The organism is uncultured Photobacterium sp. (assembly GCF_947039875.1).
Classification (GTDB): Bacteria; Pseudomonadota; Gammaproteobacteria; order Enterobacterales; family Vibrionaceae; genus Photobacterium.
In genome coordinates, this window is the sequence record NZ_CAMRAN010000009.1 from 57,672 (window position 1) to 98,622 (window position 40,951).

The window sequence follows — 40,951 nt, forward strand, 5'->3', positions numbered from 1 at the left end:
CTACGTGTAAATCGAAAGGAAATCAAAGTAAAAATCATAGATTTTTTATCTGAGATCATAAAGGGTGAGATCATTGACGCTAGCGTTGGAATTGGATTGGTGACAGGTGATATCGTTGAGTTTAAATCTCAAAACATTGTCACGTTATACCGTAATTAACTAATGGCGCAAAGATGATTTAATTGGCGAGGATATGTAAATCTAGTACTGAGTATTATAGTGCTATGTTTGCTTAATTAACGTGTGAGGCGTTGGTGTGATTATCACCGTGATTTTTTAGTTATAAGGCACTGCTTAAGTTATCAAATTATTTATTATAGTCCTCGCTATTTTTTATTGATAAAAATACGTTTAATTTGTTAAATAAGTGAGATTATTGTTTTTTATATGTTCAATTAATGATGAAAATATATAGTGGTTATTTTTTATTGTTGATATTGACGCATTATTGAGTGTTGATAATAACAATCTGTGATCGTTATTTTATTTTATTTATAATTGTTGACTCGTTTTTTTGTGAATTTACGCTACGATAGCGGCTATTTCTCGTTCCTTTATTTAATTAGATCATGAATATAAAAAAAGCGGCTCCTTATCTATTCGTTGCGTTAAGTTTTTTTGGCAGCATATCAACTGCGCAGGCTTATGACCAGATTACACTTGGTCGTACTATTTTACTTAAACATGGTGAGCATGGCGCAAAAATTCCATTAGTCGTGTGTCGTAATACCGATGCGATAAAAGTAAAAGCAGAACGAAACTTACACCTTGAGCGCATTAAAGTAACATTTCGAAATGGTGAAACGCGTAATGTTTCTTTCTATCGTGATCTGAAGAAAAATCAAGAAACGAGCTGGCGTAAATTTTCATACAAGCGTTGTGTGAAGAAGCTAGAAGTGTACGGTAATTCTGACGGTACGCGTGCTGGTGTTAAAGTTTACGGTCGTCAAAAAGATTAACTAGAAAACACCATATGTCTTATCTTTATCATAAAGGATGAGACAATATGGAGTTGTTTTATTTGGGTGTTTTAAGCCTGATATAATCGATTAAATTATAATAGCCCACTGTGTATTGATGCGTATTTTATCAGTGCAATCACTATATGTGAGTAATAATTATTAACATTTACTTTATTTTGATAAGTTGAAATAGCGTATATTCTGACTAAATATACTATTGTTATTGTTAGTCGATATATACCCATGAAAATTAAGGGCGCAATAAAAAGAGGCATTTTCTGCTATTCGATGCAGTAATATTCGCCTTATATTGATATTCTAATTCCATATGCAATTAGATGTTAATTGGTTCATGACTTATAAGGATAAATGTTTATGACTGATACACCTAAGCGTGCTTTAGTTGTTGAAGGTGGTGCCATGCGTGGTATTTTTGCTACGGGTGTTTTAGACGCATTTCTTGAAAAAAATTATAACCCATTTGATTTTACGATTGGTGTGTCTGCTGGATCAATGGTGCTAATGGGTTACTTATGTAAAAACCATAAGCGTAATTATCAAGTCATCACTGAGTATGCGCGTAGTAAGTCATTTATTAATTATTTTCGTTTTGCTAAAGGCGGCAATCTTATCGATATTGATTGGTTATGGTCTGAAAGTATTAATAATCTACCATTAGAAATTGATAAATATGAAAGCCAAGGTATCCCTTTATTTGCGACAACGACCAATATTGTTACTGGCGATGCTGACTATATTGAAGTGAAGCGGGATAACTTACAAAGTTTGATGACAGCAACATGTGCATTACCGATTGTTTATCGTAACTTCCCCAAAGTGGATGGTATTGCCATGAGTGATGGTGGTATTGCTGATCCTATTCCTGTTATTGAAGCTTATCGTCGTGGCGCGCGTGATATTACGGTTATTTTATCTCATGCACAGGCTAATTTTGTTCATAGCCATCAAGTTCCTTGGTTAACACGTAAAATATTCAAAACAACACCTGTATTTGGGCAAGAATTTCTTACAAAAGAATCACGGTATAACAAAGCATTGTATTTTATCCGTAATCCACCTGCTGATTGCCGTATTACTGCGATTGTACCAAATAAAGATTTTTTGATTAAACGTTTAACACGTGATGTAAATAAATTAAACGCTGGATATGAGTTGGGTCGCCAAGCTGGGTTTAAGATGATCAATGATGAGCAAGCATTAAGTTAATTGATGTGTGACGGAGTGTTATTTGATATTCAATATGAGTTTGGAAAATCGGGTAGTTAGATAGGTTTTCCTTTTTACCATGAGAGAGTATGGTATGAACTCAAAGAATATACTGTATTAGGAAAATAATATGAGCATTGTTGATGCTGCGGAAAAGCGTTATTCAACCAAAGTTTTTGATCCTTCTCGTAAGTTGAATGATGATCAATTACAACAAATTAAAGCGTTGATTCGATTAAGTGCTTCTAGTGTAAATTCACAGCCTTGGCATGTTATTGTCGCAGCAACCGATGATGCCAAGCAACGTATAGCAAAATCGGCTGAAGGCCCTTATGTTTTCAATAAGCCTAAAATGTTGGACGCTTCACATGTGCTCGTTTTTTGCTCAAAAACAGCTATTGATGATGATTATCTAAATGACTTATTAGCGTCTGAACAGCAAGATGGCCGTTTCTCTAATGAACAATCAAAACAGCGCATGGTTGATGGACGTAATTTCTTTGTTGATTTACATCGAAAAACCTTAGGTGATGCTGATCAATGGATGCAAAAACAAGTGTACTTGAATATTGGTTCACTGCTATTAGGTGTTGCAGCCATGGGTATTGATGCGGTGCCGATTGAAGGTTTTGATTGTGATATTTTAGATAAAGAGTTTAATCTTAGCGCGCAAGGTTTTACTAGTTTAGTGGTAGTGCCTGTTGGCTACCATAGTGCGGATGATTTTAATGCCAATGTGCCTAAGTCACGCTGGCATGATGAACAAATTTTTACGGAGTGTTAACCCATGATTTATTTATTAGCTGAAATTAAAGCAAACCCAAACTGTATTGAAAAAGCACAAGCACTATTAGAGTCGCTAATTGCACCGACGCATTTAGAAAAAGGTTGTGAGAGCTACCAGTTGTTCGCTGATCAAAACGTCGATGGTTTATTTGTAATGCAAGAAGTGTGGTTTTCTCAAGCACATCTTGATGAGCATTTAGCAAGTGCCCATTTTATGAATTTTTTAACAACAGCTGAAGAATACAAATTATTTGAATACGTGAAATTACATCCAATGAATTTGGTTGGTTAATTTAGCTTAAATAAAAGCCACTATCTGTGTTTGGTTAATTTAGCTTAAATAAAAGCCACTATCTGTGTTTGCAGTTACAACAAACACTAGCAGTGGCTTTTTTATCACTAAAAATTTGTTATGACTAACTATTATTAAGCTATTATTGGACGTAATCCACTGATGAACAATTGCTTATCGACATGATAATCGGTCGCGTAATGACGCAATTTACAGTCATTACCATCATGACAACCACAACTTAAACAACGTTTTGCTTCATTTATTGCCGCTTGGTGGCTATAGCCTTTTTCAACTTCATTAAAACTTAAATGACGTGCGTTTACGTGCAGCTCTGACATCTGATTACGCATAACGTATGTTAAGGCATGTTCAAGCTGAGCTTCAATATCTGTTGAGTTATTATCTACAAGTAATGAGCGCATAATATTTTTAAGTTTATTGACATGATCAGGGCGAATTAAATGCCCACGTGCCACATTGCGCTCACGGAATGACTCAGTGTAGAGTTTTTCCATGTTGCCACCAAATTGCACATCGATTGCTTGAGCTGCTTTACGGCCATCTGCGATGGCTTCGATTGCAGTGGCTGGGCCGCGACGAAAATCACCAATACCAAAGATGTTATCAACGCCTGAATACATAGTTTGCTCGTCGGTATTGAGCGTATTCCAACGACTCATTGGTAGCTCAGTGGTTTCGTTAGCTAAAAAGTCAGTATTGGTTTTTTGTGATACAGCCGCTATTACTGTATCAAATTCAGCATAGATATATTCACCCGTCGCTTTAGGAGAACAACGTCCAGAAGCATCCGGTTCACCTAACGCCATAGTTTCTAATTTCACTTGGCAAATATGACCATTGTCATCAGCAATATTTTCCACTGGATTAGTCAAAAATAGGAATTTAACCCCTTCGTGTTCTGCTTCTTCAATTTCATAAACTTCAGCCGGCATTTCATCACGGGTACGACGATAAATAAGGGTAGTGTCTGCTCCTAAACGTAAGGCTGTTCGTGCGCAGTCAATCGCTGTATTTCCGCCGCCGATAACAGCTACTTTTTTACCAATGGTATAGTGTTTATCAAGCATTTGATCTTTTAAAAAGTCGACGCCAAGATAATGACCATTAAGATCGGTACCTTGATAATGCATTTCACTTGCAAGTGATGCCCCCACCGCTAAACAGACGGCATCATAGTTGTGTTGTAATGATGATAACGTAAAATCCGTCCCCAGCTTTTTATTGGTTTCAATCGTCATACCATTACGGCACATGATGTCAATTTCTTGATCTAAAATAGCTTTAGGTAAGCGGTATTCTGGAATGCCATAGCGTAACCAACCGCCAGCTTGAGGCATAGACTCAAAAACAGTGACGTTGTAACCTTCGTTACTTAAGAAGTAACCACAACTTAGTCCGCCAGGGCCTGCACCTACAATAGCAATATGTTGTGCTTTAGCTGTTTTTTGGACTGGGGTGTAAGCATGTAATGACGCCAAATCAATGTCAGCGGCATAGCGTTTTATTTGTCGAATCGCAATCGAACCATCTACCAATTTACGCTGACATTTCGCTTCACAAAAAGCAGGGCATACACGACCAATAGACAATGGCATTGGTAGTGTTTTTTTGATGACTTCAATGGCTTTTTGAGGTTGATTGGTTGCAATAAAATAGAGATAAGATTGAATATCAACATCTGCTGGGCAAGCAATTTGGCAAGGAGGAACACTGCAACTGATATTGGGTGCGGATAAAATCTGTTCCAGCGCGTGTTTACGACGTTGAATTAATGCGGTCGATGTTGTGGTAACTACCATGCCTTCAGTCGGATGAATACGACACGCTTTAACTGTGCCGTGGTGTTCTATTTCAACATCGCATAGGTCACAGTTGTGATGAAAACCGTCAATATGACATAGTGATGGGATAGTAATACCACATTCTTCAGCAGCTTTGAGCAAGGTTAGACCTTGACTTACCTTGAATGTGTTACCGTCAATAATGATATTTACCATTAATAGTCTCTATTCTTGTTATCGACTGAGAACAAAGTTGTATTGATATCGTTAGTGTTTCTCAGTGATTTTTAATTATTTTATGAATTACTTAAAGGCTATATCCGTATAAGCCAAAGATGCGCATTGCTTATAACAAAGCAGAGGTTAGACGTATTAAATTGTCTGTTATATGTTCGTTGGCTAAATAGGGACGGCATCATAGCATGATGCCTTGGAGGTATAAAGAGAGCTATTGTCGGTTATGTTTTTATTTTTTACATTTAAAATCAATCAATTAAAATAGGTAATCGTTTGCTATGTGATGTTTTTATGGGAATTTTATTTGTAATAAACTTAAGGGCTAATCATAAGAAATCTGAATTATTACTGTTTGTTTTTAGGTTTGTTATTGTTGGGAATGCTTTGATGGTATAACCTAAAGCTCACGCAAGGGGGCACAATGTCAAAAAGCATATTTTTATTACGTCATGGTCAAACAGTTTTTAATGCACAACAGCGCTTACAAGGACATTGTAATTCTAACTTAACAGACTTGGGGCAACATCAAGCTGCTGCGATTGGTTTATCTCTAGAAAAAAAAATAGCAAATAAGCGTCAATGGACAATATATTCCAGCTCATTAGGCCGTGCGATGCAAACTGCTGCAATCGTTGCTGAACAAATAGGTATTGATGTAAGTGAGATTGTACAAGATGCACGTTTACAAGAATTTTGTTTAGGTGATTGGGAACAAGCATATATTCCTGATATTAAAGCAACACAGCCACGTCTTTGTGAACAACGTGATTGGTATTTAATGGCACCAAATGCTGAGTCTTATTATGCCGTTAAAGATCGTATTGAAGATTTTCTTGCTGATGTTTCAGTGCCAGAAAATGTCATTGTTGTTTCTCATGGGCTAACAGGTGCTGTATTTCGTGGTGTTTATGTCGGCATGACTTACAACGAAGTTTTTTCTCAAGATTTACCACAAGATGCTTATTTCTTATTAGCTAACGATAAAATCAGTCGTATTCAGTGTGATATCCACAGTGTCGCTGCCTTTGCCGTCTAAGTAGCCATAACAGCAAACTCATAGTAACGTTTTATCTATTAATAAAAATTATCTTTCATTTCTGCATATAAAGTATAATAAAACACAGTTTAGATAACGAATTTATGCTTATGTTCATTGGTGGTTCATTTATAGAAAGCTATTATTGAAATAGATAATAAAAGTATTGAATAAATGTTTGAATAAGCAGACTTATCAGGTATGAGATAAACATTAGGATAACCTAATGGCCTGATTGATATAATTTTAGAGAGGCGCGTCCATGAGAAATTTACTTACTGGTTTTTTTGCTGTTGTAGTCGGTTTATTTGCAGTTTCTTTTGCTGCCATTATGGCATTGTTTCTTGGTATTGCGGCAATGATCGCGAAGCCATTTATTAAACGTAAACTTGCAGCTGAAGGCATGCAATACGAAGAAAATAATTTCACAGAAGGCTTTGCTGGCCAAGATGAAACCATGAACAGTGTTTTCCGTCAGCAACGTCAAGCGACAGCAAATGTAATTGATGGTGAATGCGAAGATGTGACTAGCCGAAAGTTTTAGTCGACGTCATATAAGCACACTTATTACACTAAGAACGCCTAGCTATTATTGCTAGGCGTTTTTATTTGTCTACTCAGCGACAGTTATTGAACGTTATAGGCTTTGGCTTTAACCATATTACGGTATTGCGATGGCGTAATATTAAACTCTTTTTGAAACCGTGTAGAAAAATGATACGGATCTTTATAGCCTACCTGTTCTGAAACATCAGACAATGACATTCCAAAATCACGCAATAACTCTTTGGCTGTTTCCATTCTTATTTTTCGCAGATATTGATGGGGGGCTTGGCCGACTTGATCTTTAAATTTACGATTAAAGCTACGCAGTGGTAATTCACAATGCTGTGCAATTTGTTTCGAGGTTAATGGTTGTGACATATAGCGCTGCATCCAATCTTGCGCTTGAGCAATAGATTCATCAAATTGCACCTGACCGCCAATTTCATAAAAAGGTTGATGTCCTGATTTACTGATTTCATGGCCATAATGGGTTTCAATCGTGTCAGCAATTTTTTGTCCAAAATATTTAGAGATTAAATAAAGCACCATCTCGGTTTGTGAGTTAATACTTTCAGTACAGTAAAGCCCATTAGCTGAGGTGATAGAGGCTCGACGATTAAGTTTTATTTGCGGGTAACGCTGAGAGAACTTGTCATAAAAATACCAATGAGTGGTTGCCGTTTGATTATTCAATAACCCCGTTTCTGCTAGCCAAGTTACGCCAGTACCTGTTGCAATGATCTGGGCGCCATTATGGTATTGCTTAATAAGCCAAGCAGGAATTTGAGGATGTTTTGTTAGCGAGGATATGGGATTTCCCCACATAGGCGGCACAATGATAATGTCAAAATTAGACGGATCTTCAAAGGTAATATCAGGTTGAATGCGAATACTTGCGGTAAGAGTGGGAGACTCAAGGCTAGAAGCAATGAGTTTAATTTCAAAAGGAGATTGTTGCTGTGTTTTACGATCTCGAAGGCTAGCTGCACTGGTTAACATTTCTGCACTTAATGAAATACCGGTAATTAATGCCCTATGAAAAAGTATAAAACCCACTTTCATTATTCCACCTTTGACTATAATTGTGCATAAAACACACAGCATTGTAATGTTTTCACATTTCTGGCTGAAATGTCAGTGATTTTGGCATAAATGCAGAATGAATCACAGCTTAATCCTGATATTCTGATTTCAACGATGTATTAAATCGATCTCAGGATATTAAAATGGCAAAGTTACCGCTAATTGTTGGTTTGGGTGGCATTAATGCCGCAGGTCGCAGCTCTGGTTTTCATAACTACAAACTGATGATTGCTGATGTGCTATCTGAGGACGCAATGCAATCAACATGGCAAGATCTCGCTCATCGAATGGGGTTGAGTGATGATGGCGCGATTACTGAAGATATTATTACTGCAATTAAAGCGGGTACTTGTGTACGCCGTATTGATTCTTTTGATCCTGATAATTTGCTCTATCAATATAAAGCGAATCTCAATTCAGCCGATGATCAAATCACCTTTACTTTACGTAAATCGAAATTACCTAATCATATTCCAAGTAATTGGCAGGTTGATATTCAAGGTACAAAAGCCGTTATTACTGTGAATGGTAATTTTGATGCATTAGTTGAAGGGCGTGTTACTTTTCCTGTTTCTAGTGGCGGTAATATTCCAGCGGGTTTTGATCCTAGCAAATTATATAACTCTCGCTTCCATCCACGAGGTTTGGCGCTGACTGTCTATGGTGCTTCTGATGCACTTAACTCGTTAGGGTTTGAATGGGATGATGTGCTTCGCCATATCAAGCCTGATGAAGTGTCAGTCTATGCTGGCAGTGGTTTAGCACAAATTGATGATAACTCATTGGGTGGTATGATTGCGGCGCATCTTACTGGCGGTCGTGTAAGTTCTAAGATGATGGCATTATCATTAGCGCAAATGCCTGCTGACTTTATTAATGGTTATGTGATTAATAGCATTGGTGCAACGGGCACAAATATGGGGGCGTGTGCGACGTTCCTATATAATTTACGTCAAGGTATGCATGATATTCAACATGGCAAAGCAAAAGTTGTTATTGTTGGTAATGCAGAAGCACCCGTTGTTCCAGAAATAATGGAAGGCTTCCGTGTGATGGGTGCACTGGCAGAAGATGAACAATTAAAAGCGCTTGATGGCACTGATAGTGTTGATAATCGTCGTGCTTGTCGTCCATTTTCGTCAAATGCGGGCTTTACCATGGCAGAATCAGCGCAATTTGTGGTGTTAATGGAAGATGAATTGGCCCTTGAATTAGGAGCTAATATCTATGGCTCTGTGGCTGATGTATTTGTAAATGCTGATGCGAATAAAAAGTCAATTTCAGCGCCAGGTGTGGGTAACTATGTCACCGTTGCGAAAGCGGCAGCATTGGCAAAAGCTATTCTTGGTGAAGAGGGCGTAAAACAAACATTTGTCCAAGCACACGGCACGGGTACTCCTCAAAACCGCGTGACTGAAAGTCATATTCTTAATGAAGTTGCTAAAACATTTGGTATTGAAAGCTGGCCTGTTGCAGCCATTAAATCATATGTAGGTCATTCAATGAGTGCAGCAGCAGGCGATCAGCTTGTGGCTTCATTAGGTGTGTGGCAATACGGTTGGTTACCTGCGATTAATACTATTGATCATGTTGCTGATGATGTTCATCGTTCAAATCTGAATATTCTTACTGAGCACACCTTTGCGGGTGATTGTGGCCAAGCTTACAAAGCCGTTATTCTTAATGCGAAAGGCTTTGGTGGTAATAATGCTTCAGGGCTTGTGTTATCTCCTCAACAAACACTTGCAATGTTAACCGCGAAATATGGCACTGATGCAATGGTAGCTTATCAGGTGCGTAATCAGGCCGTTAAAGCGGTAACAACCCGTAATGATAGTAATGCATGCCAAGGACAAGAAACCATTCGGTATCAGTTTGGTGAAGCGGTAATGGATGAACATTCAGTTACTATTACACCTGATGCGATTAAATTGTCTGAGTTTGAACATGTGATTGCATTAAGTAATGTTAATCCTTATGCAGATTACAACTAGAATCAAATAAGAAATAGAAAATAAAAAAGCAGGTTATTTATGGCCTGCTTTTTATTACGATGAAAATGAACAACAAGGATCATAGGTTAGTGACTAGAAAAAAAATAGCAGCGATATGGATTGGTGTTGCCAGTTTACTTGTTGTATCAACGTCGGCTTATAGTGCGACATGTTCAAATAATAGCGATGTGCTGCCATTATGGAACACCAGTGCTAGCCGTAGTGTGATCACGCAGTTTGTCAATGAAGTGACAACCGTTGGAAATCCTGATTTTGTAAAACCCAGTGCTCGTATTGCGGTATTAGATAATGATGGAACCTTGTGGCCTGAAAAACCAACTTATACGCAGTTTTTGTTTGCCTTTAGTCAAATAAAGCATGAGAGTGTGCAACACCCTGAATGGAAAACAGAAACACCGTATAAGTGGGTATTAGATAACGACACTAAAGCTATTTTTGCAAAAGGTTGGGGGGCATTGCTGCCTATTCTTGCTACATCACAAGCAGGATTAACACCTGAACAATATAATAAAGATGTCTTAAATTGGCTTTCAACAACGCAATCACCACGATTTAAGCGTCCTTATACCGATCTTGTTTATCAACCGATGGTAGAGTTGATTGATTATCTCCATGCGCATCAGTTTAAGGTGTTTATTGTAACCGGTGCTGGTGGTGCGTTTGTAAAGCCGTGGAGTGAAGCTATTTATCACATTCCTGCTGAAAATGTGATTGGTACTGCGTTCGGTTATACCTATAAAGACGGTTCATTAATTAAGAATGATAAGCTAGTGTACATTGATGATGGTCCACAAAAGGCGATTAATATTGCGACGATCATTGGTAAGCGTCCTATTCTAGCGGTTGGTAACTCTACGGGTGATAAAGCAATGCTCTCATGGACAACCTCTCAAAAAGGCGCCAGCTTAGGGATGTTGATCCATCACACCGATGCTGAACGTGAGTGGCAATATGGTGCTGATTCTTTTGAAGGTAAATTTACGCCAGAGCTCATGCAAGCAGCAAAGCAGCATAAATGGCAAGTGGTTGATATGAAAAATGATTGGTGTCGAATTTTTCCAACTAAAGCGGAACGTCGCCCATTATAGCTAAATAATGCCTTGATGATGCAGTGCTTGCGCTTTTGCTAAAATGCACGAGTGAATAAACAATAAAAAGCCGAGTAAGAGAGTAATCTTAGCTCGGCTTTATCGTGTTTAGTCTCGTTTAGATTACTTCTTTAAACGAGTGATCTTAGTTGCTTTACTGCTAATAGCTTTGCGTAAACGTGCACGACGTTCAGCGGCTGATTGATCTTGCGTTGGGTTGTTTTGACGACCTGCACGATCACGGTAAGCAGCTTTAGTGTTCATTCGCTCAACTAAGGCTTCACGGCTCTTAGGCTCGTAACCTTCTAATTGTACGCGGTGAATGCGTTGATTAATCAAACGCTCGATTTGAACTAATGTTAGTTCTTCTTCACGGCTTACAAATGAAATTGCATTACCTTTTTGTCCTGCACGACCAGTACGACCAATACGGTGAACATAGTCTTCTGCCAAAAATGGCATGTCGTAGTTAACAACATAAGGCAAGTTTTGAATATCTAAACCACGAGCAGCAACTTCTGTTGCTACCATTACGCGAGCTTTACCTTCTTTAAACTCTTCTAATGCACGACGACGAGCACTTTGTGCCTTGTCACCGTGACAAAGAACCGCTTTAATACCATCAAGTTTTAGTTCTTTAACCAGTTGGTTAGCTGTTTCTTTGTAGTTTACAAATACAAGTACTTGTGGCCAGTTTTTCTTACCAATTAATTCAGATAGCATTTCACGTTTGCGATCTTCATCAACAGGGTATACCACGTGAGCCACTGTAGAAGCAGTACTGTTTTCTGGTGTAACTGTAATGCGTTGCGGTTTACGAAGAATATCTGCTGCTAATGCGTTCATTTGTGCAGAAGATGTCGCAGAGAACAACATAGTTTGTGGCTTAGTACGAATATCTTCTAGAATAACGCGAATCGCACCGATAAAGCCCATATCAAGCATACGGTCAGCTTCATCAAATACTAAACATTCTAGATTAGCTAATGAAACGTTATGTTGTTCCATGTGTTCAATTAAACGACCCGGTGTTGCAACTAGAATATCAACACCTTGTTCTAGGCGTTTTTCTTGTGTTGCCATTTTTTTGCCACCAAAAACAGCCGTACAATTAATGTTGGTGTATTTAGCGTAATCGTTGATGTTAACTGAGATTTGTTCTGCGAGTTCGCGCGTTGGTGCAAGGATTAATGCACGAACGTTAAAACGGCTTTTTGTTGCTGGTTTATCCAACAACTTTTGAATAATAGGTAAGGCAAAGGCGGCTGTTTTGCCTGTTCCTGTTTGTGCTAATGCTAAAATGTCAGCACCACGTCGGGCTTGAGGAATCGCTTTTTGCTGAATTGGGGTCAATTTCTCGTAACCAATATCGGTTAATGCTTTAACAAGCTCTGGAGAAAAACCTTGAGATAAAAATGACATGCTGTGTTCCTAAACTGTCGGCCTATGCCGATTACATTCATAAACTAATGATTATGGTCAGTTTATGAATGTAATCCGCGAATAAAATGACCGCGTATTATAATAGATTGTAGATTACTGCGCTACTGTATCCTGAGCTAATATAAACCCCGCATTATGCGGGGCTGATAGCATCATTGATAGAACAAAAAAGCTTACTTAAATTCAGCTTTGCGCATACGGTTTAATACCGCCATGACTTCAATGACGCGAGGCTTAGCCATTTCACCATACTTAGGCATCATATCTGCCCAGTTATCGTGCAACATATTGGCAAACGCACGAGTAGGATTTTTTTCCCAACCTTTTGTCTGTGCCAGTTGGAACCATAGGTAACCAATAGCTAATAGCTGGCTAGAGTGAGCAATTTGCTCTAATGCTTGTAAATCAATGTATTCACGACCAAAACGAAGAGACGTCTTGTCTTTAACCTGAATACGGAATTTACCTTCTTCTAGCATTGCTTGTAATGCACTGCGGTTTATTTGACGTGTGCGAGGATGAACAATAACTTCTGTTCCTTCTTGCTTACGACGTGTTGGGTGAGAAGCTACCACAGCACGTGCTTTTTCTGTTACATCAACAGCATCATAGTTGTGCATTTGAATGACAGTATCAGCAACATCAAGATAGTCACCAGAACCGCCCATTACCAACATAACTGAGATGTTGTGTTGATCGCGTAATAGTGCAATACGGTCAACCAATGGTGTTATTGGCTCATCTTCTTTACAGATCAGTGCTTGCATACGTTCATCACGGATCATGAAATTAGACGCTGATGTATCTTCATCAATCAATAAGGCTTCAGCGCCTGATTCAATTGATTCTTGTAACCATGATGCTTGTGACGTTGAACCTGACGCATTTTGACTACTAAACGCTGTTGTGTCTTTACCCATTGGTAAGTTGCTGATGTAAGGTGATAGATCAACATTGTGAACGCAACGACCATCTTCAGCACGAATTTTAGCTGCAGCATCGTTAGTCACAACATATTCACGACCATCACCAGGAACATGATCATACACAGAACGTTCAATGGCGCTCAGCAAGGTTGATTTGCCGTGGAAACCACCACCAACAATAAGTGTAATGCCTTCAGGAATACCCATGCCGCGTATTTTGCCTTTATGGGGAGCTTCTAGTTCAACTGCTAAGTTATCAGGGCTTAGGAATGGCACTGCATCAGTTAGTGGTAAATCACTATTACCAGCAAGGCGAGGTAATAAGCTGCCATCAGCGACAAAGGCTAATAATTTGTGTTTTTTAAGTTGGCTTCGTAGCGCAACTTGATCTTCGACCGTTTCACAGTGACGTTGTAACTCATCCATGGGTAATTCACGTGCGATAGTGGCACGACGAATCATTTTTGGTAAGTAGAAGGTCAATAGGTTGAGGGTTTTTTTCGCAATAATAGTACGGCCATCAGAAGGCATATTAATGCGGAAACGTAATTCAATACCTTCTTCATCAAACACAACGGAAGTGCGATCAAGAATAGTTTGTCCTGGCATGTCAATTAAGACAGCATTATCTTGCTGTGATAATTCAGCAAAGAAGCGTGCAATAAAATCACGAGCTGCACGTTGATAATCAGTCGATTTTTCACGTAGCCATTCAAGGTCAGTTAATGACCAAGCGCGACGGGCACGAACGCGAGAAGCAGGCGCAAAAGGATCCGACTGAACGGTATCGATAAAAAAGTCGAAATCAACAAAGTGATATTCACCGCGCATACTTGAATAGCTACGGTAGTTATGACGGTCAATTTTATGGAGTTTGGCTTCGAGTAATTGCATATCGCCCCGATATCGTTCGTTATTAAATACAGAGCGCATAATGAGGTTGGCTCTGGTCGCTGGATATTACACTAAACCCTGACTTTTAGCATGAAAACTTTACCTAGGTCACAAAAAACGTTTTAAGCGTCGATTGTTTCAAAACGAAGAAATAACAAAATGTAAAGTAATATTATGACAGCTAAAACGTTTCAGTGCTGAGGTAATCATTATGAAGCAAAGCTTTTATTTATGAGCATGACATCAGTCAATTGTGCCAATATAGCCTTAAATACCAATATAGTATGTAAAGCTCTTACATCTATATGTTTATACTTAATTTTTCATGGTTGATGAATTAGTTCTATTTATATGAAAATATCAATATAGTTTAGAACACTAAAATAATGCTTATTCAAGGTGATTATTAATACTAAAAATGAAATTGTAAGTAAAAGTAAACTATTTTCATCTTTTCTACCTGTCAATACTGGTTATCTTTGCTGTTATGATGCATTCTTAAAAGATAAAACAACAAAAACTCACATGAAACCAACAGCTTATTCCTTTTTGGTATAATTTACCTGTGTTGTGTGATAATGATTATCAAGGTAACAACTATGAATAAACCCCAGCTTAAAATCATTGCCGAAAATGCTTTCTTTTCAATGTTTCGTCGCAAAGCTGATGTGTGTGATATTCAGGAAACCTTTTATGGTTGGGTAGTTTTTCTTGCCTCAGGGAAGTCGAAAATTGTGGTGAAATTTTCACGTGAAGTAGGTCGTATTGGTAAAGAAGTTGCAAGTTTAGAGCAGTTACGTAAAATTGTGTCATGCCCCGTGCCTGAAATTTATTTATTTGGTCGAGAAGCAGGGTATGACTATATCGTTTTAGATTGGTTAGATGGTGTCTCTGCACATCAATTACCTGAAGATTCTAAAGCTGTGATGACATTTAGAGAAGATTATACTGATATTTTATTAGCGTTACATGAACATCAGCATCCACAAGGGTTTGAACTTTCTAATGGTCAATTTAGCCAAGATTTAAGTTCAGCATTTGATGATTGGATGGGGAGTGTGTATCACTATTTAATGAGTTCTGGCTCACCATTTAGTTCGAAGCTAAAAGAAAAATTCACTGATCTTTGGGAAAATAGAACCAAAATATTAGCACCGATTGCACATGAGTCATCATCTTTTGTACATGATGATTGTCATATTGCGAATGTGCTCTTTAATCCAACGACCTTTAAAGTGGCTGGATTATTAGATCCGTGTGATAGTGGTTTTAAACATCGAGAATTGGATGTAATTCATTTATTTGATGTACGTGGTGATTTACATATTGCAGAACGTTATCTAGAAAAAAGTCACTTAGATGATGGTTTTGAAGCGCGTCGTCATTTTTTTAGTCTCTGGGATGACGCTAAACATAGTCGAAATATGGGCTGGTATAATGAGCAATGGCTAGCCAATAAGTTTTCATTATATCAATCAGCGATATAATACGTATTTTGACGATATAGAATTATTTGCCATAACATCAATCTACATATTATGGTTAGTTATGGTTTATAAAAATGTAAAGGAAGATGTGATTTATGAAGAAAACGGCAGTCGGTTTATTAACCTTGTTTCTTTTTGGTTGTGCTCAACAATTACCTGTCGATGATGAGCAGCAAACAACAGCACCAGTAACAAAGCCAATTACTAAACCATTAGCATTTGCATCAATGGTGACGGCTACTGAAATGAAAGCAGCAGCAAAAGCACAAACAGCTGCTGCTAAAAAGAAAACATCAAAGATGCACCAGCAGGCGTTAGTTAAAAAAAATGTGGCTACGGATAAAATTACGGCTTCAACAGCCACTGCAAAGTTAGCATCTGTTGATCATAAGAAAAAGGCGAGCACGGAAAAGACCACCAAAGATGGTATGTTAGTTTTAGGGCACCATGAGTGGGTATTGATATTATCAGGTGCTAAACATGTTTCTGCTTATATTGATCCTAACTCACCAACGTCTCGAATTGGTGTTAAAGATGTAGTAGAGTTTGAGCGTGACGGTGATAAATGGGTGAAGTTTATCTTCCAAGGCAAAGAGTATAAATACCCAGTAAAATCGTGGTCAAAATCTGAAAATAAAAAACGATTACCTGTTGTGTCATTGCGAACAAAACTAGGGGATCGTAATGATGAAGTTGAATATCAACTGATTGATAGCGGCAGTGGGGTTGTGTTAGGTGAAAACTTTATGCGAGATGTTGCGATACAGAATAGCCAGCGCCAATATGTTCAGCCGCGAGCGAAGTAAATTTTAGCTAGTCTTAAGTTGACGGTATAAGAAACGGCATTTATCTTACTCAAGATTAATGCCGTTTTTTTATTATTGATGAATCTATTCAGCAACGATAACTTCGTAGCTACTAAACTTACGAATATTAATCACGCCAGTATCAAACAATAAATACTGACCTTTAATCCCTTCGAGAATACCACTGACGACGGGTTCTTTATCAAAATTATGTGACGCTATTTTAGTTGGAAACTGATCAACAGGATAATGAATATCCACAATGCTATTATCCAAATATTCGATAGCATCTTCACCAAATTCTGCCGTTATCTCAGCTAATTTTTGTTTTACTTGTGGTAACAGTAACTGCGCTTGTTGCTGGAGATCGATATCGTCATTATTGCCTTTTAGCATTGTGCGCCAATTGGTTTTGTCTGCCACCATTTCAGCGATAGCAACTTCAACAAGCCCTGATATTTGGCGGGTTTTTACTTTTAATACCGCAAGAGCTTGAGTTGCACCTTGATCAATCCAGCGAGTTGGAATTTGAGTATGACGGGTGATGCCAACTTTAAGTGCTGATGTATTAGAAAGATAAACATAGTGAGGCACCATGCAATTTTCTTCGCCCCATTTGGGCTCACGGCAAGTTCCTTCAGCATAATGGCAAGTTTCTGGCTTCATTATACACATATCACAGCTTGCTAATTTCTTCATACAAGGAAAGCAGTGACCTTGAGAATAGCTTTTTTTGGTCTTTTTGCCACATGAACAACAGAAGATATTTCCCGTATGGGTGAGGGTTAATTGCTTGCCAATATAAGGATTAAGATGAAGTTGTTGATCGCCAATAGGGAGATAGTAATCAATGATATCTCCAAGTGATGATTTCATTTTACTGAGTGTACCTTGCATGCTCGTGCTCACCATTAAATGTTTACTGTGAGTGTATCAGTGATTTGTATCAAGACCTAAATATCTTGCGGTGGTTGATACTAAATAGCGAACCACATAAACAGGAGGATTCTCATCTCATTATATAAACAGTAGCTATAATTAAGTAAATATACATTTGTCGTCATAGATAGGTCAAATATGAAAAATAAATTTAAGAGGCTAATAAATACTTATATAAAATTAGTAAGTAGTAAACAAATTCATAATATTTATAAATAATATACCTATTAAGTGTGTGGTTATAGCTCTATTGATTAATTACAATGCATGAAGTGATTATAAAGTGTAGTTCAAAAAAATAAAATCCAAGAGTATTTTTTATTCTTGGATTTTATATACGATATTTATTAATGTTGTAAATGGCGCGAACTGTATTTTTCTAGCTTGCTAAAGAATAATGATAAGCTAAAACATAATATAAAATACACCGCTCCAACAATAAGCCATATCTCAAAGATAAGTCCAGATGAATTGGCAATTTCAGAACCAGTAAACGTCATTTCTTGTATAGAAATTAATGAAATAATGGATGAATCTTTTACGATTGAGATAAATTGCCCAGCAAGTGTCGGTACTATAGCTGTCAATGCTTGTGGAAATATAACAAATCGAAATCGACTATATGGTGATAATCCTAGTGAGTCAGCCGCTTCCCATTGACCTTTACTGATTGTATTAATGCCAGAGCGAATAATTTCAGCAATATAAGCCGCCGCAATTAATCCTACGCATAGAACACCCGAGAATAGGTTTTCCCATAGGTTACTATGTCCAAACAAAACAAATTGTAATGTGTTTTCTTGGCCACTATAGTGACGAAAAATATTACTCAAACCTAGTAATGGAACCAACTGGTTTGAAATGAAAAAATAGAAAATAAACACAAAAACAAGCGGTGGAATATTACGCAATAGCTGAATATAGCTGCTTGAAATAAGTCGCATTACTTTAAATGATGAGAGGCTAGCGAGTGCAAGTAATAAACCAAATGTAGCGGCAAAAATCATTCCCCAGATACTGACACGAATAGTGCTAATGATACCGCGTATAAAATAAGGTAAGCCACCATCATGACTGGATGTAAAGATACGTTCAAATGCTTGTTGCCAATGCCAGTGGTAGTGAATACCAATAGACGAACGATAAGCGAGCCAACTCAGAAAGCAACCAATAATAATCAGTAAAATGATATCGAGTTTATTTAGTTTGAAATTAAAGCGACGCTTTACAGGAGGCCGTGAAACCTCCTGTATTGCATTGTCACCTGACGTTTTAGCGACAGTCATTATTAATTATTCTCGTTTACCTGATTTTGCCAATCAGTTGTTTTAAACCAGTATTGGTAACGCTCATTTAGCCAACCATCTTCTGTACGTACTTGAATCCAGTTATTAAGTAAGTTAAGTAAGTTAAAATCACCCTGACGAATTGCAAAACCTGTCGCGTAACGCGTTAATGACTTTTTAAATGGCATAAATAAGCTATCTGGATTTTTGATGACCATTTGCTCTGGTGTTGGTGTTGATGCTAACGCTGCTTGGGCATTACCATTAAGTACTTCTTGGAATGCTTGGGTTTCGTCATCAAATTGGCGTAGTTTTGCTTTCGGGAATAACTTACGTGCTGTTTGAACAGGGTAAGCACCACTTCGGACAGCAATTGTTACGCTACGCTTATTATAGTCATCAATCGTTGTCATTTTTGACGCAAGCTTTTTGTTAGCTACCATTTGAACCGCAGAATATGAGTATGGATGAGTAAATAGCACGCTCATGTTTCGTTTCGGAGTAATGGTTAAACCACCAATGATGACATCAAATTTACCTGCTAATAAAGCAGGAATAATACCATCCCAAGCTGTAGGTACGAATTCAACTTTTAATCCAGCATCAGCAGCTAAGCGTTTAGCGACATCGACTTCAAAACCAATCAAATCACCTTGCTTATCACGCATCGCCCAAGGAACAAATGTTGATAAACCAACACGTAATGTGCCGCTTTTTTTAATTTGTTGTAGCGCATTACTGTTGTCTGCTGCAAAGGCATTATTAGCCCCTAATAAGCAAGTAAAAACGGTAAGTAATACCGCAATAAAGCGTTTCATAGCTTTCTCCATCGATGTCATATAAATTTAATGATTAGGGATACTTAAACGATGCTCTAGCCAAATAGCTAATGCTGATAATGTTAAAGTGATACAAAGATAAATTGCAGCGACAGTGAACCAAACTTCAAATGGCATCGCTGTGTCTGCGACAATATTCCGTCCTTCCGTTGTGAGATCAAATATAGCCATAATACTGACAATGGATGAATTTTTTACTAACGATACCGCTTCATTTGTGAGCGGTGGAATTATTTTTCTAAACATTTGTGGAATAACAACAAATCGATAACTATCAATTTGTGATAGGCCTAAGCTTTCTGCTGCTTCAAGTTGACCGCGAGGGATCCCTTGTAGTCCGGCACGGAAAATTTCAGCACTATAAGCACCTTGAAATAAAGACAGTGCTAAAATAGCCGTTGTGGTGCGATCAATGCCTAATACTGGACCAAAAACGAAATACAATAGATAAATTTGTACTAATAAAGGCGTATTACGAATAACTTCAATATATCCGCGAGCAAGGCCTCGACCGACAATAGAGTCAGACATTCGTAATAATGCCGTGATAAAGCCGATAACAATAGTACAGATTAAGCTGATACTTGATATTTTCAGCGTTATCATTAAACCTTCAAGTAAGTCACCAAGATACCATTGGCCATCTTCTTTAAACCAAAGGTATTCAGGAATCCGGTACCATTGCCAGTTATAATTCATGGCTTTTGCACCACTATCAAGTAGCCACATGATAATTGAAGCTACGCAGATCACTTGTAAGGTGACGGCAATAATTTTAGGAATTCGAGATCGCGTGTTGTGGGTCATTATTTTGATCTCAATAGCTAAGAATATTTTCCAGAAATTGTTGTGTCCGCAGATGTTGAGGATTATCGAATAGTTGCGTAGGAGGTGCTATCTCAACAATTTCACCTTGATCCATAAATATAACCCGATCTGCAACTTGACGAGCAAAACCCATTTCATGCGTCACACAAACCATAGTGATACCATCATCGGCGAGTTCTTTCATAACATCAAGAACTTCGCGGATCATTTCAGGATCAAGCGCAGATGTTGGTTCATCAAAAAGCAATATATTGGGTTTCATACATAAAGAACGGGCAATCGCTACCCGTTGCTGTTGACCGCCAGACAGTTGGCCTGGAAACTTATCCGCTTGATGACCGATGTTGACACGCTCTAGAAACTTACGAGCTAAATTCTCTGCGTCAACTTTTGACATTTTCAATGCGCGACGAGGGGCTAATGTAAGATTATCTAAAACCGTCATATGAGGAAATAAATTGAAGTGCTGAAAAACCATGCCAACTTGGCCACGAATAGTATGAAGTTCTTTGTGGTTTAATATATGCCCAGCGACTGTTATCTCACCGTTATTGTATTTCTCTAATCCATTTATGCAGCGAATCAATGTGGATTTACCTGAGCCCGATGGCCCACAAATGACCAGTCTTTCACCTTTAGTAATAGAAAGATTAATATTTTTGAGTGCATGATAATTGCCATACCATTTGTCAACATTATTAAATGTGATTATGTTTTTTTCTAGCAACACGGCATTCCTTAAATTTAATAGACATCTATTTATATGATCTTTAGTTATGTTTTTTTATGATTAAAGAATACATATTTATTGAATTAACATATCAATATTTGGTCAATGTAATATTAATAACACATTGAACAGATGCATATTCTTTGCGTATAAAATGTTTGATTATTAATTATTTTCAAGAGTATATTTTACCGTGTTTCTATTCTTACGTGTAATAATATATTCTATATTTTTGATGTTTCTGTTCATACATTGTCATTTATATGTGAAATAGTGCAGAGGTGGATAGTAAAACTGATGTATTGATGCAAAATTTGATTCAATAACCGTTTGCACTCTTAGTTTTTAAAAGATAAGTTAAACAAATGTATCAGAATTAATATTATATGGTTATTTGTCTCTGTAGGCTAATCGTTGGGTATTAAAAGGAATTATAGGAAGTAAGTATATGCATAAGACGGATGATATTCGTATAAGTGAAATCAAACAGCTTTTACCACCGATTGCAGTGTTAGAGAAATTTCCTGCGTCTAATACTGCGGCTAAAACAGTTTATGAGTCACGTAAATCAATCCATAACATTCTCAATGATGAAGATGACCGGTTATTAGTCATTGTCGGTCCTTGTTCGATTCATGATCCAGAAGCAGCATTAGAATATGGAAAAAAGCTGAAGAATTTAAGGGATGAACTTAAAGACGATCTTGAAATTGTTATGCGAGTTTATTTTGAAAAACCACGAACAACCGTTGGTTGGAAAGGGCTTATCAATGACCCATATATGGATAATAGTTTTCAATTAAATGATGGTTTACGTATTGGTCGAAAATTATTAGCGGATCTTACCGATTTAGGATTGCCAACAGCGGGTGAGTTTTTAGATATGATCACGCCGCAATATATGGGGGATTTGATAAGTTGGGGGGCGATTGGGGCTCGAACAACAGAATCCCAAGTACACCGTGAGCTTTCATCTGGACTATCTTGTCCTGTTGGTTTTAAAAATGGCACCGATGGTAATATTAAGATAGCCACGGATGCGATAGGATCAGCAAGCGCGCCTCACCACTTTTTATCAGTGACGAAATACGGTCATTCTGCCATTGTTGCTACGGCGGGTAATGAAGATTGCCATATTATATTACGCGGCGGTAAAGTACCTAATTACAGTGCTGAAGATGTGAATGCAATTATGCAGCAACTTGCGAGCGCGGGTTTACGTAATAAATTGATGATTGATTTCAGCCACGCAAATAGTTCAAAACAATACCAGCGACAGGTGACTGTGTCTGAAGATGTTGGGCAACAAATAGCCAATGGCAATCATGCTATTTTTGGGGTGATGATTGAAAGTCATCTTGTAGAAGGCCGTCAGGACATTGTTGATGGTAAAACACCAACTTATGGTCAAAGTATTACTGATGCCTGTATTGGTTGGGACGATACTGATAAAGTATTACGTCAACTTGCTGGTGATGTCAGGTCTCGACGTCAAAAATAGTGTTCAGATTATTTAAAAATGCTTTTAAATAATCACGCTATTAAAGCTTCTACTTATATCAAGTAGGGGCTTTTTTATTGGTGATATCGATAACCATCATTGAATTCAATGTCAAAATCTTCACCATAGTTATGTTGATTCACTAGATTTTCATTAAAAGGGAATTGGCAATATATTGAATAATCATGATGTAAACCATTAATAATAAAAGCATTGAATATATCATGCGTGTCAGCTATAAGCGTTTTTTTATTCATAATGACTCCAGATTACGTATACAGAGTAACGTGAAATAAAAGGTCATTTATTAAGCTTATATAACAACATTGTTTCTTGTGTAAATTAATATTCGAAGATGTACAATAAATGGGACGCTATTTGTTATTATTTATTGATAAGATTGTTGTTTTACAAATTTTTTATCAATAATAAACAAAATTTATCCTGAGTAAGGAGGAGATGATGCATAGCATAAAATGGATATTAAACCTAAAGAGTACATTGATGTTAACGCTTTTATTGGGTGGGTATGCGAATGTAATTTTTGCTAATGATCTGTATTCAACTCATCTCAGTGTTATTTCTACGACACAAGCTTACATTAATCAGCAAACGGTTTATCAACAACCACAGCAGAACATTGTCTATCATCCCACATTAGGCTACATGGATTACCAACAAATTTGGTGTAATGATGCTCATCAACAACAAACCATCAACTACCAACGCTTTATTTCAAAAGTATGCAGTAAAAGAGGAGGGGAGTTAATCAACCATTGGTGTATTTTATCTGATTCACATCTGCCACTATTTTATACTTTTATTGCACCTTATGATGCAGATTGTAACGGTGAAAGTGCAACAATCGTCCATATTATGGAAATGCTTCCCACAGGAAAAAAAGATCCTACAGTGGCTGTCTCATGGATAAAAATAGCAAAAAGTTTCGGTTTTAATTAATACTAATATTAGCTGCTATACCAGTGTGTAAATAATTGCTGACTAATAATTTGGTTAAGATTATATCCCATAGCGGTTGTATTAGGTGTCTTCTGATTGAAGTCTTTTGGTGGTGTTAGCGTATTATGACCATTATAAATGACACTGTAACTTTTTTTGACATCAATAACTATTTTGTAGTTATTTTCTTGTATTTTTGGAAGTATAAAATTACCGTTATTAGCGATGTTGAACGTTAACTCTTTAGGGTATTCGTTAAGAATTTTTGTTGCGTATTCTTGCGTCAATTTAGTTACTAACGCTTTATTATTATAGAGTATTGCAAAATTAGCGATAGGATCTTTGATCTTATTGCCGAGTCGTAGTGGTGATAGTTTTTCATAAAAAGCCATACTTGAAATGTTAACTTTGTTCTGATCGTCAAGTAGGGTTTTATCGATGTTATTTGCCATTGCCATCGTTAATTTATCATACTGCTTAACATAGTTATCGAGAACATGCTGAGATTGTCGTCCCATATTAATGGTACGTTTGATGGCTAAATTATTATTAGCAATCATGAGATCTTTCTGTAAATAATGGTCAAAGACTTGTTTATTATAATCAGATTCAAAATAACCATTAAGTTGTACCATTGTTTTCCATAATTTTGGTACGTATTTATTCATAACAATATTTACTTGCGATTGGTATTGCTGTGGTATTCTGTTGATAAGCTCTTCTTTGTTAGAATAAATACAAGCATCAGGTGATGTAAATATAATTTGTTGATACTCGCCTAAATATTTTGAGCAATGGAGTGTTTTATCTATTTTATATTTAAACTTAAGACTTGAGATTAGATCAAAAGTGAGATCATCATCCAGTAATATAACGTGTAAATCATTTTTAAGCGAATGGCGTAGTTTGATATAATTATTTTGTTTCTCTGTAATCTTGTTTTTTATGATTTTTATTTCATTAAGATGTTGTTTTTCATCTTTTTTGACGATTTCTAAGTGAGTATCAATAGATGCTAGTTTTTGTTGGTAATACATTAACTTAGTATCAATCTCTGCTTGAAGTTTTCTTTTTATAATATTTACTTCAATCATATTTTTTTTATATATTAATGCACTATTATTAAGTGCTTGAATGAATATACCGGCATTTTTCATATGTGCTTGATTAAATTGGTAGATCAGATGATTAATATCTTCAAGATAATGCGGATTAGATAACCAATTTGAGTTAATTAATGCTTTCGATGTGTATTCGAGGTTTTTAAAATCTAGCGGTGTTTTAAAAGGGCTGCATTTTGGGGTAATAATAAACCCTTGTTGTTTTTGATCAGGAATAACTTCGGGTTGGATATTAAAAGATGAATAATCTATATGGCTTTCTTTATCACAGCCTGCAACCATGCATAACATAATAATAAAAAAATTGCGCGAGATGTTCATGTTTTACTGCATTTATAATTACCAATCAATAATTTGAATTATACCGATGTTGATGACATATACAAGCGTATGCTTAGCTGTAATTATCACCGATAAAGTATTGTGTAAATTTAATGTGATCAATGTGTTTATGTGGTTAAATGTTTAAACAAAATAGTGTTATAAACTGGTTGGAGGCAATAATGATAGTTACGTTTAGCTGTAAAGCACATAATGATGTCACAATGTTTGGTGATATTGCGCAGTCATTAATTAAGATGATGGAATATACAGTAGATATACCTGGAGCCATAACAGCAGAAGATGTTGAGAGTGCGTTGGCTAATTTAGAAAAGAACCTTGTTGTTGCAGCAGCACAGCAACAAGCAACTCAAGAGCAGCAAGTGATTGAGAATGAAAAAGAACCAGAGATTGGTATTGCCGTGCGTGCCGTACCGCTTATCGAGCTATTAAAAGCGGCTATTTCAGTAAAAAGTTACGTAATGTGGCAGTAATCTCGTTTATCTATAATTAGAGATTGTTTATTTAACTAAATGTATCAAGTCATTCAAATTGTTCAAAACAGTAATACTGTTACGGTGTGTCGCTCTTGCATGATATATACCTTACAATAAATTTAAGGTTATTAAATCGATACTATTAGTAATAGACTAATTAATCATGATCCATTGTGTTGTAGATGATAATTTGGCATTTATAATTGCATTATGAGGATAATGCTTGTTATTCAGCGACGAATGATTACAATCAGCTCCCTGTTTTAAAATGGCTCAAAATATCAGCTGACACGATTATGAATAGAAAGAAAAAAATTAACGAAACGTTAAAAAAGAGAATGAAGAAGGCGAATGCTAAGCTTAATAAAAGCACTAAGCCTCGTTATATTTCTAAAGCAGAACGTGCCAAGCTTGATGAAGAAGCTGCACAGGTTACTGAAACTGCAGATGTAACATCTGATACTACTATTGATAACAATATTGAATCTGCAATTTAATCAATAGTTTAAAACATGAGTTTTATATCTTAAACAGAAACATGATTTTGGTCGTTTTTCTGTTTTTTCGCATCATGCCTATGAATATTTATAGGATGATTGCTTGCTTATCATTAGATGAGCAATCTACTACGCTATTATGCGTTTAATTTATACAAAGAGAGATGCTATGAGTTTTGCCTCTTTAGGCCTATCCGCCCCAATTCTTGAAGCTGTTGCTAAGCAAGGCTACGAAACACCATCCCCAATTCAAGCGCAAGCAATTCCAGCAATTCTGGAAGGCAAGGATGTCATGGCGGCGGCACAAACGGGTACAGGCAAAACAGCAGGTTTTACATTGCCGCTACTAGAAAAATTATCTGGTGGTCAACCTGCTCGTTCAAATCATATTCGTGCACTTATCTTGACACCAACGCGTGAGCTTGCAGCTCAGGTTGGTGAGAATGTTGCAAAATACAGCAAAAATTTACCAATTAATTCAGCGGTTGTATTTGGTGGTGTGAAAGCCAATCAACAAATCAATCGTCTACGTCAAGGTGCTGATGTTTTAGTGGCAACACCTGGTCGCTTAATGGATCTACACAGCCAAAATGCAGTTAAATTCCGTGATGTTGAAATTTTAGTTTTGGATGAAGCTGATCGTATGTTAGATATGGGCTTTATCCGTGATATTCGTAAAATTTTAGCGTTATTACCAAAGCAACGTCAAAATTTACTGTTTTCAGCGACATTCTCTGATGATATTCGCGCGCTTGCTAAAGGTTTAGTGAATAATCCGGTTGAGATTGATGTTAATCCACGTAACCAAACCGCACCAACGGTTAAGCAGTGGATTTTCCCCGTTGATCAAAAGAAAAAAGCAAACTTATTAACGAAACTGTTAAATGAGCGTAAATGGAAACAAGTACTAGTGTTTACTAAAACTAAACATGGTGCTAACCGATTAGCGACTCACTTAGAAAGCCGCGGTATTTCATCTGCTGCGATTCACGGTAATAAGAGCCAAGGCGCACGTACGAAAGCACTGGCAAACTTTAAGTCAGGCGACGTTCGTGTACTTGTTGCAACGGATATTGCTGCGCGTGGTCTTGATATTGAACAACTGCCACAAGTAGTTAACTTTGAATTACCACATGTTGCTGAAGATTATGTTCACCGTATTGGTCGTACAGGCCGTGCTGGTTGTGTTGGTGAAGCTATTTCATTAGTTTGTGCTGATGAATTTGGTGATTTGATTGCAATTGAACGCCTAACAAAGCAAATCTTAGAGCGTGAAATTGTTGAAGGTTTTGAACCATCAATTAATCTACCAGTATCACGATTAGATACGCGTCCATTAGTGTCTAAAAAGCCAAAGAAAGCGCAATCATTTTCAGCAAATGGTGAAAAACGTCCGCGTTCGAATGGTAAACCAACAACGCGTCGTAAACCAACTGCACGCAGTGATGATGCTCCACGTACAGAAGGCGCCAAGCCAGCACGTAAGCCTCGTCCTGCAAATGCTAAGCCTACAGATGCTAAGCCAGCCCGTCGTCATAATGATGAAAAGCCGAAGGTCGATGGTCGTCGTACACCTCAACGTAACCGTAATAAGCCAGCAACAACAACTAACTAATATTAAAAAAGCCAATTAGAGGTAATCTAATTGGCTTTTTTAGAATAAAATATTATCTTGATATAATATCTGAACGGTTATGATTTATATAAACAAGAGTGTTTTTCTTATAAGCATTGACGGCTTTAGTTATATCATCAGCAGACATATTTTTAGCTAATGCTTCATTAGAGAGTGAAACCTCTTGAGTTGCCATCGTTCCTTTGAACGTAATATCAGACTGTAGATATAAGGTAAAGCCATCTTTTAATGTATCCGTTCCTTTCCATGATTTAACATCAGTTAGTAATTTATTTAATGGTCCAGATGAAACTATCTCACCATTATTTGTTTTTATTTCATATTCGTAATTAACATTCTCGCCAATAAGCTTACCAATAACTTGATGGCCACTATCAAAGTGTACTGTAGTTTCTGTTCCTGCACGGTCGTACATTTGAATAGCAACATAGCCTGATGTAGCTATAATAGAACTAACAATAATGGCAATAGCGATATTTTTCATAAGATTCTCTATTTAATAATTGATTTTATTGTTAATAAATTAATTAACAAGAGGGGATTTATGCTCATCTATGGTTATTTGCATTGATTTTGTTGCCTCTGCAATTTTAGATGTCCCTATAAGATTTACAATATCATTGCGGCTTTTTGCATCAGTTCGTTTAACATCTGCAATAACTTGAATGTTATCTATTTTTGCGGCTTCTTTATTTAACTCTGAGTCTATAAAACGTTGAGCATTTTCAGCCTTTGTTTTATCCATTGCTTTCTTTAAAGCTAGTTCTGATTGCTTTGCTTCAAGTATTAGCTCGCGCTCTTGATCTTCAAATTTTTGATGTCTTAATTTTTCTTGTCTTTTTTCTTCAGCTACCAATAACTGTTGATTTGATCTTTCACGTTGAGCTGCTGCAATCCGTTTTGCTTTTGCTTCATTTGCTACGGCGATACGTTTGTGTTTGAGTGCTTGTGCTTTTCGAGTTGCTTCTTTTGCATTCGCAATTCGCTGTTTTTCTGCTAATTGTATTTTATGTAGTGATTTTAATTGATCATCTAATGGGGTACCAGATACATTAGACACATAACAACAGGTTATTAAAATTGAGATTAAAATTAATTTCATTGTATTTCTCTTAATCATAATTTATTGAGTAATTGGGCATTTATTATTAGGTTGGATTCGTGTTTCTTTTGTGGATTCATCAAAGATCATTGCTGCAATGCCTACTTTGAATTGACACTCTCTACCAACTTGAGCACTAGTATAGGTTTTTCCATTTTCAACATAAGTCAACATTACACCATCAACCATAACTTTATCCGCGACCATTGAACCACCAACAGCACCGACTGTTCCTCCTGCTATACCAGCTAAAGCCGCTGTTTCTGAATTACTAGTCGATCCAAGCACCGCACCTAAAACGGCTCCAAATATTCCAGCTGTCTTTGTTGCCGTTTCTTTAGCTGAAGTATTATCAATTTGAATTTTTCCTAATTGAACCATGAGTAATTCAACAGTTTTAACTTCTTTTTTTGAATTAACATCATTAGTGGTAAATACATCAGCCTGATATTGTTCACCGGTTGCTTGGCATCCTGAAATAAATGAGATAGTTGATATAATCAATATTAAAATAATTTTATTCATAATTTAATCCTTTTTAAGTATGATTTTAAATTGTGTGTTTAGTTAAATAGTGTGTTGTTTGTTTTTACATTGAAAATAATATTTAAAGTGTAATGTTTAATTATCATTGTTGATTTTTCTTTTTTATATATAATAAGTTTCATAATAAAATAAGCAACTTAAATTAAGTATAAAATAAGAGTAACGATTTTAACTTGTTGATAATATTTGATTATTTTAGGTTGGTGGTATAAGAGTAAAATAAGAGTAACTAAGTGTATTTGTTCTTGTAAATGTTTTAATAAATTTAGGATATTATGAAATGAATAAAAATGAGGTTTTTAATATAAGAGAAGTGTTAAAAAACATATTGGATATGGAAGAAGATAAAGCAACACTTATTTTGTCTCAATCCCTAACACATGAAGAACTTGATAGTCTTAATATTATATTAGCAAAATCACGATTATTAATTAATGGCCGTGCAAAAGAACTAATAGAGATGTTTATACAATCACATGGAGCTACTTTAGAACAGCTATTAGAACCTGAAATTAAGCGCTATTTTCGTGTTCATAATGAAAGATCACGTGATGGATCCATTGGATTACAAATAGCAGATCTTCTTTTATCTGGAACAGTACGTCCTATTGATGTTGCAAAAAAAATGAAGGAATTAGGTTTTTCATTAAATAATTCAACGATATATAATATAAAATATTTTTTATTGGACAATAATTTAATGACAATAAAAGGGGATCCAATTCCTAGTTATGAAGCCGCAATATTAAGGTATAAATCGCTGAAACGAACACCAAATTAAAAATATTATGGCTGCATAAAAATAAAAATTAGTAATTGTATATCACATTCTAAGTGACAATGTCACACATGGGATAGCATGATCGGTGCTATAGCCATCTTCATCAAAACTGCTATTAACAAGATGTTTATCTTCAGTATGATAATCGCTAACTTCAAATAGCGAGCCACGGTATTGGGCGTTAAACTCTTGAGATAATAAAATATAATCAAGCACTGAGCTTTTGGCACCGAAGTAGTGGGTTGGTGGGCGGGGCAATGTGGTTTGTTGTGTATTTTGGGTAAACAACGTCCAACTATCATATAAACGGTAATAACCAATTAAACGTTCAATATCACTGTCTGACATACCAAATACATTGCCAGCGATAAGTTGTTCTAAACATGCACTGGATATCTCATCATTGAAATCACCCATGAGTAGCATTGGACGCGTACTTGATTCACGTTGTTTTAGCATCGCTAATAATAATAAATTCGCTTCTGTGCCACGTAACATTGCCGATCCCCAACTGCCTAAGCGTTGGCCTGCAAAACGTGATAATGCCGTATTTGATGTCACAATGGTATCAGGTAGTGGATCGTCAAATAGGGAGCGCTTTGATTTGAAATGGGTGACATAGCAATCAGTCAAGCCAATATGGGGAATATCAATCGTGGCTCTAAGAGGCTTTCGACTAAAGTGAAAATCCGTTAACCCGAGTAATACTGCGGCTTGCTGATCAGCTGTAACTGTTGCGATTTCAGTAATTGGAAATTTTGATGCGATGGCCACGACAGGGCTGCGGTAGATGAAATCATCAATCACAGTGGGAGAATCGATTACCGCATAATAAGGGTAACCTGCTTTTTCTAACAGAGATTGCAGACTCTCACTACTAAATACCTCTTGAAAACCAATAATATCGGGTTGATTTTTATCGAGAAATCGCGTTATCCATGCTTGCTTTTTATGCCATTGTCCCATGGTATAAATATTTTGGAAATCATAATAAGCCATCGGAGGCTCAAGATAATTTAATAAGTTAAAGCTGGATATTTTAACTGTGGGTAATGGCACTTCATAAAAGGGCTGTATAACGTCAGACACTCTACACTCTCAATAACTATAGCCAAAGTGTATAACTTGGCTCTATGATTCCGTAAATTATTGATATGCAGCATACCAGAGTGAGATCTTAATAACAGTGATGCTTTGATATAAGTAAATTCATGCGCATTAACGAAACAATTTATTAAGGCTAGCTTTGGGAGTTTTGGCATATTTTTGCATTAATCCAAACGATACTTCATTAACACCGTATTGATGCTTCATATCGTCAATCATGGTTAGCCATAAGCGGGCAGTCATTTCTGAGTCGGCTAACGCACGGTGAAAGACACCATCATGATGAATATGCTTATAGTCGACTAATGTGCCTAGTTTGTGGTTTGGAGCATGTTGATATAAACGTCGTGCAATAAGCATAGAACATGCAAACTGATCGCTATATTTTCGATTAATTAACGCCAGTTCAGCATTAAGAAAACGCTGATCAAAAGAAGCATTATGAGCGACAAGGTTAGCATCACCAATAAAATCAGCAAACTCAGCCATAACATCTTTACAGCAAGGAGCTGTACGGAGCATATTATTACTAATGCCGGTATAGCTCTCGATAAAACTACTGACACGAAAGCCTGGGTTCATTAATTGCTGAAAATGCGCGATTACCTGACCATCTTCAAGTTTAACAGCGCCAATCTCAATTGCGCGATCACCTTGGGTCGGTGATAGGCCTGTGGTTTCAAAGTCGAGTACGATAACGTTATTGGCAGAATGAGAATTAAGCATTTGTAAATCTTTAACGATGAGAAGAATAGTATTGTAGCGTTATCCGTCCAGTTGTAAATTGTAACTAGTCAATTTCATGTCTCTTTTTAATGTCGGAATTTTCATTAAACAAACGTATTTTTATTCATTGCTAGGCTTAGTCGGCATATTTAATCCTATGAAGGAATTGATAGGGTGTTATTATTTACGATTAATAACTTGTCGCCTTCTATTATGAGTCAATTAAACGTTCTATGAAAAACAAATGCTACCACCAGATTCGCGATCATAAGCAAGAAAACGCTTTATTTATTAGAAGAGCGATTCAAGCTTTTGTTGGTATTTTGCTTTTAACCTGTGTGCTAATTGCCAACATTTATCATTTGCAAGTACAAGATTACAGCGAATATAAAGCACGCTCAAATAACAACAGTATTAAACTCATTCCTGTTGCGCCTAATCGTGGCCGTATTTATGATCGTAATGGGATGATATTAGCGGATAATATTCCCGTTTGTTCGTTAGAAATTATTCCTGATCAAGTCAAAAACTTGCCGCAAGTATTAATTCAGCTACAACAGCTCTTGGGTATATCCGAACAAGAGATAATTGCTTTCAATAAAGCAAAATCACAAGTGCAGGCATTTAAACCTGTAACTCTGATTTCGCATATGAATGATAAACAAGTTGCGGTGTTTTCAGTTAATGAATTTGCATATCCAGGGGTCGATGTTGATGCCCATTTAGAACGTTACTATCCTTACGGTGCCGCATTAACCCATTTATTAGGGTATGTTGGCAAAATTAATGATCGTGATATTGCTGCTTTAAAAAAGAGTGATAAATATGAGAATTATGAGGCAACTCGTACTATCGGTAAGTTGGGTATTGAGCATTACTATGAAGCTTTACTGCATGGTAAAACTGGCTATGAAACCGTAGAAGTCAACAGTCATGGACGTGTTGTACGTACGGTGTCTTATGTACCGCCGGTTGCAGGGAAAGATTTAAAATTAACGATTGATATTAATCTACAACTTTATGCTCAAAAATTACTGACACTACAACAAAAAGATCCTACAACAGGCTTAATGGTAACTAAAGTTCGTCGTGGCGCTATCGTGGCAATGAACCCGAAGAATGGGGCGATTTTGAGCATGGTTTCAAGCCCAAGTTATGACCCAAATTTATTTGTTCATGGTATTTCATCGAAAGCTTATGCGGCATTACTCAACGATCCTGCACGTCCGCTTATTAATCGTGCGACATTGGGTTTATATCCACCAGGTTCAACAGTAAAGCCCGAAGTTGCTGCAGCAGGATTAACAACAGGGGTGATTACCGAACATACTGTGCGTAATAATCATGGCTGGTGGCGTATTCCTAATAGTAAAAGCCGTAAATTCAGAGATGATATAGTACAAGGCTTTGCCAATGTTGATATTTATAAAGCGATTGAAAAATCAGTTAATACTTATTTTTATCAGGTCGCTTATGATTTAGGCATTGATCGATTATCAATGTGGATGACTAAATTTGGTTATGGTCAACACTCTGGTATTGATATCGATGAAGATTCAGCCGGTATTATGCCGACGCGGGCTTGGAAAATGGCACGTTTTCATCACCCTTGGATGCAAGGGGATACCGTGCCATTAGGGATCGGTCAAGGTTACTGGACAGCGACGCCAATACAGATAGCTAAAGCTACCTCGGTTGTTGCTGAAAATGGGGTTGAGCATCGTCCGCATTTATTGAAAGACATTATTGACGGTAAGGTTCAAAAACCTGTTACTTTTGCTGATTTTAAACCTCTTAGTTCTGTACCTCAAAAAGATTGGGCGATCATTAAAAAGGGTATGGAGCTTGTTGTAGAAAAAGGGACAGCTAGTCGAATGTTCCAGCATATGCCATTCCAAGTTGCAGGTAAAACGGGGACAAGTCAGGTCTATTCAATGAAAGATACGCAACATTATAATGCGAATGAGGTGGCTGAACATTTTAAAGATCATGCATTGTTTACAGGTTTTGCGCCGGCTAATGATCCCCGTATTTTAGTGTCGGTAATATTAGAACACGGTGGTTGGGGGTGGAATGCCGCGCCGATTGCACGAGATATTATGGAGTATGTATTAGTAAAGCCGACATTAAGCCCTCAGCCTAATGAGTTAGTCCAACAGCCATCACTTGTCGGGCATGCATCTCAAGCAGCTGTAGTGGCTAATTCCAATTAATTTATTATCGTTTAAGCCATGATGCTAATTGTTTGCCTCATGGCTTAAACGACATTGATGTGAGGTATCAAACCAGAGATTAAGCATTGCCAGTAATTCAGCTGCCATGTAAGGTTTACATAAAATATCGTCCATACCAGCATTAATGCAAGCTTCCCGCTCGGCGGTTGTCGTCCCTGCTGTTAATGCAATAATGGGCTTAGTGAAGTTTTGTTCACGTAATACTTTGGTTGCACAATAGCCATCCATAATCGGCATGCGGCAATCCATAAGCACAATATCAAATGATTTCTCGGCGATAATCTCTAATGCCTGCTGGCCATTATCAACGATAGTGACATTGATATTATGCTTTTGGAGCATTAATTGAATGATCATTTGGTTGGTTTTTAAATCTTCAACAACTAGAATATTTAATTTTTGTAATTCTTTATGTGAAATTTGAGGATGATTTGACAGTGTTTCATCAAGCGTACTTATTGTTAATGGTAGTGATACTGAAAAGGTTGTGCCCTTATTTGTTTTACTCGATAAGGTAATATTACCGTTCATTTGTTCACATAATTGTTTACAAATCGCTAATCCTAATCCTGTACCTTCATGACTACGCTTACTTGATATGTCAATTTGGCTAAATGGTTTAAATAACTTATGTTGTTGTTGTTTTTCAATGCCGCAGCCGCTGTCTTCTACAGTAAATATCAGGCAATCATTTTTCCAACTAAAATTTGCTCGTACAAACCCTTGATGGGTGAACTTTATCGCATTAGCTATGAGGTTAACGTAAATTTGTTTAAGACGATCTTCATCGGCATTAATTGAACGTGGAATGGTGGTGTCATAGTCGATAGTAAAATCTAGCCGCTTTTCTAATGCACGATGAGAGAATATATCTCTTAATTTTATAACTAATAAATGGCTATCAAATGGTTTTTCTATTAGCTCTAACATGCCTGCATTTATCTTACTGTAATCTAGTAAATCATTAATAATAGCGCGAAGCAGTTCACCAGAATGATTTAATGTTGTTAATAATTTACTTTGATTTTGGTTTAATTCGGTATCTTGCAAAAGCTCTGCAGTGCCTAATAAACCATTAAGAGGGGTACGTAATTCATGGTTAATCATTGCCAAAAAATCACGGGTTGCTTGTTCTGAGTCTTCGGCACGTTGGCGCGCGTGAATCGCTCTGCTGAGGGTAATTTGGCGTCTAATAGCAGAACGAAATAACTCACAAAAAAGCGCAAGATGTTGTTGAATGGTGGTTATTCTATTTGCAGGTGCTGATATTCTTGCCGCAAAATACCCCACAATATCATTGTTGTTAACTAATGCAGTCCAATAAAGGTTAGTCGTTGGATCCCATAAAGATATTTGATTTTTAAGCTTTGCTGGTGGTAGCCATATTTGTTCTCGGCCACTGCAATATTCACCACTAATAGTGATGTTTTCAATTGGCATGATAGAAATATAACACGCAGTAATATGATGACCATCAATAAGGCTTTCGATTAATTGCTGAATATTGTCACAAGAGGGCGCTCGCTTTAAAAATAACCGCGCATAGGTAAGGAGTAAATTTTCTATTTTTGTTTGATAGGCGAGTTGAGCTGAATCTAATTCTGCCTGTAATCGTAATTTTTCTAATGATTTTTCTAATATGTTATTTGTCTCAAAAAGCTCACGACTTTTCATCTCCAATAATTTTTCAGCCATAATACGAGATGCATGCTCTCGCTCTAGTTTGCGCTCTAATAACATAATATGGCGTTTTTCATCCATGTTAGTCACCTGTAAGTATTAATGAAAATCTGACATGGCTTTGTGATGTATTCATCGGTTGCATAGCGATGGTTAATGATTGATTAAAATAATTAGCACAGCCTTCTAATATACCCATACAAACATACCCCATACAACGAGCAGAATGATAATCCATGGTCATTGTTGATTGTGTTTTGTTGCTAAAAATAAATTTAGGTGGTGTGGCATCGGGGTAGAGTTTTTTTACTTCAATATGAATGTGCCGTTCTACTTTTTCTATAAAGCTGAAAGTATCATCATTTTCAATATTGGGAATAGGTAGGTTTTTTAATAACGTTGGAAAAACGAGCCGACCATAGGTTTGTTGAAGTTGTTGTGCGGGAATATTGGTAATGTGACTTAAGCTAGTGATAAGCTTGATTAATTGGCGGTGATCATAGCTACCAACAGTTGTATAAATACCAGCATCGTTAGCGTGATCAAACATTTGCTGACTTATCTCTAAACCAAACTGTTCTTCTACTATTGCAATAAACTCAGTGAAAATAATCCCTTTCATATCATCCCTTACCATCTAATGAGACTTAATCAACGTCATTGCTATGCAACAAACCTCTATAAGTTAAGTTGTATTAGTAATTATGGCAGAGTTTATTGAGGCGTCAAAAATACGAGTCTATAAGATTGTGTTTTGAGAGATAGAGAATAAAAATATCAAGATGCAATTTGATTACATCTTGATAAGTTATATCATTTTTGCAGAACGATGGTTGTTGCAGATTGTTGAGCAACATGTAATAAATATTGCTCCATGTCTTGGGTTAGTTGGCTTTGATTTGGAAATGGTAGTGCGTGGATATCACTGATTAAAGCCACTTTATCGCCATCGTTAATATCGGTATAAATCATACCGGTTGCGGCTGGTTTGCCATTATAAAATCCTACATAAAGTTGTGCTTTTTCATCTGCTTCAAACATAATTTGAGTTAGGTATTCAACAATAGCCTGTTGTTGTTCTTCTTGTTGCCAATAGCTTGAATACACTAATGCATAACGAATAGTGAGGGGATGACAATCAACAGGATAAAACGTTAACGATGATTCAGTTGGAGAGATAATTGAGTCGATAATCTGTGTAGACAGTTCTGAATGTGCGAGTTGATACAGATGTAAACCTTGTTCACTTAATGGGGTTGGAAATTCAGCATCAGTAATATGGCTAGCCATCCACGCGTTTTTTAAAGTAATCAGTTTTTCTGTAATTAGTGGCATATCATCACTTCTTTTATTCAATTATCGATACCATAACCTAAATTACGACAAGAAGGTATGCTATTTGATTATTTTCGATAAAATCCTTGGTTATCGAATATCGTCATTGAATAAAGTATGCGCGATTAAAATTTAAGGTGAATGTAAAAGAATAAAGTAATGGTTGTTATCTATAATATCGCTATATGATGCTGACTACTTATATTTTAATTATAAACCTAGCTATTAGGTATAAGAGTCAGAATGAAAAAATTGGTATTAGTAGCAGCGATCAGTGTTATGTTGGTGGGGTGTGATTTTTCGCATGCGCCATCATCTCAAACACAGACAAAAGCGACGACAGCAAACGCAGTTCAATCGATAGCGAGTGTTGAAAAGCAACTTCCTGATTGGATAAAAGACAATACCGTTACTTCGCCATTAGAAGCCATTGTCATGGGCGGCCATACTTACGATGCGGTATCTTATTGTAAGCCTCACGATTGTGCTAGTGATTTTATGATCACCTTAACGGCAGATAATAATAAAAAATATTCAATGGTTGTACATGTAAAAGATGTGCCTGATGCATTGAATACCCCCAGTATTTACGCAACATATCAATATATTGGTGAGCCTGATCAGCAAGTAAAAGATGTATTCACACAAGCCTTAAGCCAAAACCCTAACTGGCAATAAAAATCACCACGCTACAATTAGTGGTTATCAGAAATAGAGCGTTCAGTCTTGTACTGAGGGCTCTGTATTTCTTACCCGTCATTCCCTACAGTGAGGTTACGAACGAGATAGGGAATCTACTATCAGCGCGTTGTAGAGTAAAAAATGGAAACTAAACGGCGAGTGCCCGGTTTTGTGATTACTATCGGGATTCATAAGTGAAAATGTATCTGATTTATAATGTTTTTTATATTATTAGAAGATAAATGTAGGCGCATGTTCAAAGAACAAATTCGGGAAAGTTGTTAACTGTTTCTTTGTTACTTGTGCAATATATTGTACGTTTCAATTTTAATGAGTTAGACTTGTTCAATATTAAGTACAACTCAACAAAGAGGTAATTATGCGTATAGTTTCTTTTACTGAAGCTCGAAATGGTCTTAAATCTGTTCTTGATGGCGTAGTTAATGATGCTGACTGCACAGTTATCACTCGTCGAGATTCTGAAGATGCAGTTGTAATGTCTATGGATTATTATAATAGCTTAATGGAAACGATTTATTTATCTCGTTCTCCAGCTAATGCTGCTCATCTAAATAAATCAATTGCTCAATACAATGCAGGTCAAGCTACGGAAAGAGGCTTACTTGAATGAGTCGAATGTTAGCTTGGACTGACGATGCTTGGGATGATTACTTGTATTGGCAAGGCCAGGATAAGAAAACCCTGAAACGCATCAATAAATTAATTACTGATGCGAAGTGTTCTCCCTTCGAAGGTATTGGTAAACCTGAGCCATTGAAAGAAAATTTGGCAGGTTTTTGGTCACGTAGAATTGATGATACCAACCGATTAGTTTATGCAGTTAATGATGTACATTTGACAATAATTTCCTGTCGCTATCATTATTAATTTGAAGCGCAGTTAACAATCGTGTTAGCACGATTTGCTACATTCAGCGCTGTCATTTTTCCTTTAGTTTCAATGGTTAAAGTGCTCAAGTTTGGCTAGGTCTGTATAGTAGCAAACGTGTTATGCAGCTACTTGAATTTTTAGTCTGGAGATTAAATTGAAAAAGAAAAAACTGGAAAGATTTCAGTTTGATAAATTTATACAAGTGACTAAGTTACAAATAACCGATCTTATAGAAACTGAGTCTCCTGACTTCATTTTTAATTATTCTGATAAACGAATTGGAGTCGAAGTTACAGAAATTAAGCATCCGTCTAAAAAAGAAATAGCAGGTATTCAACGGTCAATCGTCCAAAGGGCTAAGCAACTTTCTAGTGATCTACCTGTTATAGAAGTTAAAATATCGTTCGTTAAGCCTGTTAACTACCGAAAAGGGAAAAAAGAAGAAATAGCTTTACATTTGATAGAGTTGGTTACCGATTCCATTCAAGAAGCTAAAGATGAAAATGGCTCTAAGTATAAAGTTCCTTTGCAACATAATAGTAGGGAGCTAGGTATTGGCGCTGTATATATAAATTACGGTATTTGTAATGGGGTCAGCTGGTTGAGCCAATCTCGTTGGTCATGTATTGAGTGTGGCTTTGTTTCACTTTCTTTTGAAAGTTTACTATCGGATTACTTTGAACTAAAAAATGTTAAGGTGTCTAGTTATCTAAGTAACTGCGAAGAATGTTGGTTATTAATTGTTTCCGATTGTAGTAAGAAAGATCAAATGTTTAGATTAGGTAAAGATGAGAATACTGTTTTTAAAACTGAATTTAGCCGTGTGTTTTTCCTTGAGCTTAGTAGTTTAAAACTAAATGAATTGGTCAGAGAATAAGCCACATAAGAAATAAGCACATGTGTCGCGCAGCCGATACCTATTCAAGTGTTGAACAAGCCCGAGCAACCTTACATAAGTAAATATTGCGAATATCATCAAGGGTGATGTTAAAAAGAAGTCGAGCTTTAGCCTTATCGTGAACCAATCAATTGAATTCATTGACGTCTTTTTGGCTTGATCACGTGGTTAATAGATCACGGATAGCTTCATTCCTCAACTTCCGAGATGACGGATAATGGGCTGAGTGCATACCAACCCCGTCATTCCCTACAGTGAGGTTACGAACGAGATAGGGAATCTACTATCAGCGCGTTGAGTTTTCAAACTAAATATACTATTACCAAATATTCTTATATTCATCATTAGTAGAAAATCCAGAAACTAAACGGCGAGTGCCTGATTTTGTGATTACTATCGGGATTAATAACTAAAAATGTATCTGATTTATAATGCTTTTTATATTATTAGAAGATAAATATGGGCGTAGGTTCAAAGAACAAACTTGGGTAAGTTGTTAATATAATAAGTTGTTAGGCATCATTTCTACTTCCAACTCTATAGGTTCATAATGGATGATTTTTTAGACGACTATGACGACATAGTTAGTGATTTAATATCTTCAAACTATTCAACTTTTGAAGAAAAATTAAAACAATATATTTCATATTGTACCCAGCCTAATGAAATGAACTTCTTATTAAGTGAAAAGTTACCTCCAGTCGATTTTGAGTCTTGGTATGAAAAGTGTAAATCTACTCAGGGTAGCTGGGTTGGGAGCGGTGAATTAAGTTGGCCATTAGATAAGCTCGAAAATCTATCAATGCGATTTGAGTTACTGAAATATATAGCTGAAGGTAAAACGGATGTTCCCGATTTTTGTTGTAGCTTTATGTACTCAGAAAATAATTTTAATATTATGGTTATGGAATTCAATGACCAAATAGTAGAACCACTAGCTAGAGACCTTAGAAAGATATTTACTAGATCTAGTGGTTTAAAAAATACAGTAAGCCCTATTCCTGTTGAGTTAATTAAAGCCTCAGATAACTGGTATCAAAGGCCAATTGGGCTTATCGGAATTGGCTTGTTCATATCAATTCTAGGTGGTGTTGCCACTGCAAAAGTGCTTGGCGCTTTATAAATGCCTAACAGATAAGGATATGTGTCGCGCAGCCGACACCTATCCGAAGTGTTGGACAA

General features: G+C 36.7%; 42 protein-coding genes (1 of these 42 running past the window's edge). 23 read left to right on the forward strand and 19 right to left on the reverse strand.

The annotated features are described in order from the left end of the window. The 5 genes from Q0V26_RS05195 to Q0V26_RS05215 all read left to right on the forward strand — a co-directional run. On the forward strand, positions 1-159 hold the 3' portion of the coding sequence (locus Q0V26_RS05195) for a hypothetical protein (RefSeq protein ID WP_297478785.1). Its footprint begins 93 nt before the window's first position; 159 of the gene's 252 nt are visible here — the last part of the coding sequence; the start codon falls outside the window, past its left edge; it ends in the stop codon at positions 157-159. Positions 160-569: 410 nt separating this feature from the next. Further along, complete coding sequence (locus Q0V26_RS05200) at positions 570-959, forward strand: DUF2541 family protein (protein ID WP_297478788.1); 390 nt, start codon at positions 570-572, stop codon at positions 957-959. Between the two features lie 378 nt (positions 960-1,337). After that, positions 1,338-2,189, forward strand: a complete 852-nt coding sequence (locus tag Q0V26_RS05205; RefSeq protein WP_080156076.1) for a patatin family protein — start codon at positions 1,338-1,340, stop codon at positions 2,187-2,189. Positions 2,190-2,319: 130 nt separating this feature from the next. Continuing rightward, complete coding sequence (gene nfsB / locus Q0V26_RS05210; protein WP_297478791.1) at positions 2,320-2,973, forward strand: oxygen-insensitive NAD(P)H nitroreductase; 654 nt, start codon at positions 2,320-2,322, stop codon at positions 2,971-2,973. 3 nt (positions 2,974-2,976) lie between these two features. Beyond that, positions 2,977-3,267, forward strand: coding sequence for a putative quinol monooxygenase (locus Q0V26_RS05215; protein ID WP_297478794.1), 291 nt, complete (start codon positions 2,977-2,979; stop codon positions 3,265-3,267). 134 nt (positions 3,268-3,401) lie between these two features. Here the strand turns inward: Q0V26_RS05215 and Q0V26_RS05220 are convergent, their stop codons facing one another. Next, positions 3,402-5,288, reverse strand: coding sequence for an FAD-dependent oxidoreductase (locus tag Q0V26_RS05220; RefSeq protein WP_297478797.1), 1,887 nt, complete (start codon positions 5,286-5,288; stop codon positions 3,402-3,404). A gap of 442 nt (positions 5,289-5,730) precedes the next feature. Here Q0V26_RS05220 and Q0V26_RS05225 point away from each other — a divergent pair, with 442 nt between their 5' ends. Together Q0V26_RS05225 and Q0V26_RS05230 are read left to right on the forward strand one after the other, a co-directional pair. Further along, positions 5,731-6,345: a histidine phosphatase family protein gene (locus Q0V26_RS05225; RefSeq protein WP_297478800.1), complete on the forward strand. Its 615-nt coding sequence runs from the start codon at positions 5,731-5,733 to the stop codon at positions 6,343-6,345. Positions 6,346-6,607: 262 nt separating this feature from the next. Further along, complete coding sequence (locus Q0V26_RS05230) at positions 6,608-6,889, forward strand: hypothetical protein (protein ID WP_297478803.1); 282 nt, start codon at positions 6,608-6,610, stop codon at positions 6,887-6,889. An 83-nt stretch (positions 6,890-6,972) separates the two neighbouring features. On the opposite strand, the gene Q0V26_RS05235 is transcribed toward Q0V26_RS05230, so the two are convergent. Then, a complete protein-coding gene (locus Q0V26_RS05235; RefSeq protein WP_297478806.1) occupies positions 6,973-7,953 on the reverse strand; it encodes a helix-turn-helix domain-containing protein in 981 nt (326 codons plus the stop codon). A gap of 164 nt (positions 7,954-8,117) precedes the next feature. Here Q0V26_RS05235 and Q0V26_RS05240 point away from each other — a divergent pair, with 164 nt between their 5' ends. Continuing rightward, a complete protein-coding gene (locus tag Q0V26_RS05240) occupies positions 8,118-9,968 on the forward strand; it encodes a beta-ketoacyl synthase (protein WP_297478809.1) in 1,851 nt (616 codons plus the stop codon). Between the two features lie 89 nt (positions 9,969-10,057). Next, the gene (locus Q0V26_RS05245) at positions 10,058-11,077 is read left to right on the forward strand and encodes an HAD family hydrolase (protein WP_297478812.1); all 1,020 of its coding nucleotides are present in this window, start codon (positions 10,058-10,060) and stop codon (positions 11,075-11,077) included. A 123-nt stretch (positions 11,078-11,200) separates the two neighbouring features. On the opposite strand, the gene Q0V26_RS05250 is transcribed toward Q0V26_RS05245, so the two are convergent. Together Q0V26_RS05250 and Q0V26_RS05255 are read right to left on the reverse strand one after the other, a co-directional pair. Beyond that, positions 11,201-12,499 (reverse strand): DEAD/DEAH box helicase, encoded by a 1,299-nt coding sequence (locus Q0V26_RS05250; protein ID WP_080156067.1) that lies wholly within the window; start codon positions 12,497-12,499, stop codon positions 11,201-11,203. Between the two features lie 194 nt (positions 12,500-12,693). Then, positions 12,694-14,340 carry an ABC-ATPase domain-containing protein gene (locus Q0V26_RS05255; protein WP_297478817.1) on the reverse strand — a complete coding sequence of 549 codons (1,647 nt, stop codon included), beginning with the start codon at positions 14,338-14,340 and terminating at the stop codon, positions 12,694-12,696. Between the two features lie 599 nt (positions 14,341-14,939). Between Q0V26_RS05255 and Q0V26_RS05260 the strand changes: the two genes are divergently transcribed. Both Q0V26_RS05260 and Q0V26_RS05265 read left to right on the forward strand, forming a co-directional pair. Next, on the forward strand, positions 14,940-15,827 hold the full coding sequence (locus Q0V26_RS05260; protein ID WP_297478820.1) for a phosphotransferase: 888 nt from the start codon (positions 14,940-14,942) through the stop codon (positions 15,825-15,827). Positions 15,828-15,922: 95 nt separating this feature from the next. Further along, positions 15,923-16,633, forward strand: a complete 711-nt coding sequence (locus Q0V26_RS05265; RefSeq protein WP_297478821.1) for a RimK/LysX family protein — start codon at positions 15,923-15,925, stop codon at positions 16,631-16,633. Between the two features lie 84 nt (positions 16,634-16,717). Here the strand turns inward: Q0V26_RS05265 and Q0V26_RS05270 are convergent, their stop codons facing one another. The 5 genes from Q0V26_RS05270 to Q0V26_RS05290 form a co-directional block, all read right to left on the reverse strand. Next, positions 16,718-17,530 carry a DUF2797 domain-containing protein gene (locus Q0V26_RS05270; RefSeq protein ID WP_297478824.1) on the reverse strand — a complete coding sequence of 271 codons (813 nt, stop codon included), beginning with the start codon at positions 17,528-17,530 and terminating at the stop codon, positions 16,718-16,720. Positions 17,531-17,919: 389 nt separating this feature from the next. Further along, positions 17,920-18,858, reverse strand: a complete 939-nt coding sequence (locus tag Q0V26_RS05275; protein WP_297478827.1) for an ABC transporter permease subunit — start codon at positions 18,856-18,858, stop codon at positions 17,920-17,922. 2 nt (positions 18,859-18,860) lie between these two features. After that, positions 18,861-19,676, reverse strand: a complete 816-nt coding sequence (locus Q0V26_RS05280) for a transporter substrate-binding domain-containing protein (RefSeq protein WP_297478830.1) — start codon at positions 19,674-19,676, stop codon at positions 18,861-18,863. 27 nt (positions 19,677-19,703) lie between these two features. Further along, positions 19,704-20,504 carry an amino acid ABC transporter permease gene (locus Q0V26_RS05285; RefSeq protein WP_297478832.1) on the reverse strand — a complete coding sequence of 267 codons (801 nt, stop codon included), beginning with the start codon at positions 20,502-20,504 and terminating at the stop codon, positions 19,704-19,706. A 10-nt stretch (positions 20,505-20,514) separates the two neighbouring features. Beyond that, positions 20,515-21,255, reverse strand: a complete 741-nt coding sequence (locus Q0V26_RS05290) for an amino acid ABC transporter ATP-binding protein (RefSeq protein ID WP_297478835.1) — start codon at positions 21,253-21,255, stop codon at positions 20,515-20,517. 448 nt (positions 21,256-21,703) lie between these two features. On the opposite strand from Q0V26_RS05290, the gene aroG reads away from it, so the two are divergent. Then, positions 21,704-22,756 carry a 3-deoxy-7-phosphoheptulonate synthase AroG gene (gene aroG / locus Q0V26_RS05295; protein WP_297478838.1) on the forward strand — a complete coding sequence of 351 codons (1,053 nt, stop codon included), beginning with the start codon at positions 21,704-21,706 and terminating at the stop codon, positions 22,754-22,756. A 74-nt stretch (positions 22,757-22,830) separates the two neighbouring features. Here aroG and Q0V26_RS05300 read toward each other — a convergent pair whose 3' ends face one another. Then, the gene (locus Q0V26_RS05300; RefSeq protein ID WP_297478840.1) at positions 22,831-23,013 is read right to left on the reverse strand and encodes a hypothetical protein; all 183 of its coding nucleotides are present in this window, start codon (positions 23,011-23,013) and stop codon (positions 22,831-22,833) included. A gap of 247 nt (positions 23,014-23,260) precedes the next feature. Between Q0V26_RS05300 and Q0V26_RS05305 the strand changes: the two genes are divergently transcribed. Then, positions 23,261-23,716, forward strand: coding sequence for a hypothetical protein (locus tag Q0V26_RS05305; protein ID WP_297478843.1), 456 nt, complete (start codon positions 23,261-23,263; stop codon positions 23,714-23,716). A gap of 8 nt (positions 23,717-23,724) precedes the next feature. Here Q0V26_RS05305 and Q0V26_RS05310 read toward each other — a convergent pair whose 3' ends face one another. After that, positions 23,725-25,158 (reverse strand): hypothetical protein, encoded by a 1,434-nt coding sequence (locus tag Q0V26_RS05310; RefSeq protein WP_297478845.1) that lies wholly within the window; start codon positions 25,156-25,158, stop codon positions 23,725-23,727. A 182-nt stretch (positions 25,159-25,340) separates the two neighbouring features. Between Q0V26_RS05310 and Q0V26_RS05315 the strand changes: the two genes are divergently transcribed. The 3 genes from Q0V26_RS05315 to Q0V26_RS05325 all read left to right on the forward strand — a co-directional run bounded on the left by Q0V26_RS05315 (position 25,341) and on the right by Q0V26_RS05325 (position 27,767). Continuing rightward, positions 25,341-25,652: a DUF1840 domain-containing protein gene (locus Q0V26_RS05315; protein WP_297478846.1), complete on the forward strand. Its 312-nt coding sequence runs from the start codon at positions 25,341-25,343 to the stop codon at positions 25,650-25,652. Positions 25,653-25,951: 299 nt separating this feature from the next. Beyond that, on the forward strand, positions 25,952-26,152 hold the full coding sequence (locus Q0V26_RS05320; protein ID WP_297478849.1) for a DUF2986 domain-containing protein: 201 nt from the start codon (positions 25,952-25,954) through the stop codon (positions 26,150-26,152). 169 nt (positions 26,153-26,321) lie between these two features. After that, positions 26,322-27,767 (forward strand): DEAD/DEAH box helicase, encoded by a 1,446-nt coding sequence (locus Q0V26_RS05325; RefSeq protein WP_297478852.1) that lies wholly within the window; start codon positions 26,322-26,324, stop codon positions 27,765-27,767. A gap of 52 nt (positions 27,768-27,819) precedes the next feature. On the opposite strand, the gene Q0V26_RS05330 is transcribed toward Q0V26_RS05325, so the two are convergent. From Q0V26_RS05330 to Q0V26_RS05340, 3 genes are read right to left on the reverse strand one after another with little or no spacing between them, the layout of a single operon-like run. After that, positions 27,820-28,272 (reverse strand): hypothetical protein, encoded by a 453-nt coding sequence (locus Q0V26_RS05330; RefSeq protein WP_297478855.1) that lies wholly within the window; start codon positions 28,270-28,272, stop codon positions 27,820-27,822. Between the two features lie 39 nt (positions 28,273-28,311). Further along, positions 28,312-28,890: a DUF5384 family protein gene (locus Q0V26_RS05335; protein WP_297478859.1), complete on the reverse strand. Its 579-nt coding sequence runs from the start codon at positions 28,888-28,890 to the stop codon at positions 28,312-28,314. Between the two features lie 21 nt (positions 28,891-28,911). Next, positions 28,912-29,415, reverse strand: a complete 504-nt coding sequence (locus Q0V26_RS05340; protein WP_297478862.1) for a hypothetical protein — start codon at positions 29,413-29,415, stop codon at positions 28,912-28,914. Positions 29,416-29,716: 301 nt separating this feature from the next. On the opposite strand from Q0V26_RS05340, the gene Q0V26_RS05345 reads away from it, so the two are divergent. Continuing rightward, positions 29,717-30,217, forward strand: coding sequence for a hypothetical protein (locus Q0V26_RS05345; RefSeq protein WP_297478865.1), 501 nt, complete (start codon positions 29,717-29,719; stop codon positions 30,215-30,217). A gap of 42 nt (positions 30,218-30,259) precedes the next feature. Here Q0V26_RS05345 and Q0V26_RS05350 read toward each other — a convergent pair whose 3' ends face one another. Then, entirely contained in the window at positions 30,260-31,306 is a 1,047-nt protein-coding gene (locus Q0V26_RS05350; RefSeq protein ID WP_297478868.1) for an endonuclease/exonuclease/phosphatase family protein, read from the reverse strand. A gap of 129 nt (positions 31,307-31,435) precedes the next feature. Continuing rightward, positions 31,436-32,050 carry a 3'-5' exonuclease gene (locus tag Q0V26_RS05355; protein WP_297478870.1) on the reverse strand — a complete coding sequence of 205 codons (615 nt, stop codon included), beginning with the start codon at positions 32,048-32,050 and terminating at the stop codon, positions 31,436-31,438. A 233-nt stretch (positions 32,051-32,283) separates the two neighbouring features. Here Q0V26_RS05355 and mrdA point away from each other — a divergent pair, with 233 nt between their 5' ends. Then, on the forward strand, positions 32,284-34,263 hold the full coding sequence (mrdA, locus tag Q0V26_RS05360) for a penicillin-binding protein 2 (RefSeq protein ID WP_297478872.1): 1,980 nt from the start codon (positions 32,284-32,286) through the stop codon (positions 34,261-34,263). A 24-nt stretch (positions 34,264-34,287) separates the two neighbouring features. Here mrdA and Q0V26_RS05365 read toward each other — a convergent pair whose 3' ends face one another. The 3 genes from Q0V26_RS05365 to Q0V26_RS05375 form a co-directional block, all read right to left on the reverse strand. After that, complete coding sequence (locus Q0V26_RS05365) at positions 34,288-36,045, reverse strand: ATP-binding protein (protein ID WP_297478874.1); 1,758 nt, start codon at positions 36,043-36,045, stop codon at positions 34,288-34,290. A 1-nt stretch (position 36,046) separates the two neighbouring features. Further along, positions 36,047-36,586: a heme NO-binding domain-containing protein gene (locus tag Q0V26_RS05370; protein WP_297478876.1), complete on the reverse strand. Its 540-nt coding sequence runs from the start codon at positions 36,584-36,586 to the stop codon at positions 36,047-36,049. 191 nt (positions 36,587-36,777) lie between these two features. After that, entirely contained in the window at positions 36,778-37,299 is a 522-nt protein-coding gene (locus tag Q0V26_RS05375) for a hypothetical protein (RefSeq protein WP_297478878.1), read from the reverse strand. Positions 37,300-37,542: 243 nt separating this feature from the next. Here Q0V26_RS05375 and Q0V26_RS05380 point away from each other — a divergent pair, with 243 nt between their 5' ends. From Q0V26_RS05380 to Q0V26_RS05400, 5 genes are all read left to right on the forward strand, one after another. Next, complete coding sequence (locus tag Q0V26_RS05380; RefSeq protein ID WP_297478879.1) at positions 37,543-37,977, forward strand: Ivy family c-type lysozyme inhibitor; 435 nt, start codon at positions 37,543-37,545, stop codon at positions 37,975-37,977. A 382-nt stretch (positions 37,978-38,359) separates the two neighbouring features. Continuing rightward, positions 38,360-38,611, forward strand: a complete 252-nt coding sequence (locus tag Q0V26_RS05385) for a type II toxin-antitoxin system prevent-host-death family antitoxin (RefSeq protein ID WP_065611806.1) — start codon at positions 38,360-38,362, stop codon at positions 38,609-38,611. After that, entirely contained in the window at positions 38,608-38,868 is a 261-nt protein-coding gene (locus Q0V26_RS05390; RefSeq protein WP_297478887.1) for a Txe/YoeB family addiction module toxin, read from the forward strand. The genes Q0V26_RS05385 and Q0V26_RS05390 overlap by 4 nt, the downstream gene beginning before the upstream one ends. Positions 38,869-39,025: 157 nt before the next feature. Beyond that, entirely contained in the window at positions 39,026-39,748 is a 723-nt protein-coding gene (locus tag Q0V26_RS05395) for a hypothetical protein (protein ID WP_297478888.1), read from the forward strand. Positions 39,749-40,319: 571 nt separating this feature from the next. Next, entirely contained in the window at positions 40,320-40,892 is a 573-nt protein-coding gene (locus tag Q0V26_RS05400; protein WP_297478890.1) for a hypothetical protein, read from the forward strand. Positions 40,893-40,951: the final 59 nt, after the last annotated feature.

Bases quoted from the DNA above. Each gene is read 5' to 3' on its own strand.
- Q0V26_RS05380 (WP_297478879.1), top strand. From the start codon at position 37,543: ATGAAAAAATTGGTATTAGTAGCAGCGATCAGTGTTATGTTGGTGGGG.
- Q0V26_RS05305 (WP_297478843.1), top strand. From the start codon at position 23,261: ATGTTAACGCTTTTATTGGGTGGGTATGCGAATGTAATTTTTGCTAAT.
- Q0V26_RS05390 (WP_297478887.1), top strand. From the start codon at position 38,608: ATGAGTCGAATGTTAGCTTGGACTGACGATGCTTGGGATGATTACTTG.
- Q0V26_RS05400 (WP_297478890.1), top strand. From the start codon at position 40,320: ATGGATGATTTTTTAGACGACTATGACGACATAGTTAGTGATTTAATA.
- Q0V26_RS05320 (WP_297478849.1), top strand. From the start codon at position 25,952: ATGAATAGAAAGAAAAAAATTAACGAAACGTTAAAAAAGAGAATGAAG.
- Q0V26_RS05300 (WP_297478840.1), bottom strand. From the start codon at position 23,013: ATGAATAAAAAAACGCTTATAGCTGACACGCATGATATATTCAATGCT.
- aroG (WP_297478838.1), top strand. From the start codon at position 21,704: ATGCATAAGACGGATGATATTCGTATAAGTGAAATCAAACAGCTTTTA.
- Q0V26_RS05345 (WP_297478865.1), top strand. From the start codon at position 29,717: ATGAATAAAAATGAGGTTTTTAATATAAGAGAAGTGTTAAAAAACATA.
- Q0V26_RS05265 (WP_297478821.1), top strand. From the start codon at position 15,923: ATGAAGAAAACGGCAGTCGGTTTATTAACCTTGTTTCTTTTTGGTTGT.
- Q0V26_RS05200 (WP_297478788.1), top strand. From the start codon at position 570: ATGAATATAAAAAAAGCGGCTCCTTATCTATTCGTTGCGTTAAGTTTT.
- mrdA (WP_297478872.1), top strand. From the start codon at position 32,284: ATGAAAAACAAATGCTACCACCAGATTCGCGATCATAAGCAAGAAAAC.
- Q0V26_RS05260 (WP_297478820.1), top strand. From the start codon at position 14,940: ATGAATAAACCCCAGCTTAAAATCATTGCCGAAAATGCTTTCTTTTCA.
- Q0V26_RS05370 (WP_297478876.1), bottom strand. From the start codon at position 36,586: ATGAAAGGGATTATTTTCACTGAGTTTATTGCAATAGTAGAAGAACAG.
- Q0V26_RS05205 (WP_080156076.1), top strand. From the start codon at position 1,338: ATGACTGATACACCTAAGCGTGCTTTAGTTGTTGAAGGTGGTGCCATG.
- Q0V26_RS05285 (WP_297478832.1), bottom strand. From the start codon at position 20,504: ATGACCCACAACACGCGATCTCGAATTCCTAAAATTATTGCCGTCACC.
- Q0V26_RS05240 (WP_297478809.1), top strand. From the start codon at position 8,118: ATGGCAAAGTTACCGCTAATTGTTGGTTTGGGTGGCATTAATGCCGCA.
- Q0V26_RS05385 (WP_065611806.1), top strand. From the start codon at position 38,360: ATGCGTATAGTTTCTTTTACTGAAGCTCGAAATGGTCTTAAATCTGTT.
- Q0V26_RS05255 (WP_297478817.1), bottom strand. From the start codon at position 14,340: ATGCAATTACTCGAAGCCAAACTCCATAAAATTGACCGTCATAACTAC.
- Q0V26_RS05365 (WP_297478874.1), bottom strand. From the start codon at position 36,045: ATGGATGAAAAACGCCATATTATGTTATTAGAGCGCAAACTAGAGCGA.
- Q0V26_RS05340 (WP_297478862.1), bottom strand. From the start codon at position 29,415: ATGAATAAAATTATTTTAATATTGATTATATCAACTATCTCATTTATT.
- Q0V26_RS05335 (WP_297478859.1), bottom strand. From the start codon at position 28,890: ATGAAATTAATTTTAATCTCAATTTTAATAACCTGTTGTTATGTGTCT.
- Q0V26_RS05315 (WP_297478846.1), top strand. From the start codon at position 25,341: ATGATAGTTACGTTTAGCTGTAAAGCACATAATGATGTCACAATGTTT.
- nfsB (WP_297478791.1), top strand. From the start codon at position 2,320: ATGAGCATTGTTGATGCTGCGGAAAAGCGTTATTCAACCAAAGTTTTT.
- Q0V26_RS05275 (WP_297478827.1), bottom strand. From the start codon at position 18,858: ATGACTGTCGCTAAAACGTCAGGTGACAATGCAATACAGGAGGTTTCA.
- Q0V26_RS05235 (WP_297478806.1), bottom strand. From the start codon at position 7,953: ATGAAAGTGGGTTTTATACTTTTTCATAGGGCATTAATTACCGGTATT.
- Q0V26_RS05330 (WP_297478855.1), bottom strand. From the start codon at position 28,272: ATGAAAAATATCGCTATTGCCATTATTGTTAGTTCTATTATAGCTACA.
- Q0V26_RS05230 (WP_297478803.1), top strand. From the start codon at position 6,608: ATGAGAAATTTACTTACTGGTTTTTTTGCTGTTGTAGTCGGTTTATTT.
- Q0V26_RS05375 (WP_297478878.1), bottom strand. From the start codon at position 37,299: ATGCCACTAATTACAGAAAAACTGATTACTTTAAAAAACGCGTGGATG.
- Q0V26_RS05355 (WP_297478870.1), bottom strand. From the start codon at position 32,050: ATGCTTAATTCTCATTCTGCCAATAACGTTATCGTACTCGACTTTGAA.
- Q0V26_RS05280 (WP_297478830.1), bottom strand. From the start codon at position 19,676: ATGAAACGCTTTATTGCGGTATTACTTACCGTTTTTACTTGCTTATTA.
- Q0V26_RS05270 (WP_297478824.1), bottom strand. From the start codon at position 17,530: ATGCAAGGTACACTCAGTAAAATGAAATCATCACTTGGAGATATCATT.
- Q0V26_RS05220 (WP_297478797.1), bottom strand. From the start codon at position 5,288: ATGGTAAATATCATTATTGACGGTAACACATTCAAGGTAAGTCAAGGT.
- Q0V26_RS05215 (WP_297478794.1), top strand. From the start codon at position 2,977: ATGATTTATTTATTAGCTGAAATTAAAGCAAACCCAAACTGTATTGAA.
- Q0V26_RS05325 (WP_297478852.1), top strand. From the start codon at position 26,322: ATGAGTTTTGCCTCTTTAGGCCTATCCGCCCCAATTCTTGAAGCTGTT.
- Q0V26_RS05225 (WP_297478800.1), top strand. From the start codon at position 5,731: ATGTCAAAAAGCATATTTTTATTACGTCATGGTCAAACAGTTTTTAAT.
- Q0V26_RS05250 (WP_080156067.1), bottom strand. From the start codon at position 12,499: ATGTCATTTTTATCTCAAGGTTTTTCTCCAGAGCTTGTTAAAGCATTA.
- Q0V26_RS05310 (WP_297478845.1), bottom strand. From the start codon at position 25,158: ATGAACATCTCGCGCAATTTTTTTATTATTATGTTATGCATGGTTGCA.